The 57671-nt window shown below is 45.7% G+C and carries 55 protein-coding genes (2 of these 55 only partly in view); 25 read left to right on the plus strand and 30 right to left on the minus strand.

What is annotated here, in order from left to right; translation table 11 throughout:
- The 3 genes in view from RIF36_RS05955 to RIF36_RS05965 are tightly spaced (each overlapping or abutting the next) and all read right to left on the minus strand, a layout consistent with a single transcriptional unit that may run on beyond the window.
- Window positions 1–302 carry the beginning of a mechanosensitive ion channel family protein gene (locus tag RIF36_RS05955; protein WP_350126273.1) on the minus strand. Its footprint begins 751 nt before the window's first position, so only the first 302 of its 1053 coding nucleotides appear in the window; it begins with the start codon at window positions 300–302; its stop codon lies off the left edge, out of view.
- Window positions 299–706: a gamma-glutamylcyclotransferase family protein gene (locus tag RIF36_RS05960; protein ID WP_350126276.1), complete on the minus strand. Its 408-nt coding sequence runs from the start codon at window positions 704–706 to the stop codon at window positions 299–301. The genes RIF36_RS05955 and RIF36_RS05960 overlap by 4 nt, the downstream gene beginning before the upstream one ends.
- The gene (locus RIF36_RS05965) at window positions 693–4979 is read right to left on the minus strand and encodes a hypothetical protein (RefSeq protein WP_350126279.1); all 4287 of its coding nucleotides are present in this window, start codon (window positions 4977–4979) and stop codon (window positions 693–695) included. Before RIF36_RS05965 ends, RIF36_RS05960 begins: the two co-directional genes overlap by 14 nt.
- 174 nt (window positions 4980–5153) lie before the next feature.
- Here RIF36_RS05965 and RIF36_RS05970 point away from each other — a divergent pair, with 174 nt between their 5' ends.
- Window positions 5154–7775 (plus strand): WG repeat-containing protein, encoded by a 2622-nt coding sequence (locus tag RIF36_RS05970; protein ID WP_350126282.1) that lies wholly within the window; start codon window positions 5154–5156, stop codon window positions 7773–7775.
- A 36-nt stretch (window positions 7776–7811) separates the two neighbouring features.
- Here the strand turns inward: RIF36_RS05970 and RIF36_RS05975 are convergent, their stop codons facing one another.
- From RIF36_RS05975 to RIF36_RS06015, 9 genes are all read right to left on the minus strand, one after another.
- Window positions 7812–9275 (minus strand): glycoside hydrolase family 32 protein, encoded by a 1464-nt coding sequence (locus RIF36_RS05975; protein WP_350126285.1) that lies wholly within the window; start codon window positions 9273–9275, stop codon window positions 7812–7814.
- A gap of 153 nt (window positions 9276–9428) precedes the next feature.
- The gene (locus RIF36_RS05980; protein ID WP_350126288.1) at window positions 9429–11792 is read right to left on the minus strand and encodes a caspase family protein; all 2364 of its coding nucleotides are present in this window, start codon (window positions 11790–11792) and stop codon (window positions 9429–9431) included.
- Between the two features lie 22 nt (window positions 11793–11814).
- A complete protein-coding gene (locus RIF36_RS05985; protein ID WP_350126290.1) occupies window positions 11815–12708 on the minus strand; it encodes an SDR family oxidoreductase in 894 nt (297 codons plus the stop codon).
- A gap of 3 nt (window positions 12709–12711) precedes the next feature.
- On the minus strand, window positions 12712–13575 hold the full coding sequence (locus RIF36_RS05990; RefSeq protein ID WP_350126293.1) for a peptidylprolyl isomerase: 864 nt from the start codon (window positions 13573–13575) through the stop codon (window positions 12712–12714).
- Window positions 13572–14507 (minus strand): hydroxymethylbilane synthase, encoded by a 936-nt coding sequence (gene hemC / locus RIF36_RS05995; protein WP_350126296.1) that lies wholly within the window; start codon window positions 14505–14507, stop codon window positions 13572–13574. Before hemC ends, RIF36_RS05990 begins: the two co-directional genes overlap by 4 nt.
- A 22-nt stretch (window positions 14508–14529) precedes the next feature.
- Window positions 14530–14973, minus strand: coding sequence for an ATP-dependent zinc protease family protein (locus RIF36_RS06000; protein ID WP_350078423.1), 444 nt, complete (start codon window positions 14971–14973; stop codon window positions 14530–14532).
- 2 nt (window positions 14974–14975) lie between these two features.
- On the minus strand, window positions 14976–16118 hold the full coding sequence (locus RIF36_RS06005) for a DNA polymerase III subunit (RefSeq protein ID WP_350126299.1): 1143 nt from the start codon (window positions 16116–16118) through the stop codon (window positions 14976–14978).
- Entirely contained in the window at window positions 16119–17318 is a 1200-nt protein-coding gene (locus tag RIF36_RS06010) for a GlmU family protein (RefSeq protein ID WP_350126302.1), read from the minus strand.
- Between the two features lie 80 nt (window positions 17319–17398).
- Complete coding sequence (locus RIF36_RS06015; protein WP_350095647.1) at window positions 17399–17647, minus strand: type B 50S ribosomal protein L31; 249 nt, start codon at window positions 17645–17647, stop codon at window positions 17399–17401.
- A 116-nt stretch (window positions 17648–17763) separates the two neighbouring features.
- On the opposite strand from RIF36_RS06015, the gene RIF36_RS06020 reads away from it, so the two are divergent.
- The 4 genes from RIF36_RS06020 to RIF36_RS06035 are packed head-to-tail and all read left to right on the plus strand — an operon-like array spanning window position 17764 to window position 22922.
- Window positions 17764–18747: an aminodeoxychorismate synthase component I gene (locus RIF36_RS06020; protein ID WP_350126305.1), complete on the plus strand. Its 984-nt coding sequence runs from the start codon at window positions 17764–17766 to the stop codon at window positions 18745–18747.
- Window positions 18713–19312 (plus strand): aminotransferase class IV, encoded by a 600-nt coding sequence (locus RIF36_RS06025; protein ID WP_350126308.1) that lies wholly within the window; start codon window positions 18713–18715, stop codon window positions 19310–19312. Before RIF36_RS06020 ends, RIF36_RS06025 begins: the two co-directional genes overlap by 35 nt.
- A 29-nt stretch (window positions 19313–19341) precedes the next feature.
- Window positions 19342–21042, plus strand: coding sequence for a hypothetical protein (locus tag RIF36_RS06030; protein ID WP_350126311.1), 1701 nt, complete (start codon window positions 19342–19344; stop codon window positions 21040–21042).
- A 47-nt stretch (window positions 21043–21089) separates the two neighbouring features.
- Entirely contained in the window at window positions 21090–22922 is a 1833-nt protein-coding gene (locus RIF36_RS06035; protein ID WP_350126314.1) for an ABC transporter ATP-binding protein, read from the plus strand.
- A 109-nt stretch (window positions 22923–23031) separates the two neighbouring features.
- On the opposite strand, the gene RIF36_RS06040 is transcribed toward RIF36_RS06035, so the two are convergent.
- Window positions 23032–24549, minus strand: a complete 1518-nt coding sequence (locus RIF36_RS06040; protein ID WP_350126317.1) for a hypothetical protein — start codon at window positions 24547–24549, stop codon at window positions 23032–23034.
- 164 nt (window positions 24550–24713) lie between these two features.
- Here RIF36_RS06040 and RIF36_RS06045 point away from each other — a divergent pair, with 164 nt between their 5' ends.
- From RIF36_RS06045 to RIF36_RS06100, 12 genes are all read left to right on the plus strand, one after another.
- Entirely contained in the window at window positions 24714–24869 is a 156-nt protein-coding gene (locus RIF36_RS06045) for a hypothetical protein (RefSeq protein WP_350126320.1), read from the plus strand.
- A 64-nt stretch (window positions 24870–24933) separates the two neighbouring features.
- Complete coding sequence (locus tag RIF36_RS06050; protein WP_350126323.1) at window positions 24934–26610, plus strand: ABC transporter substrate-binding protein; 1677 nt, start codon at window positions 24934–24936, stop codon at window positions 26608–26610.
- 80 nt (window positions 26611–26690) lie between these two features.
- Complete coding sequence (locus tag RIF36_RS06055; protein ID WP_350078442.1) at window positions 26691–27083, plus strand: hypothetical protein; 393 nt, start codon at window positions 26691–26693, stop codon at window positions 27081–27083.
- Window positions 27080–27655: a D-sedoheptulose 7-phosphate isomerase gene (gene lpcA / locus RIF36_RS06060; RefSeq protein WP_350126326.1), complete on the plus strand. Its 576-nt coding sequence runs from the start codon at window positions 27080–27082 to the stop codon at window positions 27653–27655. Before RIF36_RS06055 ends, lpcA begins: the two co-directional genes overlap by 4 nt.
- Window positions 27655–29193, plus strand: coding sequence for a YifB family Mg chelatase-like AAA ATPase (locus tag RIF36_RS06065; RefSeq protein WP_350126329.1), 1539 nt, complete (start codon window positions 27655–27657; stop codon window positions 29191–29193). Before lpcA ends, RIF36_RS06065 begins: the two co-directional genes overlap by 1 nt.
- 84 nt (window positions 29194–29277) lie before the next feature.
- Complete coding sequence (gene nadC / locus RIF36_RS06070; protein ID WP_350126332.1) at window positions 29278–30141, plus strand: carboxylating nicotinate-nucleotide diphosphorylase; 864 nt, start codon at window positions 29278–29280, stop codon at window positions 30139–30141.
- A 3-nt stretch (window positions 30142–30144) separates the two neighbouring features.
- Window positions 30145–30618 carry a YcxB family protein gene (locus tag RIF36_RS06075; protein WP_152001753.1) on the plus strand — a complete coding sequence of 158 codons (474 nt, stop codon included), beginning with the start codon at window positions 30145–30147 and terminating at the stop codon, window positions 30616–30618.
- A gap of 47 nt (window positions 30619–30665) precedes the next feature.
- Window positions 30666–31091 (plus strand): regulatory protein RecX, encoded by a 426-nt coding sequence (locus RIF36_RS06080; RefSeq protein WP_350126335.1) that lies wholly within the window; start codon window positions 30666–30668, stop codon window positions 31089–31091.
- 105 nt (window positions 31092–31196) lie between these two features.
- Complete coding sequence (locus RIF36_RS06085; RefSeq protein ID WP_350078451.1) at window positions 31197–31586, plus strand: DoxX family membrane protein; 390 nt, start codon at window positions 31197–31199, stop codon at window positions 31584–31586.
- A 77-nt stretch (window positions 31587–31663) separates the two neighbouring features.
- The gene (locus tag RIF36_RS06090; RefSeq protein ID WP_350094775.1) at window positions 31664–32185 is read left to right on the plus strand and encodes a DinB family protein; all 522 of its coding nucleotides are present in this window, start codon (window positions 31664–31666) and stop codon (window positions 32183–32185) included.
- 30 nt (window positions 32186–32215) lie between these two features.
- Entirely contained in the window at window positions 32216–33292 is a 1077-nt protein-coding gene (locus RIF36_RS06095) for an ATP-grasp domain-containing protein (RefSeq protein ID WP_350126338.1), read from the plus strand.
- On the plus strand, window positions 33289–33906 hold the full coding sequence (locus RIF36_RS06100) for a LysE family translocator (protein ID WP_350126341.1): 618 nt from the start codon (window positions 33289–33291) through the stop codon (window positions 33904–33906). Before RIF36_RS06095 ends, RIF36_RS06100 begins: the two co-directional genes overlap by 4 nt.
- On the opposite strand, the gene RIF36_RS06105 is transcribed toward RIF36_RS06100, so the two are convergent.
- On the minus strand, window positions 33893–35086 hold the full coding sequence (locus RIF36_RS06105; RefSeq protein WP_350126344.1) for a lipoprotein N-acyltransferase Lnb domain-containing protein: 1194 nt from the start codon (window positions 35084–35086) through the stop codon (window positions 33893–33895). The genes RIF36_RS06100 and RIF36_RS06105 overlap by 14 nt on opposite strands.
- Window positions 35087–35160: 74 nt before the next feature.
- On the opposite strand from RIF36_RS06105, the gene RIF36_RS06110 reads away from it, so the two are divergent.
- A complete protein-coding gene (locus RIF36_RS06110) occupies window positions 35161–36186 on the plus strand; it encodes a radical SAM/SPASM domain-containing protein (RefSeq protein WP_350126347.1) in 1026 nt (341 codons plus the stop codon).
- A gap of 4 nt (window positions 36187–36190) precedes the next feature.
- Here RIF36_RS06110 and RIF36_RS06115 read toward each other — a convergent pair whose 3' ends face one another.
- The 12 genes from RIF36_RS06115 to RIF36_RS06170 form a co-directional block, all read right to left on the minus strand.
- Window positions 36191–36352 carry a FeoB-associated Cys-rich membrane protein gene (locus RIF36_RS06115; RefSeq protein WP_339793599.1) on the minus strand — a complete coding sequence of 54 codons (162 nt, stop codon included), beginning with the start codon at window positions 36350–36352 and terminating at the stop codon, window positions 36191–36193.
- Window positions 36353–36386: 34 nt separating this feature from the next.
- On the minus strand, window positions 36387–37184 hold the full coding sequence (locus RIF36_RS06120) for an inositol monophosphatase family protein (protein WP_350126351.1): 798 nt from the start codon (window positions 37182–37184) through the stop codon (window positions 36387–36389).
- Between the two features lie 7 nt (window positions 37185–37191).
- Window positions 37192–37866: a 16S rRNA (cytidine(1402)-2'-O)-methyltransferase gene (rsmI, locus tag RIF36_RS06125; RefSeq protein WP_350126354.1), complete on the minus strand. Its 675-nt coding sequence runs from the start codon at window positions 37864–37866 to the stop codon at window positions 37192–37194.
- A complete protein-coding gene (locus tag RIF36_RS06130; RefSeq protein ID WP_152001743.1) occupies window positions 37867–38100 on the minus strand; it encodes a 4a-hydroxytetrahydrobiopterin dehydratase in 234 nt (77 codons plus the stop codon).
- A gap of 6 nt (window positions 38101–38106) precedes the next feature.
- The gene (locus RIF36_RS06135; RefSeq protein WP_350126357.1) at window positions 38107–38805 is read right to left on the minus strand and encodes a class I SAM-dependent methyltransferase; all 699 of its coding nucleotides are present in this window, start codon (window positions 38803–38805) and stop codon (window positions 38107–38109) included.
- Between the two features lies 1 nt (window position 38806).
- Window positions 38807–39067 (minus strand): DUF493 family protein, encoded by a 261-nt coding sequence (locus tag RIF36_RS06140; protein ID WP_152001741.1) that lies wholly within the window; start codon window positions 39065–39067, stop codon window positions 38807–38809.
- A 74-nt stretch (window positions 39068–39141) separates the two neighbouring features.
- Window positions 39142–41250: a SurA N-terminal domain-containing protein gene (locus RIF36_RS06145; protein WP_350126360.1), complete on the minus strand. Its 2109-nt coding sequence runs from the start codon at window positions 41248–41250 to the stop codon at window positions 39142–39144.
- A gap of 71 nt (window positions 41251–41321) precedes the next feature.
- A complete protein-coding gene (locus tag RIF36_RS06150; protein WP_339793614.1) occupies window positions 41322–42608 on the minus strand; it encodes a hemolysin family protein in 1287 nt (428 codons plus the stop codon).
- 234 nt (window positions 42609–42842) lie between these two features.
- Window positions 42843–43376 (minus strand): LPS export ABC transporter periplasmic protein LptC, encoded by a 534-nt coding sequence (gene lptC / locus RIF36_RS06155; RefSeq protein WP_350078473.1) that lies wholly within the window; start codon window positions 43374–43376, stop codon window positions 42843–42845.
- Between the two features lie 55 nt (window positions 43377–43431).
- Window positions 43432–44736 (minus strand): tetratricopeptide repeat protein, encoded by a 1305-nt coding sequence (locus tag RIF36_RS06160; protein ID WP_350078475.1) that lies wholly within the window; start codon window positions 44734–44736, stop codon window positions 43432–43434.
- A 12-nt stretch (window positions 44737–44748) separates the two neighbouring features.
- Window positions 44749–46014, minus strand: a complete 1266-nt coding sequence (gene bamG / locus RIF36_RS06165; protein ID WP_350078477.1) for a BamG family beta-barrel-assembly machinery protein — start codon at window positions 46012–46014, stop codon at window positions 44749–44751.
- Window positions 46001–46720: a type III pantothenate kinase gene (locus tag RIF36_RS06170; RefSeq protein WP_350078479.1), complete on the minus strand. Its 720-nt coding sequence runs from the start codon at window positions 46718–46720 to the stop codon at window positions 46001–46003. Before RIF36_RS06170 ends, bamG begins: the two co-directional genes overlap by 14 nt.
- Before the next feature lie 47 nt (window positions 46721–46767).
- Here RIF36_RS06170 and RIF36_RS06175 point away from each other — a divergent pair, with 47 nt between their 5' ends.
- Both RIF36_RS06175 and RIF36_RS06180 read left to right on the plus strand, forming a co-directional pair.
- Window positions 46768–47859 (plus strand): anhydro-N-acetylmuramic acid kinase, encoded by a 1092-nt coding sequence (locus RIF36_RS06175; protein ID WP_350126363.1) that lies wholly within the window; start codon window positions 46768–46770, stop codon window positions 47857–47859.
- Window positions 47860–48242: 383 nt separating this feature from the next.
- Entirely contained in the window at window positions 48243–49763 is a 1521-nt protein-coding gene (locus tag RIF36_RS06180; protein WP_350126366.1) for a sodium:proton antiporter, read from the plus strand.
- A gap of 14 nt (window positions 49764–49777) precedes the next feature.
- On the opposite strand, the gene RIF36_RS06185 is transcribed toward RIF36_RS06180, so the two are convergent.
- The 3 genes from RIF36_RS06185 to RIF36_RS06195 all read right to left on the minus strand — a co-directional run bounded on the left by RIF36_RS06185 (window position 49778) and on the right by RIF36_RS06195 (window position 52379).
- Window positions 49778–51097 carry an aspartate kinase gene (locus RIF36_RS06185; protein WP_350126369.1) on the minus strand — a complete coding sequence of 440 codons (1320 nt, stop codon included), beginning with the start codon at window positions 51095–51097 and terminating at the stop codon, window positions 49778–49780.
- A gap of 15 nt (window positions 51098–51112) precedes the next feature.
- Entirely contained in the window at window positions 51113–51589 is a 477-nt protein-coding gene (ribH, locus tag RIF36_RS06190) for a 6,7-dimethyl-8-ribityllumazine synthase (RefSeq protein WP_152001731.1), read from the minus strand.
- Window positions 51590–51659: 70 nt separating this feature from the next.
- Window positions 51660–52379, minus strand: coding sequence for a tetratricopeptide repeat protein (locus tag RIF36_RS06195; RefSeq protein ID WP_350094728.1), 720 nt, complete (start codon window positions 52377–52379; stop codon window positions 51660–51662).
- Window positions 52380–52579: 200 nt separating this feature from the next.
- Between RIF36_RS06195 and RIF36_RS06200 the strand changes: the two genes are divergently transcribed.
- The gene (locus RIF36_RS06200; RefSeq protein WP_350126373.1) at window positions 52580–53671 is read left to right on the plus strand and encodes a family 20 glycosylhydrolase; all 1092 of its coding nucleotides are present in this window, start codon (window positions 52580–52582) and stop codon (window positions 53669–53671) included.
- An 11-nt stretch (window positions 53672–53682) separates the two neighbouring features.
- Window positions 53683–54861, plus strand: a complete 1179-nt coding sequence (locus tag RIF36_RS06205) for a DUF5009 domain-containing protein (RefSeq protein WP_350126376.1) — start codon at window positions 53683–53685, stop codon at window positions 54859–54861.
- Between the two features lie 74 nt (window positions 54862–54935).
- Here RIF36_RS06205 and pdhA read toward each other — a convergent pair whose 3' ends face one another.
- Window positions 54936–55967, minus strand: a complete 1032-nt coding sequence (gene pdhA / locus RIF36_RS06210) for a pyruvate dehydrogenase (acetyl-transferring) E1 component subunit alpha (RefSeq protein ID WP_152001727.1) — start codon at window positions 55965–55967, stop codon at window positions 54936–54938.
- A 127-nt stretch (window positions 55968–56094) separates the two neighbouring features.
- Here pdhA and recF point away from each other — a divergent pair, with 127 nt between their 5' ends.
- The 3 genes in view from recF to RIF36_RS06225 are tightly spaced (at most 11 nt apart) and all read left to right on the plus strand, a layout consistent with a single transcriptional unit that may run on beyond the window.
- Window positions 56095–57216, plus strand: coding sequence for a DNA replication/repair protein RecF (gene recF / locus RIF36_RS06215; protein ID WP_350126379.1), 1122 nt, complete (start codon window positions 56095–56097; stop codon window positions 57214–57216).
- Between the two features lie 11 nt (window positions 57217–57227).
- Window positions 57228–57536 carry a DciA family protein gene (locus RIF36_RS06220; RefSeq protein WP_152001725.1) on the plus strand — a complete coding sequence of 103 codons (309 nt, stop codon included), beginning with the start codon at window positions 57228–57230 and terminating at the stop codon, window positions 57534–57536.
- A gap of 11 nt (window positions 57537–57547) precedes the next feature.
- Window positions 57548–57671, plus strand: partial view of a helix-turn-helix domain-containing protein gene (locus RIF36_RS06225; RefSeq protein ID WP_350126382.1) — the beginning only. Its footprint extends 1022 nt past the window's final position; the window shows 124 of its 1146 coding nt (coding positions 1–124); its start codon is at window positions 57548–57550; its stop codon lies beyond the right edge, outside the window.

Below are 57671 nucleotides of genomic sequence, written 5' to 3' on the forward strand. Positions count from 1 at the left end.
GTTAATCTGATAAGAAACCAGGTACCCGAAATAATAAGCAGTATCTGAAACAACTGTCGCCAGTTGTGGAAGGTGTCTTCAGGATCGTAGAAAGTGAAAGTCAGGAAAATTACCAATATAGGTACCAAAGTGAGGCTGGCGGTCTTTACCTTTCTGAGCGACCTTATGAAGTCAGTTTGATCACCTCCCCTCAACCCCAATTTTATGCTTAGAACGATAATAAACCTCAGGATCAGCCCACCAACAATTCCACTTAGAATGATTAGTAATGGCAAAGGAATTTTATTGAGAAAATCCGTCATAGTTTACTTATGTCTGGATAAAACCTGCCGCCGGCAATCAGCTTTCCTTTCTTAGGGCCGGTGAATAAATAAGTCCACGCAGTGAATAATTTGCCATCCAGTCTTACTTGTACCTGCCCTCTGACATATTCTTCGCCTACTAACAACACTGGGTCGACCCCCTCATATTCATCAAGGGTGGCCCAAAAAGTTACTCCGGACGATTCTTTGATTTTGTACAATTCACCAAACGCCAGCGCTTCAGGTGACAGCACCAGGCCCGGGTACCAGGAAACATGGTAAAGGTACCCACTACAGCTGGCCTCTCCCAGCAGGTCAGCATTTTTCCTGAGAAAAACTGCATAGGGCCCTTCGAAACCCGACATGAGTGTGCCGTAAACAAAGATCAAATCACTTTTCTTCATTTGTTCCGCTTTGCTGAATGGCATTCTTCTCGTACACCTCCTCCTGCCATTGCTTGATTTTGTCTTTGTTGCTCCGGGCACCAATACTGCTGATAACACCACTTAAAAACGCCTTTGACCAATAATTGATAATACTCCTTGAAGTATCCCGTTCGAAGAAAATCCCGCCCTGGCGGGTAGAAAAAAGAGTAGGGTTGTTAGAGGAAACGATAAATGCGTTGGCAAAAAAACTTTCAAAGGCCTTCCCGGTTCCCTGTTTTTCCTCTTTTCTATTTAGCACGTTTATCTTTAAATCGTTGTAAAGAAAATCCATGTTGCCAACGGCCACAGACGTATCGGCCTCAAAGTTGAAATAGGCTTCGTTGAGTTTGCCGTCCCTCACCTGAACAAAAGTTATTGGGACAAGAAAAGAGTTTGCTTTTTGAAGATCCGTTGGGCCGACAGTGCCGGTCACATAATGGGTACCAGCTTTGCTGGTCAAATCAAACACAAAGTCGGCCTTCAGTAGTCCGGCATCCATCATGAGCGCTTGCGCATGTAAATTGGCGTAAGAGTTACGGGCAATGGCCTCAGGCTTATTGGTGATGTTTGTTCCCCGTGCGCTGAGCTCCGAAATCATCAACTCGCCTGGCTCGGTGCCATCCTCGGCAAACTCCAGGTAGAGCAAGGCGCTATTTGTGAGCAAAAGCGAGTCGATTTGCAATGGCATTTTCATTTCCAAAAGCTGAAGCTGTGGCAAGCTTCTTACCTGGTCAGCAGGAAATGGCATGCGTTTGTCCTTAAACATGCGAACATAAAAATTGCTTAATTCGACCTTGCGAGCGACAATTTCATCACCCTGAAGCAACCCAAAAAGATTGGGATCATATAATGCTATCTGTCGCCCCTTCGCTTGTACCCAGGGAGTTTGATGCCCTACCACATGCGCATGCTCGTACATGCCGTAGAAAGGCAACACAGTCGGCCCTTCAATGACCACCTGTGGCGCCTGAGAGTTAATAGAAAGTCTGTCAATTTGAACTCTGTAGAGGCTGTCGGGCAAGCGAAAAGCGATATTGTCCAACGACACCTTATAAGCTTCGCTAAACAGCAAACGATCTTCTTTCATCTTCTGATTCTCATTCATCAGGAAACCCCTGAGCTGTATCTCAAATGAAGGAATCTCCCACGAACGGTTCTTTGCTGCATTCTGATAGCTTAGCTTGTCGCCGTCGACGTTGATATATCTCACTTCCAAATTACCAAGTGCGGCATTTCCGTTTGCTGGCTTAATCTTGCCACTTTTTGGAGCTGCGTTATTTCTATCATCTATGGCTAAAAAATCTAACCTGGCCTGTATCGAATCTGCGGAAAAATTGCCGGTAAGCAGCAGTTCCTTTAAATCCAGCCCGGAAATATCGAGCTGCGGAGCAAAAGCCATAGCAATAAACTTACCTTCCCTGTCAGTCGCCAGACGAAAGTCCAGTAGAGAAATCTTCCGGTCGGCCGTGCTTAGCAACAATCTGTTCAAGGTAAAAGTATCGAACCCGTCCAGCCAGGAAAAATCCTGCTGGTTTGTCTCCATAGATATATCCCGGGCAAAGCCTATGGGCGAACTGGCAACGGTAGACTGTTTGTCGAAATAAATGTCGCCCAGGTCAAAGTTGATATTGCTAATCCTTTTTGAAATGGTGTCCTGTCGGGTTGTGAGCAAGCGCAGCGGAAAGTGTATCTCATTTCCTTTCACATAGTCATAGCCACCAAGTATCCGGGTTTTTACTTTATTGATTGCGGCTTCAATTCCTTTTCCCTCAGACGACCCTGCTGCGACCGTCCATTCGATGCTCGCTCCGCCGAAAGTCGCCTGATTCCATTTAATATGATCACCCTTTATAACTGCCAGTATATCTATTCCGCTGATGTCAATACCCGGTGTAACAAGCCTTGCAAGCCCCTTTCCTGGTGGCAGTGTATAGTTAAAATTGAGGGTGGAAAAAGTTGAGTCACTAAGTGACGCTTTAATCTCTTTCACATCCATGTTCACCTTGCCCGGCAAAGCAATTTTGAGTCCGGCAATACTTGTGTTTGCATCGTTTATATGCCAATTCGTAGTCCGGCCGATTTGGTACCCAACACCGGTCATTTCAATTGAGTAATCGGCAAGTTGCAGCGAAGAAGTGTCTCTCAGGTTCACAAAAAGATTGCCTCTGTATATGTCCAGTTTCTTTACTTCCACTTTCCCCAGAGAGGCCTTTTTCAGGCCTTTCCGCCTCTTATATGAGTTGATCCTGATGTCGGGGTTTATCAACATCACGCTGTCAGCCAGCCATTCACCCTCTATCAAAAATTCTTTCAGGTAAAAACCGGTCATTTTCATCTGTCTGATTTTACCCTCAGCTGACCAGCCTGATGGAGTATAGGGCGTTACCACCACATTCTCAACAATGTAATTACCCTTGATCGGATTAAAACTGAAATCACCTATCTCCAGGATATGGGAATCGTCAGGGAAAAGCAAGCGAGACTGCCCCACCTTCACAACCAGGTCATTGGCATGAAAAAATTTGGTAGAGTCGAGCTGGGTAAGGCTATCAACCCGGAAAGAGCTTGCAAACACCTCGATTTCCGGTGAACTGAACCGCTGTTTTTCTCTATCGTAGAAATAAACTTCACTTTTGTCTACCTGAAGTTTGGCCACCGACAGACTCGAGAAGATATGGCTGATATAGGGGTAAAAGTTAGCTATTTCACGGAAGCCAACTTTCTTCTTTGGGTCATTGAGCCTTTTTAGAAAAAACTCAGAGCTACTCACCTCCAGTTTCCCGACCACCAATTCTTTGTTTTCCCAGCCGTTCCAAAGCTCCACCTGACTAAGCTCAAAAGAAGGCACATAAAATCGTTTTTGCATATCCGCCTTCTCAGCAAACCACCTCTGACTCAATCCCGGTATTGGTGCAATCACCAGGCTGTCGCCACGAATAATGGAATCGAGTGTTGAAAACCGGAATTTCTTAATAAACAACCGGTGAATGCTGTCTGGCAGAAAGTAAGCGTACTCATCAACTGTAAAATCAATGTGCTCAAAAACCTTGTTGTCCCGGCTAAAAATAACGGTGCTGGTGTCTATTCTAAACTTTCTGAGCCCCACACTGGCATTTTGAACGGTGAAGCGATCCTGGTTCTTTCCTCCATAGAACTTAAGATCCAACAGGGCCCTGTCGAGGTCAAAGTTTTGAACTTCAATAACATCGAAAAGAGAGGTGAGAAGCTCTACAATAGAAGTACTCTCCTGATTTTCTCCCCGCTTTCTGGTGACCCTGGTTACCTCGTTAATATTGATGGCAGGCTGTTCAAAAAATATTTCTCCTATTTGAAGGATATTGTCGTTGTAGGCCTGAATAAAATCGACGTTTGTTAGCCTAAACTTAGGAATGAAAACCTCGTAGCTATTTACGCTGTCGGGCACTGGCAGCTTTTCCACCCTTGGCTTAAGCTTTAGGTTGGTGAATACAATGTCGGAAGTCTCGGTTGACAGGGAGAGGTCGTCGAACTCTACCACATGGATGCTGTCTGCCAACTTCACGCTCTGCTTACTTATTTGCAACAAAAGCTTTTCGGTATTCAAAAACCTGTCTTCCTTCTTCACCGACTGCCCTATCTCGAAGTTATCAACTGACGCATTGACCGGGCCTACCAGGTAGGTCTGTTGAACATCATTCAGATCTTTGATATAAGTGAAATAGCCCTCAGTGATTTTGAAGTCTGTAATCTCAAAATGATTAAGGTAATCCGTTATCAGCTGATAAAAATCTCCCGCTTCCAATGACAGCGTGACAGATTTCTCCTCCTTTGGGTTTTTATACCATTTGATATCGGGCTGAAGAATATCTATTGCCGTTACCTGAAGATTGCGGTTAAGGTATAGGTTGTACAAACTCTTAATTCGCAACGTGAGAAGCGGTATGTGGGTGATATACATGTTCTCCCGGCTATCTTCCCCCGAATGGAATCGATTTTGTGAAACCGAGTCTACATTCAGGCGAAAGTTGCTGAAATTGATTTGGCGCCGGAAAAGATCAATTTCAATTTTATCGAAGCTTACATCATAAAAACCATTACTCTCCTCCTCCACTACCTGCGCAATGATCGTTCCGGCCAGCTTCACAGCCATTTCCCTAAGGGTGCCAATAGATAAAAAGTACAGAGCTACTGCTGACAATGTGGTAATGACAGTAATCTTCAGCAGATAACTTGAAAGCCGTGTCTGTTTTCGGGGTGGGCGGGGAAGCTTCATAAATTACACCATAGCCATCAGGTTTTTTGTAAATACTTACTAATACTGAAATTTGCTAATCATTCAGTACAAAGAGAAGTGGTGTTGTCTGCTTAGCCACAATAAAATTAGTAATTTCGCAGTCTATAGTAATTGAGATCAGCTAAAATATATCGGTATCGACTATTTATGAAAATGCACAAACCCTTCTTGCTGGTACTGACAGTGCTGATAAGTTTTTCGTTGCATGCCGATAAAAACAAAAAAGCTGCCAAGGCACTAGCCAAGGGCGATGTAGACAAAGCCAGGGAAATAGTGATTGAATCGCTACAGAACGACATCGTTAATCCAGGGGGCAATTATCTCTACTCACTTATCTACACGATTGACTCACTTCCCGATTACAGTATTGACAGCGCCCAAAAATATATACTTGCAGCAAGAGTCGACTGGCCATTGCTTACTGAAAAAGAGCAGGGAAAAAGTATCAAGAATGGGTTTTACCCGTCTCTTTTTGAAGTACAAAAGGAGCGAATAGACAGCCTGGCGTTTCTAAGAGCTGTCGAACAGGGCGATGTTGCGGCCTACGAAGACTTCATGGCGCAATTTGCTGATGCCGACAAGGTGCCCCTTGCCAGAACAAAAAGAGATAGTGTCGCTTTTAGCAATGCCTCCGAAGTCAATACATGGCAGGCCTACCAGCGGTTTTACGAAACCTACCCCGAGGCTGAGCAGGTGGCTGAAGCCCAGGAACGGTATAAAGTGCTTATTTTCAACGACCTTACGAAAGATAGAAAGCTTAGCAGCTTCAAAGATTTTCTCAGAAACTTTCCCGCTACCCCTTTTAGAAAGGAGGCTGAAGAGCAAATATTCGAAATCATGACTGCGGCCAATGAGCCCGAGTCGTACCTTAGGTTCATGGCAGAGTACCCCAACTCGCACATGAAAAAACGGGCTTTCGATTTCCTTTTTACCATTGACCAGGCAGCCTATAACTTTCAATACTACTCACGTTATACCCCCACCAGAGCCATTCAGGATTCGCTTGACAACCTGCGAAAGCTTGAAAACATGTATCTGGTGCCATTTTACGAAAATGAGAAATATGGTTTTTTGAAGCCAAACGGTGCCGTGCTGTTTGAGCCTACCTTTTCATCGATAAATAGCGGTTACCTATGCGGCGACATTGTAAGTGAGTTTTTGCTGGTGGATGGTAAGATTATTAACCGTCAGGGAGCTGTAATTACGGAGGGGGAGTTTGATGTTGTTGAGAGTATCGGCGGTGGGTTGATCAAGGCGGGATCGGAAGGAAAGATGGGAGTCTGGCACAAATCCGGCTACCAGATTCTTGCCCGCCAATATGACGACATTGCGCTGCTCGACAACAGGTTGCTGCTCATCACAAAAGGAGAAAAAGCTGGCCTGGCTACCTACAATGGCCGGATACTTATCACGCCGCAATATGATGATATCACTGTAGAAGGTCAATTTTGGATTTTTATAAAAGATGACCTGTTGGCCTTCACCAACATTAAAAAAATTGCTGCCGTTGCCAATCAGGAAGAGCTAAAGCTTTCTTTCGTCTACGAGGAATTGGAAAAGTTGCCAAACGGAGACATGATTGGCTACAATGGTGATTCAGAATGCATCATTGACAAAAACCAGGAAGTTGTTATTCCTATGGGTGTTCAAAATATCTATCCCATGGGAGACAACTGGCTCGTGAAGCAGCCTTTTGGCTACCGTATTTTCTATGCTGACACTCGAAAATACTCTGACAATCTTTTTCCGGAAGTTGAATTCAATTCCCAGTGGCTGGCATGGAAAAGCGACACCGCATGGGCACTCGTTAACAAGCAAAGCGCCAGAGGCATTATTTTCCGACTCGACTCTGCAAAACTGATCAACGAAGACGTTGCTCTCTCCTTCAAGGACCTAAAAGGCACTGCACACTTTAATAACGGCTCCAGGATCGATTTCACTAAAGGCGACAAGGTGTATGTGCTTGGCGACCCCTACCGAAAGGACAATTATGACAGCAAAAGTCAGTTTTTGGTGATAGAAAATAGTAAACTGAAAAAGGTTTACAGCATGCAGGGGAAGCTTATGTTTGACTTAAAGCAAGGCTCGCTTCGTTACCTTTCTCCAAATTATCTGGTTGTTGAAAACAGAGGGAAGCAAGGCATTGTGGATACCACGGGCAGGCAAACCCTGGCCATCAAATACGACGGAATTGGGCAAGCTGATGCAGAAGGGCTGGTGACCGTGCTGCTCGATGGCAAATTTGGCAGCTATCACCTGGCCACCGGTGCGCTGGCAGCCCCTAAATACGAAACACGGGCAAGGTATTTTAATGACCAATTGCTCACTACCACCTTCAAGGGTGCAACAGGCCTAACCAACTTTGAGGGAAAAACCGTGCTCCCCTTTGAGTATGAGAAGGTGCAGGTTTGGAACGACACACTGGTGATGGCTCAGAAAGAGGGCTTATGGAGCATCACTTCCCTGGATGGAAAAAAAACGTACTATATGCCTTTCATCAACTTTCAGGTGGTGAGAGATGACAAGGAAGAAAGAATCCTAAAGATATATACTAACGATGGATATGGGGTTTTGAGCAGCAAAAATGGCGTTGTACTCGCTCCTACTTACAACGACCTTGTTAACCTTGGAAGCGACACCCTCCCGCTTTATTTCGCCGAAAAGCATGTGCGGGAAGCCGAATTTTATGTGGTAGTATACGCCGATGCCAAAGGCAACCCCATCAAATCGCAAGCCTTTCGGGGTGAGGAGTATGACAAAATTTTCTGCCAGTAATTGCTGTTGCTAACAAGGAAGCCGAAATAGTTGTTGCTACCAAATAGCTTCTACTTTGCCGAGGGTTACGTTTTTCACTACTGCACCTCCCTGCCAATTCACCACAAGTTTATCATAGGGCTGGGTGGGGAAAACCACTTCGGTCATCACCAGCTCGCCTTCGTTGACGAAAACTTCAACGGATGAAGTATCAACAAATATCCGTATCGAGGCTGGGCGAGCGCCACTAAGCAGCTTCCCGACATGAGTAGCAGCAAAGCCCTTTTCAAAACCTACCAGTCCGGATTTTGCCCTGTCGATTGAAACCACTGAATCTGAAAAATCAATCAACACAACTTCATCAGTGCCATTGCCCAGGCTGATTGAAAGACCACCAAAGCTGGTGCCATCCAACTCCATGTCAATCGCTACCAGAGCATCAGTAAGCTCAATTGCCTGACCATTTTCTGGTTGGAAAGATCTCCCACTACCAACAATGTTTCCAACCTCCGCTACCGGGAAGTTGGTCAATGCAAGCTCGCCTCCGACCTGCTTTAGCTTAAGTTCTCGTGGCAAAGTCATAGCACTTCTCCAGACTTCAGTAGGCACCACTTGTGCATATTGCCAGTTGCTCATCCAGCCGAGGAAAAGCCTTCTCCCATCTTCGGCAGGCACATCCGACCAGGTGACCCCGGCGTAATTGTCGGTGCCCTGGTCTACCCACCTCGTAGTCGGCATTTCCTCATCGGGCACAAACTGTTTGCCATCAAAACTTCCCACAAAATACTGTGTGGCCGACCCACCATTCGGTCCGCCGGGATTGATGCTCACCAGCAGCACCCATTTTTCTTCATCGCTATCCTCGACCTTCAGTTGAAAAAGATCGGGGCACTCCCAAACACCGCCGTGAGCTCCTAATTCTTTGCCGAAGTCACTTTCGAAAGCCCAGTTCTTCAAGTCAGGCGAGCTGTAAAAGCTAATGTGGTCGGCAACTGCCAGCGTCATGATCCATTTCCCGGCAGCGGCATTCCAGCTTACCTTGGGGTCACGGAAGTCACGAATTCCCTGGTTGGGAAGCACAGGATTTCTTTCATATTTAGTCCAGGTGCGGCCGTTATCAAGGCTAAAGGCTATTCCCTGGTATTGAAAATCCTCTCTACCCGCCTTTTCCATCACTGCATCGTGGTAGGTAAAAATGGCCACCATGGCTGGGTTGGTTTCAGTGCCAAAGCCAGCTGTGTTGTTCCAGTCCACCACAGCGCTTCCAGAAAAGATATAGCCGAGGCTGTCGGGATAGAGGGCAATAGGTAAGTGCTCCCACTTCACCATGTCCGGACTCACGGCATGCCCCCAGTGCATAGGCCCCCAAACGGTGCTGTCCGGGTAATACTGATAAAACAAGTGGTATTCACCCTCATAATACACCATCCCATTAGGGTCGTTCATCCAGTGGGCTTCAGGAGAGAAGTGGAACTGAGGACGGAATTTCTCCTGATAGAGTTTTACCTGAGGTTCTTTCATTGGCTTACTTTGACACGCTAGCAGGTACAGAAACACGCATAACAGGGAGGTTGTTTGAATGGCTTTCATAGGTGCCAATATCCGATTTTACAAGAAGATACTGAAATAAGTAGCCATTTTCATGAAAGTTTCGAATAGCCTCGAAGCCCCCGTCTACTTTTTTTGCAAAATCTGTATTGGGAAATCATTGCCGAAAGAGAAACTGGCCGGGTATTGTGACTTGCCTTTATACTCCTCTGATAGCGCTGGCACCCGCTGCTCAATATAAGAGCTCAACTCCCTGATGGTAATGATACCATCAGTCGAAGAAGCCATGTTTTTGCCTGACAGCCCTTCGAGGATGGAATAAGTAAAAACACCGTGCCCCAGTTGCTCAAATTCGGTGGCAAATTGCTCCGAGCCCGCAGCCGTAAGCCAAAAGGTACCAGTACTTCTGGCCAACTGCGCCAGGGCTTTCTCCTCAGCCGCTCCCCTGGTGGCAACTGTTTGCAACGCCCCGGCCGACTGACAAGCGTCGATAATAAAGACCTGCTTCTGGGCATTTATCTTCATCGAAAGCTCTTTCAGGTCAGCAGCCGAAACAGCCCTGTCTTTCAGGGTGCCAGTGTTCCCATACATTTGGGTGACGTCGTAAGGCACTAAATAAAATTCATTCTCTGCATCTTCCTCACTTACAGTGCCGTGGCCCGCATAGTAGAACACGAACAGGTCTTGCTCATTGATGTTCTTTGAAATCTTTGCAAAAGCTGCAAGAATACTCTCCTTAGTGACCTGGCTGTCGTAGAGCTCCGTCTTCTCCACTTTCGCAAACAAGTCCGTGCTGGAAGCATCCAGCTGCTTAGCCACACTCCTGGCGTCTGTTAAAGCGTAGTTTAGCTCATACTTTGGATTCTTGTATTTGTTGATCCCCACAATAAGCGCCACCAACTTGGGCTTGGCCTCCGCATTCGCCTGATACCTGACGATCAGTTTGGCTTTTTCTGACTCTATGCCTTCTTTGTTGACTGCCACGGCATAGAAGTAGTTTTCTTCTCCATAAGCATTGTTGAGGCTTGCAGTAAAATCAAAGTCGGTGCTGTTTCCCTGGCTTTTCTTGGTAGCTAGCAGCTTGGCATTGTGGTAGAGCCTCACCTCTGTGGTGTACTCCGGATGTTCGGTAATCTGCACCTTCAGTTCCAGACTCTTCTGGCTACTGCTGAGGGCCGAAGCGGAACTTCCTCTTGCATTTCCCCCCTGAGTCAACGTGATGGATGAAACATGCTCTATGTCTTGCTCCAACGTAGTACTGCTCTCCGAAATGGTAACTCCTGAAAGGATTTTGGCTAATAGATTGGGCGTGTAGTACTTATCAAAAGTGGCATCAAGACTCACCCGGCTTAGTAAATTTCGCTCCGTCCAGTAAATTTTTGAAATGGCTTCCAGGCTTCCATCGATCTGCCCCCCTCGGGACACAGTAACAAGATCGTCGTTGGCATCGGCGTAAATAAACCCTACGATCTCATTGGCTTCGGCATTGTAAATCTGAGTGACGTTGTTATTGCTATAGTTAATCAGAAAGCTTTTTCCGTCGTGCAGCGGATAAATTCTCTTTTTATCAACCCCCTGGTTGGCCGGTGCCATCATCAGCTTGACCTTGTCTCTCTTTGTGGAAAAGACTTTTTCTTTTGAAGAGATATCAAACACATCAAAACTGTAGTCGACACTGCTGCTCATCAGCAAGTTATCTTTGAGAACGGCTGACGTATAAAGCGAAACAGAAACCAGGTTAAGCTGGTCGTAGATTTTGTTGTATCGGTTGGCAGCCATTTGATACTCCCAAAAGGCGATCTTACCTGGTAAGCCTTCGCAAGAAATAATGCTCTTGCCGTCTACTGAATACTGAACAAAATGATAATAGGCTTTCCTAAGCTCCTCGACCACTTTGCCCGACTGAATGTCGTAAATAATCGCTGGCTCGGCCCCAAGGTATCCCGACTTAAAACTAGCGAGGATATTGCGGCCATTTGGGTCGAAATCCAGACCGCTTACATGATGCGATACGCCGCTGATTTTTTGAACCTGCTTCGCATTGTCCGAAAGGTTGTAAACATAAATTTCAGATCCCTCAGTGCCAACAGCCAGAAGATTGTCTGTGTAGCTAATTGCTACTCTGGTGATGTCCTTTGTCACATCAATTGCGGCCAGTTGCTCCCCATTTATGATGTTGAGAACCACAATGGAATTGCCCTCCACGCTAACAACCTCATTCTTTGACTGACTAATTCTCAGGTCAAATGGCGATTGATGCACACCCTTGAATGTCCTGACCGTTTTCCCAGACACGGCATTTATCAGTTTAATCGTTTTATCATCGAAGGCAAATGCTATTAGTTGACCGTCGTTGGAAACAGTAAGGCTGTTTTGCTTCGAGTGAACCTGCTCTTCATCATAGGTCAGCCGTAATTTGTCGACGGTGGTTTGAGCAAGCAATGACCCCAAAGAAATGGCTAAAAAAGCGAGGCAGACGGACAGTTTCATCAGGACGTATTTTGAGGATTTCTTATCTCTTTAGCTGCTCCGCCAGCACGGCTATTCCCTCTTCAAAACTGTGAGGGTTGTAGCCAAGCACCTCCTTTGCCTTGTCCAGCACAAAACCCGTCTTTGGCGGACGTTTGGCTGGCTGGCTGAATTTAGAGCCATCCGTTTCATTGATCAGCGACTTATCAAGACCAAAATAATCGGCAGTGGCAATGGCCATTTGATAAGGATTCATAAAGTCTTTGCCAGAAATATTAAAAACACCCTTAGCTTTTTTCTTCGCAATGAGGTAGCAACCCATGGCGAGGTCTTCTGCCAGCGTGGGGGTTCTCCATTGGTCATTCACCACGTTGATGGTTTTGCCGTCCTCAAGGCTTTTCTTTACCCACAAAATAATATTGCTCCGGCTCATGTCGAAAGCTATACCATACACCAACACTGTGCGGGCCATGGCCCAGTCTATTTTGCCAGCCATCACAGCCTTTTCCGCTGCCAGCTTACTATCGCCATAGTAGCTCACCGGGTTAGCTTTGGCCTCCTCGCTATAAGGTCCATCCTCCCCGTCAAAAATAAAGTCCGTTGAAAGGTGCAAAAGAAATGCGCCACTAGCCTCACAGGCTTTTACTATGTTTTCAACCGCCGTTACATTTTGTAACCAGCAGCCCTCCTTATCAGTTTCGCACTGATCCACGTTGGTCATGGCAGCAGTGTGAATGACCACTTCCGGTTTTTCAGTAGTGATGACTTTTAGTGTCTCCGCAGCATTGGTAATATCCATCGACTGGTACCGGATACCTTCTAGCGGAATCCTGCTGGCTCCTCTGCCAGTGGCAAGAAAGTCTTCGCCTTTTTCTCTAAGAAGTACAACCAGCTTTTGGCCCAGCAAGCCATTGGCTCCGGTGATCAGTATAGACATAGCTTATTCATTATATTGAATACCGTATTTCTTTGTCAGCTCCTTTTTGGGCACTTCTTCTACCTCTATAGTCATGTATACTTCAACAGCAGGCACTGTCTGCACGGTTTTGACTGCTGCAATTTTATCCACAACATCTAATCCTTCCACCACCTGGCCAAAAACGGTATACTCGTCGTCGAGATGGGGTGCCCCGCCTATCGTTGTGTAAGCCTCTACCCTTTCAGGTGAGAAAGTTTTCTCAACGTAAATATCAGTAGTGACCTTTTCCTTAACAAGCGGAATAAGGCTTTGTACTTCGGCTGTATAGGCATCAAAATTTCCCGTCTTCCTTCCCTCCATATAGAGCTCAGTCAGTCTGTTTTTCACCTCAACCTGTGTAGAATCTTCCAGGAGCTTTCTGATAGCCATTCCGAGTTTTTCCTGGTCGATTTTCAGGGCTTCCTCAGATTCATAAACCGTTCCCTGCACAATGTAAAACTGGTTGCCGCTTGACGCCCTGTCAGGGTTCACTTCGTCTGGCTGTCGGGCCGCAGCCAATGCGCCTTTTTTATGAAAATACCTGGGTACAAACTCGGCAGGGACAGTATACTCTGGCTCTTTTTTATCCCGGGACTTTTTGCGGTTGATATCACCCCCCTGTATCATAAAATTATTCATGACACGGTGGAAAATTGTGCTGTCGTATTTACCATTCTCTGCCAGCTTCAAAAAGTTTGCCTTGTGCTGTGGTGTCTCGTCATACAATACCGCCTTCATGTCACCGTATGGCGTGTGTATTGTCACAAGATAGTCCTTGTTTCCACGGCAGGACGTAATCAACACCACAAACGAAAGTGCCCAAAATAACTGCTTCACTCTGCTCATTTCTTAAGTTGCATTTTAATCTCTTTCAATATAGCATCTCCTCCCTTGTCAAGAAGTCTTTCCGCCAACTTTTTGCCAAGCGCCCGTGCGTCAGCAACTTTTCCTGTAATACCGTCCTGCACAATCCTTTTTCCATTTAGGCTAATGATACCCCCTTTGATCTTAAGTCTGTCCTCATGTAAAGTAGCCAGCCCAAATACGGGAATGCTACAGCCTCCTTCCAGCGTTTCCAAAAAAGCCCTTTCAGCTATGAGCCTGGCTGCGGTATTTTGGTGGTTGACAGCATCTGCAATGGCTTTTTTGATCATTGGGTCAAGAGAAGCACTTGCCTCCACAGCTACCGAGCCCTGACCAACGGCCGGTACAAATAAATCTGTGTCGAGCACCTGAGCAATTTTATCAGCAAGCCCCATGCGGTGAACGCCAGCGTATGCCAGCAAAAGTGCATCGCAGTGGCCTTCTTCCATTTTGCGAAAGCGGGTTTGAAGGTTTCCCCTCACTTCCACCGTTTTGATGTGTGGGAAATAGTGCTTCAACACGGCCACTCTGCGGGTGGAAGATGTGCCCACCACAATCGGTGTTTCTCTGTCTTCGAGCGAGATCCCATTTTTGTGGCTTACCAGTACATCATTGACTCTTTCCCGCTCAGTAAAGGCGATAATTTCAAAGCCCCTGGGCAGGCTCGACTGCATGTCTTTGGCGCTGTGAACGGCAATATGCACACTTCCGCTGGCCAGCTGCTCTTCCAGTTCCTCAGTAAAAACCCCTTTGCTGCCAATTTTGGCAATAGAAACGTCAAGGACTTTATCGCCCTTTGTTTCGATGGTAACCAGCTCGGTAGCAAGGCCCTCTTTGTTCAGAAGCCCCGCAATATACTCAGCCTGCCACATGGCAAGTAAACTTCCTCTGGTTCCTATTTTTATTTTCTCCACAACAACTAGCTTTAATTTTTCTTTACTGTGCAATCTTCATCTTAAAAGAAAGGTTTTCTTCCCGCACATCCACCACAAACCCTTTTTTCAAAAACTTGCGACCCAAAAGTACTGGGAATTTCATGCCTGAACGATCAGTGAGCGAGAATTCTGTTCTGAACTTTTTGCCAAACAGCACCAGGCGTGTTTTGATGATCACTCTGTTTTCGATGTGTCCGGTTGAGCTTTTGATCTTCCGCTGGGTAAAATCACTTGTTTCAAATTTAGTACTGCCCTTCCTTCCAATGGTAGCCCCTGAAATCTGAAAACTGACTATCGGCGTGCCCTCCCTGTCACTTACTTTAATTCTCGAGCAGTGTAAGGCGGAGGTAAAAGCGCCAGTATCTACTTTGGCCTTGATATTGAAAAGATCCAGCTCCGGCAAGTCAATGATATCATTTCGCCCAATGGTATAGCTGCTCTTCATTCTCATTGGTATTGGATCACTCCTGTTCTTAGAAGCCCGGCCATTTGGAGTGACAAGTCCATAAACAAAATCCGTGGATTCGCATTTCGCTCCAGGTGATAAATAGAGTCGTTCAACAGCCTGGAAGCCGATTCAATGATGGGAAGGGATATCGACTTGGCAAATTTGCTGACAAACTCTTCCTCATGAGGCATCGTTCGTTGTAAGCTGGCCTCTCCGGCATTTACAATGAGCGACTCTCTGAAAATGGTAAGGCCGTATTCCAGCAAGCTTCGCTGAGCCATTTTCGACATGCCGTTGAACTTATCAGTGAGCCCGGCCATGCCCTCAAAATCCGACGACCAGCAAATCCGCATCCACTCTCTGAAAATGGTCGTCGACTCGTCTTCAACCTCGTTGAGCAGGCTCAACGCCAGGTTCATATTGCCGGCAGCCAGCCTGGCCACCGACTGCGCTTTTGCAGCGTCCACTTCGGCCGTTTTTACAAGATAGTCCGCCACTTCGTCATCGGTGAAGCCCCTGATACTTACCAGTTGTGTCCGACTGATAATGGTGTTGATGATGGCTTCATAGTTATTGGAAATGAAGAAGAAAAAGGTGTTTTCCGGCGGCTCCTCCACTATCTTCAGCAAGGCGTTCGCCGCTTGAACATTCATCTTCTCCGGTTGCCAAATGAGCATGGCCTTGTACCTACCCTCAAAGGCTTTCAACGACAGCGCACTAATAATTTGGCGGCTTTCTTCTCTGTAAATAATTGCCTGCTTGCTCTCCGCTCCAAAATGGCGAGTCCAGTCCAGCAGATTGCCATAGGGCTGTTCGACGAGAAAAGGCCTCCACCACTTCAGGTAGTTTTTACAAACAACCTCCTTGAAGTCTTTATTGGGAATGTCTGCAATGGGAAAGGCGAAGGTGACGTCTGGATGAACCAGCTTAGCCATTTTGCTGCATGAAGGACATGCGCCGCAGGAGTCGGTGTCGCCTGGCTTGTCACAGTTGATGTACGTAATAAAGGCCAGGGCCAAAGAAAGGTTGGCACTGCCTTCCGGGCCGTTGAAAAGCTGGGCATGCGCCATGTGATTCTTTTGCACCGACGCTATCAATCTCGACTTCTCGTCTATTAGTCCTGGTATGTCTCTAAATTGCATCTATTCTTCCTCCCACGACCTGAATTTAGCTGACCTTTCGAACACTTCCATCAATATTGCCCTTTCTGTTTCGTCCAAAGGCATTTTTCTTCTTTCCAGCACTCTGCTGGCGGTATCAAGTGCCTGCTCAATTCTGTAGGTAGCAAAGCCTTCTGAGCCGCCCCAGGCAAACGAGGGAACAAATGACTTGGGAAACCCACCGCCAAAAATATTGGCACTTACGCCAACTACCGTCCCTGTGTTGAACATGGTGTTAATGCCACATTTTGAATGGTCGCCCATCAGTAAGCCACAAAACTGCAATCCTGAGTCAACAAATGCCTCATCCGGAAAGCTCCATACCTTCACATTGGCATAGTTATTTTTGAGGTTGGAAGCGTTTGTATCGGCACCCAGATTGCACCACTCACCTAAAACAGCATTGCCCAAATAGCCGTCGTGGCCTTTGTTGCTATTGCCAAAAAAAACAGCGTTGGAAACTTCGCCTGCTACCTTGCAATAAGGCCCTACGGTGGTGTTTTCACGGATAGCAGCCCCCATGCCAATGATCGAATGCTCGCTCATGGCAAAGGGCCCTCTTATCATGGCTCCCTCCATTATCTGAGCATTCTTTCCTATATAAACAGGCCCGGTTTCAGCGTTGATGATCGCACTCTTAATGGAGGCTCCAGGCTCTATGAAAACATTTTCACGATTGTAAACCCGGGTAAATGGGTCGGCAATATCTTCCGATATTCTACCAGCCGTGACCAAGTCGAAGTCGCTGCGAATCTGCACACCATTCCACTGAAAAATTCGCCAGGGACGATCGATCAAATGAACCTCGCCTTCAAAAACCACTTTTTTCTCCAACTTTAAGCTGGCAAGCTCACCGTATGGTATTTGGGCGGAAGAACGAAAAGCAGCGAGGTGATTGCCAACCATGAGCCCCTCACCTTCTCCGAGGTTAATAATAGCTTGAACAAGCTGCTCGGTAGGGCATAAGGCCCCATTGATATAGAAATTGTCAGAGGTGAAGTGGCTGGGAAATTTGGCAGACAAATAATCCTCTGTGAGAAACGACACTTTGTGCCCGGTAAGCTTCTGCCACTTCTCATTCACCTTTAATATACCTAGCCGTATGTCTGCCAACGGGCGTGTATAGGTGAAGGGTAAAAGCTGGAGGCGCAGAATAGGATCGTCGAAGAGAATAATATTCATGGCGCAAAAATAAAAAAGTCTTTAGGAACTAAGCATCCTAAAGACTTTTTGAACAAACTTCTTTTCAGAAGAGGTTTTGCTTATTTCTTATTTACATAGCGCTTGTTGAATTTCTCAACACGGCCAGCAGTATCCACAAACAGTTTCTTGCCGGTGTAAAACGGGTGTGAAGCTGAGCTCACTTCCACTTTCACTACGGGGTATGTCTTACCATCTTCCCACTTAACGGTCTCCTCAGAGTTCATTGTGGAGCGAGTAATAAAAGAATAGTCGCTTGAAGTGTCCTGAAATACCACTTCTCTGTATTCTGGATGTATGTCTTTTCTCATTTTGAAAGTCTTTTAAGGAACTGATTCCTAAATCGGACGGCAAATATAACAAAAGCTTTTTTTTGCTCCAATTGTGAACGGCAAATATTTACCTTTGATGTTTAATAATCAGTCATTTGAGTCTATCCACATTCATAGAATTGGTCAACAAGAAGGGGAAAGATAGGGTTCCATTCTTTTTTGTGGTCGACTTTGAGCTGCAGAAACCGAAAGTTTGGGACGTTGACTCACTCATTGACGAAAATATCCTGTTCAACTTCGAAGGGTTTTCCAATCACCAGAAAAAAGAGGCTATCTCTGTCCACGCCGAAAAAATATATCCGGCTTTTGAAACATATGAAAAGGCTTTTAATCATGTTTACCAGCATTTGCAAGCCGGCAATTCCTTTTTAGTGAATCTTACCGCCAAAACTGAGCTCATTACATCGGCTAGCCTACCCGACATCTATCACGCCTCATCCGCCAAATACAAAATGTTCTACAAAGGCGAGTGGGTAGTTTTTTCCCCAGAGACTTTTGTGAGAATTTCAGGAAATACTATTGAAACCTGCCCTATGAAAGGCACAATTGATGCTGATTTGCCTGGGGCGGCAGCTAAACTGCTCAACGACCCAAAAGAGCTTGCTGAGCATGTAACGGTTGTAGATCTTCTGAGAAACGATTTAAGCAGGGTGAGTAACAACGTGCAGGTGGAAAAGTTCAGGTATATAGAAGATCTCCGAACCAACAGCAAGCACCTACTTCAAACCAGCTCAAAAATTACAGGCAGATTGCCAGTCGGATATGAGGCAAATCTGGGAGAAATTATCATGGAACTGTTGCCAGCCGGGTCTATTTCTGGTGCTCCTAAGCCAATGACCTGCCAGGTCATAAGAGAAGCTGAGGGAGAAAAAAGAGGCTACTATACTGGTGTTGCCGGATATTTCGATGGGCTCAGCTTGAACAGCTGTGTGCTGATCCGCTACATAGAAAAGGCTGGCGATCAATTTTTTTACCGAAGCGGCGGCGGCATCACAGCTCAAAGCCATGCGCAGCAAGAATACCAGGAACTAATCGACAAGGTGTATGTGCCTACTATTGGAGTCTATCAAAATAGCTAACGGACAGCCCCAAAATCTGTCGTGCCATCAGCGGCGGCTCGATGCAAGTCGGCGGGAAGTTTTCGGGTCACAACTGCTGCCGATCAACCTTCAGGAAGTACTTGATACTTCCCAATTAGACAACGCCACTATTTATAAGGCGAGGGTAATTTATGGTGAAGAGCTTAACAAAGTCGAAATAGAGCCCTATTCTGTCAGACCGACCCAATCGATAAGAGTAGTGGAAGCAATCCACCTCGACTACCGTCATAAGTATGCCGACCGGTCAGCTATCAATACACTTTTCAACCAAAGAGGCGCTGCAGATGACATATTGATCGCCCGAAATGGCCTCCTTACCGACTGCAGCTATGCCAATGTTTGCTTTTGGGATGGATCGAAATGGCACACTCCTTCGGAACCCCTGCTGGCTGGCACCAAAAGATCGTCACTGCTTGAAAAAGGCCTGATCTCCGAACGAAAAATAGCCGTCAACGACATTAAATACTTTGAATCCGTCACACTCATCAACGCCATGCTTGACCCGGGCACAATTGTGCTACCAGCGAGCAAGCTCATTTATTAACCAGATAAACCTGTTATTTTAGCGGCTGCATGCAAAAACAATTAGCTTTTGTCTTTCTTCTATCTTGCCTGGCTCTAACAAAGTCGTTTGCACAAAGCGCCAATGCGCCGCTGTGGAGCGACTACTACCACATGCTTGACCGGTACGAGATCAAAAGCGGCAAGATGCACGATAGCTATTTCAGCTCTTTCAAACCCGTACAGCGCCAGTCGGTAGCTGCTTTTACCGACTCGGTGTCCAGCCTGGGCGTTTTTGAGAGTTCGTCTGACAAGTTCAACGAAAAATACCTTCGACAGGACAACTGGGAGTTCTTTACCGACAGCCTGGAAGCGGCACCCACCAGCAAAAAACCCATCCTAAAATATTTCTACAGAACATCATCCGATGCCTTTCACGTGCGGGAAGATGGTATTGACCTTCATGTTAGCCCTGTTTTTCAGTTTGATGTGGGCCACGACCCAAATTCTCCCTCAACACCATTTATCAACACCCGTGGTATAGTAGTTAGGGGCAGAATCGACGAAAAGTTGGGCTTCTACACCTATCTGACAGAGAATCAGGCAGTGTTTCCGGCCTACACGCAGCGTTGGATCGATCGCTGGCACGTGGTGCCCAACGAAGGCTTCTGGAAGCGATTTGGAGAAGCCGGAACCGACTATATTACTGCCAATGGGTATTTAACTTTTAGTCCCACAAAACACATCCATTTGCAGGCAGGCCACGATAAACTCTTTGTGGGCAACGGCATGCGGTCGATGTTTCTTTCCGACTTTTCGAACAACTACTTTTTCCTTCGGTTCAATGCGAAGATCTGGAAGTTCAATTATACCAATGTTATCGCCCGGCTCAAGGCAGATGTTTTCTACTACAACGACGGGCTGCTGGGCACTAAGGAATTTCCCAACAAAAACCTGGTGATGCACCAGCTCAACTGGCAGGTCACCAAAAACTTTAACGTGGGCCTGTTTGAGGCAGTCATGTTTTCGCCAGAAGATTCGTTACGTACCGGCTCCTTCGATCCCAACTACTTGAACCCATTTATCTTTTACCGGGGTCTTGAGCAGCAGCTTGGCAGCCCCGACAATGTGCTTGTGGGCTTTGATGCCAAATGGAATTTCGCCCACCACTTTTCGGCTTATGGGCAATTCCTGCTGGATGAACTATCGTTTACCAACCTAAAAAACAGGACAGGCTGGTGGTCGAACAAATACGCCTATCAACTTGGTTTGAAATGGGTGGATGTGGGCAACGTCTCCAATCTCGACGTTCAGCTTGAGCACAACTACGCACGGCCCTACACATACGCCCATCAAAGCAGCTACACCAGCTTCACTCACTACCGGCAGCCGCTCGCCAACCCACTGGGAGCAAATTTCAAAGAATGGGTGGCTGTGCTAAGGTATCAACCAATTGGAAAGCTTCAGCTCACTGCCAGGGCAATGCTTGCTTCCCAGGGAGAGGATACACTGGCATCGAACTGGGGGCGAAACCCACTGCTGCCCTACGCAACTTTCGAGCGGGAATTCGGAAACTTCACTGGCCAGGGAGTAGCTACAAAAATCAATCTGGTTGGCTTGCAGGCCAGCTATCAGTTGCTCCACAATCTTTTCATCGATGCCAGGTTCATTTACCGCAAAGAGCAACAAGAAAGTATTTCGCTGCGTAACAATGATCAGTTCTTTGGTTTTGGCATCCGGCTCAATACCGACACAAAACATCATTATTTCTAATTGACACCATTACACTCTACCTTTGCGCCCTCACTTCAAGTAGTTGAATGAAAACCTATTTCAGACTTCTTTCTTTTGCCCGCCCTTTCGGGAAGTTTATCCCTACCTATATATTGGTCACCATTCTTCAGGTGGCTTTCAGTCTTGTGAACTTTGCCGTCCTCATCCCTCTGTTGGAAATTCTCTTCGATCAGATAGAGCCGGAAAAGCTGGAGAACCTTAAACGTCTTCCTGAATTCACAATTAGTGTGGATTATTTCAAATCGCTTTTCTACTATCATTTTTCTGGCTTCATCGAAACTGCCGGAAAAAGTGGCGCCCTTAAATTTGTATGCGCAGTCATTGTGGTTTCCGTGTTCCTCTCTAATTTGTTCAGGTATCTCTCAGCGGTAATGCTGGCAAAAATAAGGGCGCTGGTCATTAAGAACCTCCGCAGCCTGGTATACGAGCGTATTCTTGCTTTCCCTGTAAGCTTTTTTACTGAGCGTAGAAAAGGAGACATTACCAGCCGTGTGACCAACGATGTGCAGGAAGTAGAACACTCGGTGGTTAGTACTTTGAAGGTGCTGTTCAAAGAGCCAGCCATGATCATAGGCTATTTCGCTGTGCTCTTCAGCATGTCTGTAGAACTCACCTTGTACACAATGCTGCTTCTGCCTATTTCCGGCGGTCTTATCGCAGGCATTGCCAGGCGACTCAAAAAGCGGGCACATCAAAGCCAACAGGCTTTGGGAAATATCAACAACATCCTTGATGAGAGTATCGGCGGCATTCGGATTATCAAGGCGTTCACTGCTACCAAGTTTGTGTTCCAAAAGTTTATCAAAGAGGTTCAATACTATGCCAGAAAAAATGTATCCATCGCAAGACGGTACGAAATGGCCGGCCCAATTTCAGAGTTCCTCGGGGTCTCCGTTGTCGCTGGCCTGCTTCTTGTTGGTGGCAACCTTATCTTGGAGGACAATTCTACCCTCACACCGTCCGAGTTTCTAGCCTTTCTTATCATATTTTCACAGATACTGCCCCCTGCAAAGGCCATGTCTGCTTCATTCAGCAATATCCAAAGGGGGCTGGCAGCAGGCGAAAGAATCTTCGAGGTTATCGATACTCATTCCGCCATCACCGATGCTCAAAACTCTACGGTGCTTCCATCTTTTAGTACGTCAATCGAATTTAAAAATGTATCGTTTGCCTACGAAAAAGACCTGGTACTGAAAAATATCAACCTGAGTATCCCAAAAGGAAAAACAGTAGCGCTTGTCGGCCCGTCCGGAGGCGGAAAATCCACTCTTTCGGATCTTATTCCGAGGTTTTACGACCCCAATGAAGGAGAGGTATGCATCGATGGCAAACCGCTGACCTCCTACACCATGGACTCCATTCGCAAGCAGATGGGCATTGTTACCCAGGAGTCCATTCTCTTTAACGACACGGTGTTGAATAATATCGCCTTTGGCGTAGCCGATGCTGATGAGGAAAAAGTAATAGCTGCGGCCAAAATCGCCAATGCGCATGAGTTTATTGCTGAAATGCCTGAAGGGTATTATACAGAAATAGGAGACAGAGGCGTGAAACTCAGCGGCGGTCAGCGGCAAAGACTGAGCATTGCACGGGCTATTTTTAAAAATCCCCCAATCCTGATTCTCGACGAAGCCACTTCGGCGCTTGATTCGGAATCGGAGAAGCTGGTGCAGGAGGCCCTTACCAACCTGATGAAAAACCGCACGTCGGTAGTCATTGCCCACAGACTGAGCACCATACAAAATGCTGACCTTATTGTGGTATTGCAAAATGGCGAAATAGCTGAGCAGGGAACCCACAATGAACTGATTGCCAGGGCTGGTCTCTATTCGAGGCTGATCGAAATGCAGTCGTTTTAGAAAAATCTGTTATGCACAGCCTAAAAGAATAAAAACCCTGCTGACAGGGCCAGCAGGGTTATATTGTCATATCAACATATGACAAGCATCGACCTAATCAAAGTTTCTTCTACCTTCCGAAGTCAAGCTTGACAAATGAATGCTCCATATTTTGTAGCATCATTTCCCATAGCTGTTCGTAAGGCACAATTTCTATCTCTGCAAAGGCATCACCAGGTTCTGGCGTGCCCTTCAGTCTGTTGAAATATTTTTCCCCTTTCTTCGCCGCAATAGTTGGGTTGAAGCTGCTTTCCACCATAATGGTGATCAGCTTAAGGAACAGCTTCTCCCGCTGACTTTCCGGATTTTCATTGAGGTAGCGATAAATATACTTTTCTGTGTTTGGCAGCCTGGCCAGCGCAACGTCCAGTTTATCTTTCTTCATTAAATCGATAAACTCCAGGATCATAATGGCCACCATGAGCCCCTGCTTGTCTTGCGTATAAAAGGGCAGCTTTTGATAAATCTTCGAGAAATCGAGCACATCCTCCACGTCCCTATTTGGCATAAGAAAGAACAAGTAGGCTTTGTACAACTCCCACCTCTCTTTTGCCCTTTGCGAAATCTTTTCCATGTGCGGGTTTCTATAGGCCTGACCGATCAAATCATCCGCCAACTCGTAGTTTCCGCTATGCAGCGCCATCAAGAAGTAGTTCTCCATATGAGAAAACCAATTCCTGGATGAACGACCAATATGTTCTAACCCCGATTTGGCGTAGATCATGCCATTTTTGTAATCCTTCGCTCTGAGGTATGCATATGTTTTGATGAAAACATTATACCTCATATCAAACCTAAGCGGATTAATGGCACCACTGTTCACCATCCGTTCTGCTTCACCGGTAATTTCAAGAATACCTTCGAATTCAGCAAGCAGCTCATTCGACCTGATTTTCAGCCTATAGTATCTTTCAAATACATTAAATGACTTACTTTTCTCCCAAAGACTCTTCAATTGTTGCACCGACTTCAAAGTCGAGTCGAGGTGAGTCTTTCTGGAATGAACTGACTTTTGAAGTTGCAATTTCTTCATGCAGAAGATACTCTCAGCTTCTTCCTCTATTCTGAGCAATTCCTCATACTTCTTAATTCTACCCAGGGTCTTTCTGAGGTGATTGGGCCGACACAACTCTGAATAAATCAACCTCAACATCCTAAGTCCAGATAAAGTCAACTCTGTAAATTCCGACTCTCTGGAGATGGCAAGTGCCTTATTCACGTGCTTCTCAGCCAAATCATATTCACCCTCTTTAAACAATACTTTCGCTCGGAATATGTAACTGTGACATTCCTGCTCGTAAGGGAATCCGATGTTTACTTTAGAGTCGTTGAAATCGACAAAATAAAGTAAGTTATAGAGCTTGTACCTCAGGCGTGACTTGAGCATTCGGAAGCGCTGGTCGGTGGAGTCCGATTCATACATGCCCAAAGAAGCTTCATCATCTGTATTGTATAGTCCTTTTTGAATCCCATTAAAAAGCTGTTGTTCCTTGCTCGGGTTTTCATCATGACTAATAACATCAATCAGAGATACATTTTTCTTTACCCTTGTTGTTATAATCCTTACTAATTTTTTTATCTCATCCATTTCAATACAATTACTTACTTGCCAAATACTCCCTAGGTTAATATTTACACTACTAGAACTACATTTTGTTATAGTTACGTCAAGTTACAAAGTGTCAGTTTTTTTTCCAAAGCGCAGCCACATCTTCGTGCCATACAATTTTAAACATTTAAATCGCTTGACCTATGGCACAGTATGTTTTCTTTATGATTCTATCTTTAGGGCTTTATTTTTCCGCTCCTAAAACAACCACTTCCAACATTTCAAAAAAGCCAAAGAAATCACTCCACATCATTAAAACTGACGGTGGAGACGACACTTGGGGAGACGGTGGAAAATAATCCAATATATTACTAATAATCATTTCTCAGGTTTAAATTAGCTCCTCTTTGAGGGGCTTTTTTTATGAATCAGAAACTAAGGTTATTAGGTTGCTTTCTACTCTTTCTAGCTGGGTGCAATTCGCAGGTTGACGACCCTTCGCAATTGAGGATCCAAATCAATAGATTTCCGGAAAGCTTTTCACCCATCAAAACAAACGAGTTCGATGGGATTATATTTCAATTTTTAAGCGAAAGAGATTCGACGGATAAGATAGTCTCAAATTTAGCGGAACTTTCTGAAAAAATAGCTATAAATGACACAATTAGTTTATTCGGCTTTACACTAAAGAGCTCAGCCAAATGGGTAAATGGCGTTCCTGTATCAAAAGAAGACGTGTTTTTTACCTTAAAACTCAATAAATGCAGGCTCAGAAGCGGCATTTCTTCAGGAAGCTTTCATTTAGATGCCATCAAAGCTTTTTACCCAGACTCTTCCAACGCCCGGTTTTTTCAGCTCGAAACGCATGGCAACCCGGAATATAGCAGGTCAGTAGCCGGAGATTTCCTTGTCATGCCCGAAAACATTTTTGACCCTCAAAAAACACTGAGAGATTATAGCCTGGAAGAGATAGGTAGCTTTAACGAGGACAACGCCCCGGATGATGTAAAAAAATACTTCGAGGCCTTCAATGGCATTGCCCCTTACGATTCCGTCTACTTCAAAGGCTCAGGCCCTTATCAAATCGAGAGCTATTATCCTGACCAAAACATTAGCCTGGCACTGACCGAAACAAAGAAAGAGAAGCTGCCCTCACAGTTCCAATTGGCAGATAAGATCAACTATGTGATGATTACTGATCCCACGGCTGCCAGATTTGCTCTGCAAAACAATGAAGTAGACGTTATCACCCAGGTTCCCGCCACAGAGTTTGTTCAGCTGGAAGCCTTTAACAAAACCTCAAACACGCTTAATCTCTACAGACAAGCCGGATTCAAGTTTGTGTTTTTTGGCTTTAATACCCGTCGGCCAAAATTTAGCAGCAAGGACGTGAGAATTGCTCTTTCCCATATTATTGACGTTCAGGGCATTATCGACGCAGTGCGCCTTGGTTATGCTGAGCCTACCGTCGGGCCAGTAAACCCGGTGTTGTCGGATCTGTACAACGACGACATTAGCGTCTACAATTACAACCCAGACCAAAGCAAGGTGCTTCTTGAAAAATCAGGATGGAACTTCGACGGGAATAACTGGAAAAATGATGCTGGAGAAACGCTTGATTTCGAACTCACTTACAATGGAACAAATCCGGATTATCAAAAAATAGCGCTGATTGTGCAAAGCGAGGCAAAGAAAATAGGCGTGCAGGTAAATCTGGCGCCGGAGGAGTCAGGCACGCTTTTAAAAAGGCTGCGATCGCACCAGTTTGACGCTGTGCTTTACTCATTTGTCGGCTCGCCACGGGCCTATGATTACTCACCGTTGTTCCACACTGCGTCGGCTGCTCCGGGTAAGATGAATTTCTCTGGCTTTGGAACTGATGAAAGCGACCAGGAAATTGAAAAAGCAATCTTATCCACCTCTAGAGAGGAAATGGCTGTTCATTTGAAAAAATTGCAACAAATTCTGCACGAAGAGCGACCTATAGTCTTTCTTTATTTTGAACAAAGCCTCATAGCAACGTCGAAGAGGTTTCCTCGTTTAAACATTAGTTATTATCGTCCTGGGTACGATCCAGTTGGATTCTACCAGACACGCTAGTCCTGAAATTGAAGTATATCGATTTTTTGTTTGTTCACTCATTCTAACTACATTTTAGCCTCATTAGTTATCAAAAAATAATGCTTAAACGCTTTAGGTACATATTTTATCTGGTCTACATCCTTTACGCTTTGATGCTCCTCTACCTTTGCGTTAAACTTCTGAAAGTGCCAGATGCCACTGAAGATGCCTTCTACCTTTATTTAAAAGAAACATTCGGAGGTTATTTTGGTGTGATCTCTTTTCTTGAAACTTACTTCAGGTCGTTCCAGATATTTACCATTCTTGCTGTTGTATTTAGCTTCCTCATACTTTTCTCTGACTTTTTTGGGAAGCTTTTCCTTAGAAGAAAGATTACCCGGCTTGAAGGGGAGGTCAATGATTTGAAAGCCAAACTTTACGACAAGGAGCAGAAGAAACCCGGCCCTCCATCAGTTACAACAACACAACCAAGCTCTTCCGACGAAAAATGAAAGAATTGATCGAGCATGAGCTTAAAGAGGCTCATCAACTTCTTGAAAAGTTTCTCTCAGACCCTGCTACTGCCCAAAGCATCGAAAAGGCAGCTGACCTTATGGTAAAGAGCATTTTGGAAGGAAAAAAAATAATTTCCTGTGGGAACGGCGGCTCGATGTCGGATGCCATGCATTTTGCCGAAGAGCTGAGCGGCCGATATCGGGGAAACCGGCCTTCAATTCCAGCCGTTTCGATTTCCGACCCTACCCATATTACCTGCGTAGGCAATGATTATGGCTTCGATTACATCTTTTCAAGGTATGTCGAGGGACTTGGCCAGTCTGGGGATGTTCTGCTTGGCATTTCAACAAGTGGCAATTCCAAAAACGTCATCGAAGCGGTTTCCAAGGCAAAAGAAAAAGGACTACGCATTGTTTTGCTCACCGGAAAAGATGGTGGCAAGCTCGCCAACGCAGGCGATGTAGAAATAAGGGTTCCGTATTTTGGCTTTGCCGACAGGATTCAGGAAGTTCACATCAAGGTCATTCATATTTTCATTCTTCTCATCGAAAAGAAATTGGGGTACTGATGCTGGCAAAAACTTTCGGAAGCGCCGTGTATGGAGTAGACGCCTCTATTATTACCGTTGAGGTTAATGTAAGCGCCGGCACTAAGTTTCTTATGGTGGGCCTGCCCGACAATGCCGTGAAAGAGAGTGAGCAGCGGGTAGAATCAGCCATTAAATACTTTGGCTATTCTATGCCAAGGATAAAAACAGTAGTGAACCTAGCGCCAGCCGACATAAAAAAGGAAGGCTCCGCCTACGACCTGCCCATCGCCCTGGGCATCCTAAAGGCATCAGGTCAGCTCACTACAGAGGTGCTGGAGCAGTACATTATCATGGGTGAGCTTTCTCTTGATGGCTTACTCCGGCCCATCAAAGGGGTTTTGCCAATCGCCATTGAAGCAAGAAAACAGGGATTTAAAGGATTCATCCTACCGAAAGAAAATGCTTCCGAAGCGGCCATCGTTGACAAGCTCGACATTATCGGCGTCGAGACCATCAATGAAGCCATTGAGTTTGTGGAAGGCAGGCTAGAGATAGAACCATTAAAAAAAGATACACGAAGTATCTTCGAAGATACGTACGATGGGTACGAGGCAGATTTTGCTCAAGTGCAGGGACAGGAAAATATCAAAAGGGCGCTGGAAATAGCAGCCGCTGGTGGCCACAATGTGATCATGATTGGCCCTCCGGGAGCTGGTAAGACCATGCTGGCCAAACGACTGCCCTCAATCCTGCCACCGCTCAACCTTCACGAGGCCCTCGAAACCACCAAAATTCATTCTGTCGCTGGCAAGCTGGGAGCCCATGCTTCACTTGTCGCTACGAGGCCTTTTCGCTCACCACACCACACCATTTCTGATGTTGCACTGGTCGGAGGCGGCGGTATTCCACAACCAGGAGAAATTTCACTGGCCAACAATGGCGTGCTGTTTCTGGATGAGCTACCCGAATTCAAACGAACAGTGCTGGAAGTAATGCGGCAGCCACTTGAAGAGCGCCGGGTAACCATATCGAGAGCAAAAGTGTCCATCGACTTCCCTGCCAACTTTATGCTGGTGGCCAGCATGAACCCCTGCCCTTGCGGCTATTATAATCACCCTGAAAAGGAATGCGTGTGCCCACCCGGCACAGTGCAGCGCTACCTTAACAGAGTCAGCGGCCCATTGCTCGACCGGATCGACCTGCATGTGGAGGTCACACCTGTCTCTTTTGATGAAATGACGGCAGACCGACAAGCGGAAACAAGCACACAAATCAGGGAAAGAGTGATCAGTGCCCGGCTGCTGCAAACCGAAAGGTTCAAAGATCACCCGACGATTTTCAGCAATGCGATGATGCCACCACCGATGGTGAAAGACATTTGCCAGATCAACGAAGCGGGGAAAAAGCTACTTAAGACTGCCATGGAGCGGCTGGGACTGTCGGCCAGAGCCTATGACCGTATTCTTAAAGTGTCCAGGACCATTGCAGACCTGGCAGGAACGGACGAAATAAGGATCGAACACCTGGCCGAAGCCATTCAGTACCGCAGTTTGGACAGAGAGGGCTGGGCGGGGTAATTCGGACTCAACGACCCCCTAAATATTGTCCAAGATTTTCGATCATTCTCCACTAAATAAAAATCGGTTACCTATTTTTGCGACGTGAAACAGGAGGACTTCTTTTATACTCAGCTCAATACCCTTGTGGAAAATGCGCTGGCAGAAGACATAGGCGAGGGAGATCACTCAACTCTTTCCACTGTGCCTGCGGCAAAACAAGGCAAAGCAAGGCTTCTGGTGAAGGACGACGGGATTATAGCCGGAATGGACGTGGCAAAATTTATCTTTCACAAATACGATCCCACTCTTCATTTTATTCAGCACATTGAAGATGGCTCAGCGGTGAAGGCAGGCGACATAGCCTTTGAGCTTACGGGCAGCGCCCGATCCATATTAACCACCGAAAGGCTGGCGCTCAACTGCATGCAAAGAATGAGCGGAATTGCTACCTACACAAATAGTTTAAGTAGCATGATTTCGCATACAAAAGCTAAGCTGCTGGACACGAGAAAAACCACACCGAACTTCCGGTTGCTGGAGAAAAGGGCGGTTGAAATCGGAGGTGGCAAAAACCATCGCTTCGCCCTTTACGATATGATAATGCTCAAGGACAATCATATTGATATGGCCGGCGGCATCAGTTCTGCTATTCAGTCAGCTAAGAGTTACTTGAAAGAGCTCGGAAAAGGCCTTAAAATTGAAGTTGAAACCAGAACTATGGCGGAAGTAAATGAGGTTTTAGCTGAGGGCGGGGTCGATTTCATTATGCTCGACAATATGAGCACCACAGAAATGAAAAAAGCAGTAGCTTTGATCGCCGGAAAAGCCAAAGTGGAGGCTTCCGGAGGAATAACCGAAAAAACAATAAAAGAGATAGCAGAAACCGGGGTGGATTTTATTTCGGTTGGCGCACTCACGCACTCTTATAAAAGCCTGGACTTAAGTTTGAAAGTAGTAATAGAATAATTCATGATCGTAAAAACAAAGAAGTATCAACTTCCAAAAAATACCTATATAAAGATTGCTCTTTGGAGCGTACTGAAGCAACAATGGTGGGTTTCCCTCATCTATGTCGGACTCAATCTGCCAGTGTTTTTTCTACCCAGCTGGTGGTGGTTCATTGGCTCTACCATTGCACTTGTACTGTATATACTGTTTTGGCTGATTCAGTTTGCTGGTGCCACTCAAATGGAGCAGTTCAAAATTCTTTTTGACAAACTGGGCTATGAAATTGACAGCCGACAGATCCTGATCAAGATAAATACGAAACAGGGGATGCCGATGAAATGGGAAAATATCTCACGTGCCCTAGTCAAAAAAGACGCCTTTACATTGTTCGTGAACAAAGCGCAGATTATTCATCTTCCGTTCAAAGTTTTCAACACCGAGAATGAGGTGAAGTTTGTGGAAACCATTCTGAAAAGAAAAGGTCTTGTCAAATAGCTTTGACTGAAGCAGACAAAAAAAGAATAAAACCGCATTTGTCGAAGATGGCACATTACTGCTCCATGCAGGAACGTGCCATTTCCGATGTTTTCTTGAAATTGCGGAGCGCTCCTTTGTCTGATGACGACAAGAACCACATCGTAGCAACGCTGAAAAAAGAGGGTTTTCTGGATGAGGCCAGGTATGCCAGAGCCTTTGCGAGCGACAAGTTCAAATTAAATCAGTGGGGCAGAATTAAGATCGGCTATGCGCTAAGGATGAAGCAGGTGGATAGTGCCACTATTGAAGAGGGTCTCGAACAAATCGACGAAGGAGACTACCAACAGCTGATTACTTATCTGGCCACCAGAAAGCTCAAAGATACCCGCTCAACCAGCACCGCAGACCGTAACAACAAAATTGCCAGATTCCTTCTACAGCGTGGCTTTGAACCCGATCTCGTTTGGAAAACGATCCAAGACCTGCCTTGAATTGTCTCGTATTTGACTAAAGCCTGTCTTATATTCGTTCAGAATGATTAAATTCATGTTGATCCTCGTAAACTGTTGAGTTGTTACTTACTCAAATAAAGTCTTATGAAAATAAGGAAGGTAGGCGTACTTGTTCTGCGGATTTTAGCCGCTTTCATTATGCTCCAAACGCTATATTTTAAGTTTACCGGGGCACCTGAGTCCATTTTTATATTCAGCACCATAGGCATGGAGCCCTGGGGCAGGTATATGGTGGGCAGCATGGAGCTTGTTGCGTCAGTACTCTTACTGATTCCAAAAATTTACTGGCTCGGTGGTCTACTGGGTATGGGCCTAATGGCAGGGGCTCTCTTCTTCCACGCTGTCTTTTTGGGCATTGAGGTCCAGGGCGACGGTGGCCTGTTATTTGCTTATGCAGTTATTGTGTTTTTTGCCAGCCTGGTGGCAGTTTTAGATCGTAAGAACGATATCCCTATTTTAAAAACTTTGATCTGAGTTGATCATTTGTCCTTCATTTGACCGTATTGCAAGCGGAGGATATGTATTTTTATGAGTTTGGATACTTAAGATATATGAACCTAATAACCACCACAGGAAACGTTTTATCGCAGCTTGACGAAGTAATCGGTCAGCTTAAACCAGAAGACTACACTCGGCCAGTTAAGCTTCTCAACAATTCAACCATCGGCCAGCACGTGCGGCACACACTTGAGTTTTTTATCTGCCTGATGGATGGTACCCCAAGTGGTGTTGTCAACTATGACAACAGAAGAAGGGATAAGATGATTGAGGACGACGGAGACTTTGCCCGGCAAGTCTTAAGAGGAATTGGAGACTTTGTAAAATCCCATAAAGAAAATTCTGCTCTGACTCTTGAAGCAGATTTTGGATCCGCAGAACAGCCAAGTAATGAGCGGGCAATGGTGCGCATACCTTCTAACTACCTTCGTGAATTGGTCTATAATATTGAGCATGCCATTCACCACATGGCGCTGATCAGAGTAGCCATCAACGAGTTTTGCGGGTACGTACAGCTGCCTGAAGACTTTGGCGTCGCCAGTAGTACTATTCGAAGCAGACAGACAAGTAGCTAAGCTTCTTCATCACCACCTTATTTCAGTAGTATGCGTCAAAGCGGCTGGCGGCAATTCAAAAGAAAGCTGTTCGAAGTGCCCTTCTTTATGAAGCTTTTCCACTGGGAATTCTGGCCCTTTAATGTTTTTTACTTTCCCGTTTTCATATACTACGCTTTCCTTTCGGCCAAAGCCCGCTCAGTCTTTTTCTTTTCGGCAGCCAACCCAACAATTGAGCTCGGCGGCATGCTTGGCGAGTCGAAAGGCGACATCTTTAAGCTCATTCCCGAAAAATATGTCCCGACGACAAGGCGCTTCCCTCCTTCCTCCTCTGCTAAGGATATTACTACATGGATGGAAGCGACTCGGCTCAATTACCCAATTTTGCTCAAACCCGATATAGGAGAAAGAGGGTGGATGGTAAAAAAAATAGATTCACTGACCGACATTGAGCAGTATTTGAAAAGCATCAAGGTCGATTTTCTGGCCCAGGCCTACGTTTCGTATCCCATAGAGCTGGGGTTGTTCTACTACAGGTTTCCTGGCATAGCAAAAGGCCGAATTTCATCCATTACCCGTAAGGGATTGATGGCGGTGACTGGTGATGGCAAAACCACAGCCCGTAGTCTGCTGACCTCCAATCTGCGAGCCCGTTTGTATATCAAAGACTTCGAAGAAAAGTACCCGGAAAAAATGGACATGGTGCCAGGCAAAGGTGAAACTATTGAGGTAGAGCCAATTGGCAATCATTGCAGGGGCACAACCTTTCTCGACGATACTGGGCTGGCGACAGAAGCGCTGGAAGCTACCTTTGATGAAATTGCAGCTTCTATTCCTGGTTTCCATTTTGGCAGGTTTGACCTACGATGCCAGTCTTATGAAGATTTGGAAAAGGGTATCAACTTTAAAATATTGGAACTGAATGGTGCCGGTGCCGAGCCGGGCCACATTTACCAGCCAGGGAGGTCTATATGGAAAGGCTATCGAGACGTTCTCCATCATTTGAATGTTTTGTGTAATATTGCCATCCAAAATCACCGATTGGGGGTGCCGTATACCCCATTTAAAGAAGGGCTTCGTTTCATCAAAAAAGTCAAAGCCTACAATCGGTTAAAAGAGAGTGAATGAATCTACTCTGGCTATTTGTAGTTGGTTTTGTTTGTAGTTACCTCGGATCGATTCCCCCCGGCGTTATTAATGTCAGTGTGCTTCAGTACGGGCTGCACGGACACCGATCCCTCGGGCTGAGGTTCGGCCTGGCAGCTAGCCTTGTCGAGTTTGTTTACGCTGCTGCCACTGTCCGTTTCCATATTTTTCTGACAGAGAATACCTCCTTCACAGAAGACTTCGAACTGGTGTCTGGAATTGTTCTAACTATTTTAGGAGTCGCCAGTTTACTGGGCTCAAACAAGGCTCCCTCAGAAAAAGCTGTTGAGGAATCGCCCAGGGCTTTTAGAAAAGGCCTGATCATAGGCGTTACCAATATTATGGTCATTCCATTCTGGCTGGCGGTAACAGCCTATCTGCAAAGCCGAAGCATCGTTATCATCAAAGGCTACGACTTGTTCATCTACGTGGCAGGTATTTCAGCCGGCACTTTTGCCTTGATGGCCAGCGTGGCCTACTTGTCGAACCGCTTCCAAAAGGTGGTGGAAAACCGGAAAACCGTCAACAAAATCCCTGGCATTGTTCTTCTTACGATGGGGCTCTACTCTTTTTACAACTGGTTTATGATGCCTTGAAAGCACTCTTCCTCCAGAAGATAGCCCTTAAACCCAGGGTGAGCATAATTGGCACTAACGCCAGGTGCAACATTTGCGGCAAAAAGCTCCACGAAACTATTACAAGAGCAAGCAGCACCGCCGCTGAAAGCAGGTAAGTGCTGAGCCAATTCGGGGGACTATTTTTAAATGCATAAAAGGCGACAAATGCATGCAGCGGAAATGCCCAAAGCAGATTGAAATTGTACTGTGAAATATGATCCGTGGCAAACCACAAAAACAACAACAGAATTCCCACTACGCCGACCACAAAAAACAAAGTAAAGTCGAGCCACTTTCTCCGCTTGCCTGCCTTCCATTCTTGCTGCGTAGAAAAACCAACCAGCATAAATACGAGAACAAACACAATGGTGGGAGTGACCAATGAGGCCTGCGACTCTCCTTCCTCTGTTGGCATAAACACAACCTCAGTGGCACTCACAAGCGGCACCTTGCCGTTGCTTCTTTGCAAAGTAGCACCAGCAAAGGCCTTTTGTATGTATTCAGGCAGATACATGTACTGATAGCCAGTGGCTACCTTATCGATACCCGTGCCTAGGCAAATATCGATACCTAAATCACCCCAGGGCTGCTGGCCGAGGTTCATATCCATTAGCTGACGGAAGGTCAGATCTTCAGTGACGTAAGAATAGTCAAACGTGATCCGGTCTTTGAAAACCGTTTCCAGCACGTCCCTGATTTTAGTGGCGCAATTATCGTAAATGTAATTGTAGTAGTAATCTCTGTTTTCAGGCTTGTTGTTCTCCACCAAAAAAGCATACAGCTGATGCTTTTCGCTGGCTGTCAGGTTGAGGTTTTGCTCCACAATCGACCTATTCTCTTCTATGTACGCCTCCTTGAAGTCTTCATACCGATTAACTCCCAATTTGTAAAGGAGCTTCCCTCGGGCAAAGTTTAAGTAGAAATTAGGCTGATTGAAGCTGAAAATACCATAATTGAACACCAGATCGATCCCGGTCTTATGATCAAGCACCCTAAACGCACTATGGCCAAAAGCAGTGTACAGTTCTACCTGCGAAGGGCCCATGGTCATTACCGATACTGTGGTACTGTCGCTTATAAAGGGTGGTATTTGTGCCAGGCTTTCTGCAAGGCCACTTCCTCCCAACAGGAGGAAGCTGATTAAGACGAGCTTTTTCATTAATGCCAATTTAGAACATCTCTGATTTAGGATGTAGCTGATTAGACGCTAAATTTACTTGAATTTATTCAACAATGAACCTAGCAACATTTAATGATAACGTAAGACTGCTCAACAAATTGAGCTGGCGCAAGGCTGTCAATGGCGGCAAGCTGCTGGCTAGCTTCCTGGTGAGCAAGCAGCTGGGCAAGGCACGTCACAGCGGGCTACCAATTAGCCTGGCCATAGAACCTACTACTGCCTGCAATCTGCGTTGTCCTGAATGTCCCAGCGGACTGAGGTCATTTAGCCGCCCAACGGGAAAAATTGCCCTGCCATTCTTTCAAAAAATCATTGATGAGGCGCACAGCCATTTGCTCTACCTCACCTTCTACTTTCAGGGGGAGCCTTATCTTCATCCTGATTTTCTGGAAATGGTGAGTTATGCACACCAAAAGAAAATATACACTGCAACCTCCACAAATGCACATTTCCTTTCGGACGAAATGGCCAGAAAGACTATTGAGTCAGGCCTCGACAGGCTTATCATCTCTATTGACGGGGCCACGCAGGACACCTACGCCTCTTACCGTAAAGAAGGGAAGCTCCAGGAAGTAATAAACGGCACCAAAAGGCTTGTCAAGTGGAAAAAGGAGTTAGGTTCAAAAACCCCACACTTGATCTTTCAATTTTTAGTAGTCAAACCAAACGAGCATGAGATTGACGAAATAAAAGAACTGGGGAAGGAACTCGGTATTGATGAGGTTAGGTTCAAAACTGCCCAAATTTATGACTACGAAAACGGATCTCCTCTCATTCCGACCATCAGCAAGTATTCCCGATACAGTCAAAATGGTGAAGGAAAGTGGTCTCTGAAAAACGTCCTTCGCAATGAATGCTGGAAAATGTGGCACTCAGGAGTAATCACCTGGGATGGCAAAATGGTGCCCTGCTGCTTCGACAAAGACGCCACCCATTCGATGGGGAACGTTTCGGAAAATTCAATGGCCGAGATTTGGAGGGGAGCGTCGTACAATCGATTCAGAAACGCTTTGTTGCGTTCTAGAAAGGACATCGACATTTGCAAGAATTGCAGCGAGGGCGGGGCGGTATGGGCTTAGTTTTCTACTTTTGGGCTGTTTCTTTTAGCGCCTTCTGGATGTCGGCTTCGCTACAGCCACAGCCTTTTGCACACCCCTTGTCAACTTTCAGGCTCAGATAAATCTTTCTCCCCAGGAATACGACGGCACCTGCAAATAATAACCCGATGATAATTGTTTCGATCATTTCAGTAAGTCAACGGTAGTATTGCTGCTGAAGTTCAGTCTAACCAGAATTTCTTAATCGTACCAAGCAGCTCGCTTTGTATGCCACAGCCGGCAATAAGTTCCCGGCCAAATATGTAGTTGTCGCCCCCTTTGAAGTCCGTGACGGTACCACCTGCCTCCGTCACCAGTAAGACGCCCGCTGCAACATCCCAGGAATTCAGGTTGAACTCAAAAAACGCTTCAAAACGGCCGCACGCAACATAGGCTAAGTCCACCGCTGCACTGCCCATCCTTCTGAGCCCATGAGAAGACTTCATCAATTCATTAAGAATATTCAAATAGGGCATCATCTTTCCAAAGTCATTGTATGGAAAGCCCGTGGCCAGCAGCGACTCATTTATTTGGGTAGCATTTGACACCCTAATTGGCTTTCCATTGCAGAAGGCTCCCTTACCCTTGATAGCATGAAAACACTCGTCACGATTTACCTCATATACAACACCCAGAATCGCCTGCTTGTCTCGCACCAGCGCCAGGCTAACTGAATAAATGGGAAGACCGTGCACAAAGTTTGTGGTGCCGTCAAGCGGGTCTATCACCCACTGTAAGGCTCCCTCTGAACTGGCCACAGTACCTTCCTCAGTAATAAAGCCAGCTTCCGGCAGCACCTCCCTCAGGCGCTCTACAATCATCTCTTCACATGCCTTGTCAACGTAGGACACTAAATTGTTGTGCCCCTTTAGTTCTATCATGTCAGGTGTAAAGCCTTCTGCCTCTTTTTTCAAAAATTGCCCGGCTTCCTTACTTATGGCTATTACGTGGTGAACAAGTGTTTCTAATGGTATTTCCATCGTGATATTACTTTCCAGATACGACGATTACAATTTCCCCTTTGGGTGGCTTTGCCTGAAAATGAGCCAAAACCTCCGTTGCGCTTCCGGTAATAGTCTCTTCATAGAGCTTGGAGAGCTCCCTACTAACCGAAACCATCCGATCGCCGCCAAGTAAGGTAACAAACATTTCAAGAGTTTTTACCAACCTGTGTGGCGATTCGTAATAAATCACCGCTCTTTCCTCTTCTTTTATGGCTTCTATTTTAGTCTGTTTACCCTTTTTGTGAGGAAGAAAACCCTCGAATATAAATCGATCACAAGGAAACCCACTTTTAACAACTGCAGGAATGAGCGCTGTGGGCCCTGGTAAACAATCGATCACAATACCTGCGCTTATGGCCTCCCTCACTATCAGGTAACCAGGGTCGGATATACCGGGGGTTCCTGCGTCAGAAATCAACGCCATGCTCTCACCTGCTTTCAACCTTCCCACAAGGTCACTTACTACTTTATGTTCATTGAAAATGTGGAAGCTTTTTAGGGGTTTGCTGATTTCATAGTGCTTAAGAAGGTTTCCCGACGTGCGGGTATCTTCCGCCAATATCACATCCACCTCCCTCAATACCCTTAAGGCTCTGAGAGTGATGTCCTCCAGGTTACCAATCGGCGTCGGAACGAGATATAGCTTCGCTGCCGCCATCTATTTCAAGAGCGCATCTATCACGCTCGCAAGCTTCCTGTCCTTCTCAGTCACAGTATTGCCCGCACTGTGGGTGGTCAACTCTATGGTCACCTTATTATAAACGTTGCTCCAATTAGGGTGGTGATCCATTTTCTCTGCTTCAATGGCTACCTTTGTCATAAACCCGAATGCTTCAACAAAATTCTTGAAGGTAATTTCTCGTGCAAGTTTGTTGTTCTCTTCTGTCCACATAACATTTTATCTTTTAGTGGCGGTAATGATGTACTGGTAGGGTAGCGTCTTCGCATCTACCTCTTTTATGGTAAACCCCACTGCCTTCAATTCGTTCACGAGTTTTTGGCTCGAAACCCAAAAATTATCAGGCGGCGTTACCGGAGACCGTTCGGGCTTGAAGTCAACAATCACCAGTTGCCCCCCATCTTTTAGCCCACTCCTTATTTCTGCAAAGTACTTCTTCCTCTCCGGCAAAAAAGAGGCGGTATTGACTATGAGTACTCCGTCAGCTTCGTTCAACGCAATGCCGGGGGTTTCCGGCACTGTCTTTCTCGTCTCTATCCCACCTACGTTCGTTGGCAACTTCGTAGCCTCCTCTTCTATGTGATGCAAAAAGTTGTCGTCAATATCAATAGCTATCACATTGGCCCCTGATGCGGCCAACCTAAGAGTGAAATAGCCTGTTCCAGCACCAATATCGGCTATTTTCTTCCCCTGGGTATCACCAAACTTCTGTATGACCTCGTCAGGCATTTGCCAGCTGTCCCGATCCGGATCTTCAAACTCATCAGAAAGCAAGTCTCCCCCGCCAACAGCAACACTCTCAGTTCCAACCACGTCCTTTTTTTGGCCTGACTCATCATTGTTAGCTGTCTCTCCGCCACATGACGTTAATACAATGCCCACAATCGTAATAACCAGGAACCGTTGAAAGCTAATCATATTACAAAGATATAACGCCCTCCACCGACTTCACCGTAACATAGACTTCAACCACTTCCTCGCTCGACTCAACGATCTTTTCCAAAGTCAAACTGGTGTACCGGTTATTGCTGGAGCTCCGCAAGCTTAGTTTTCCAACAGGGAGCAAACTTTCCACATCAGCAACTTTTTCGCTTGGAACAATAAATTTAAAGATATAAGCGCCTGGAAATGTGTGCTCTTGTTCCAGCTTCTCCTTGAAAGAAACGATTTGCGGGTCCATTCTTGCGTGTTGTAAAAGAAAAAAGGAGTTACCAAAAAATATCGGCAACTCCTTTCTTTAACTTCTAAATATTATCAGAAAAACTTATAACGCTCATCTTCTATCTCGGCAAACTCCCGAATAGCCTGCGATAAGCTAAATGATATTCTCGACTGACGACGCTGACTCAGTTGATCTTTGAATGTGCTGAAATCTGCCACTTCCGGAGCCTCTGTGATAGAAACAGTTTCAACTATTACTACTCCATTGTCTGCCTTCACCAGACCTGACCTTTCGCCCGCTGCCAGCGCAAATGCCTGTCCAACAGCTTCAGGTGCATTACCCACACCTGTAAGTGCGTTGGCGCTTAGCTTCAAATCGCTCATTGTATACACTGTGGCGTCAGCTCCCATTTGCTCGCTGATTTCATCCAGTGTGCCCGTTTTAGCTTTGAGTTGATCAGCAATTACAGCCGCCTTCTTTTCATCCTTTACCTTTTTAGTAATGTCGTCTCTCACAGCACTCAGCTCTACGAGTCCTTTTGGCTGCTCCCCGGTCATGGCTGCCACTATATACTCGCTATCCAGCTCATAAACCTCTGATACTTTGCCTACACTGCCGTCGTTGAATAACCAGATGATAATTGTTCTGGCATCAGAAAGGCCGCCGAAACGACGAGCATTTGGTGCTACTCCCTTCGCTTCTTCTACTTCAAGGCCCTTTTCTGCAGCATTGGCCCGGAACTGCTCCAGATTTTCGCTGCTCAATGCAAACATGTCTGCATCACGATACGCCATATTGCGGGTATCATCGCTGGCAATAATTTCTTTCTCGATAGTAGCTACTTTGTAGGTAGTGTTTGTTTTTACAGCAGTTACCTCTATGATATGATAACCGAAATCTGTCTCAACTACGTCATTCAGCAGACCCGTTTTTGAAGCATCAAATACAGCCTTCTCGAATGGCTCAACCATGCGGCCTTCACCAAACCAACCCAAATCACCACCTCTGGTAGCGGTGCCGTCAGTTCCGTGAATACGAGCCATTTCGGCAAAACTTGCACCCTTTTTTATTTCACTTAGAATCTGTCTGGCTTCTGCTTTAGCTGCGCTTTTTGCTGCCTCACTCTCATCCTCTCCTTTGAAAAGGATATGACTCGCACGAGCATAGCCGGTTGTGCCTTCCGCTTTCTTGGATAGCTTGTAGATCGTGTACCTGTCATTGGCTAAGATTGGACCGATGATGTCGCCTTCTTGCATCGTTTTAATGGTGTCGTTCAATGACGCTGGTAGCTGATCAGGTGTGTATGTTCTAAAAGGTGTTTGTGCATCAGAGTTGGCTCTGGCGAAAAGCGAGTCGTTCTTCGACTGTGCCAATAAACTTTTAATCTCGTTAATCTCTTCGATCACCGCAGCTGTATCATCAGCGGAAGCAATGATAGGGAAAGAAATGTACTCAAGAGACCGTGAGAGCTCTCTTTGGTATTGGTCGGCGTTGCTCTTCAAGTACGCCTGCAGATCAGCGTCGGTTACGGTAACAGAAGAATCGCTAACGGTGTAATAAGGGACGTAGAGGTATTTTACTTCAGCGATTTTATTGGCTTGAGTATATTCCCTCTTAGCCTCCTCCTGAGTAACATAATTAGTTTGGAGAAATAAATTGTCAAACTTCAGCATTAACCTTGCCGGAGCCAGAGTACCCTCAAAATTGTACCACGCTGCCTGCTGTTGTGCGGGCATAGCGCTAAGATTCTGCAAATACGTGATAATCTGATCTTTGTCAAACTGGCCAGTTTCAGGGTTGGTAAACGCCTGAACGATTTCGGGGCTGATGTTATTACCCTGAACCATATCAACAACTTCTTCGTCAGATACAGTTATTCCCAGCCCGGCGAACTCTTCTTCATAGGCATACTTGTTGACCAGCAAATCCCACGCTTGCTGTCTGATGGAGTACATGTCGTCACCACTAGGGCTTCGTCCCTGACTCATTTGAAAGTTGAACGAAAGTTCATCTACCTTGCTCTGAAATTCATCAAGCTTAATAGTGGTGCCATTAATTTCGCCTATCTCGTTCGTATTGCCGCCCAACAAGGTCGAGTTTGGGCCAAGCAAATCTCCCCCTACTACGAATAGCCCCAACCCAACAGCAATAATACCTACTGCCAACCCAGTTCTCTCTCTTATTTTATTAATGAAACCCATATCGTCGTTTTTAGCGAGCCGCAAAATAATATCATTCGAAGCTAAAATCAAAATGGAGGTTCGAGGTTTTACTAGCCTCTATCTTCCTCATTTTGAACCGTTAGCTTCACTCTGTCAATCCTGTTGTCGGTTTTTGAATAAACGGTGATCACGAAAGGGGCGACCTCTATTATGTCGTTTACTTCGGGAATGTTTTCGTTCACAGAAAGTATCAGACCGCCGAGCGTTTCGTAATCTCCCACCGGCAAGTTCAAATCGTACCTATCGTTGAGGTAATCAATCTCAAGCCTCGCACTTAGTATGTAATTTCTTTGGTCGATTTTTTCTTCTACGAGGTCCTCATCGTCATCGTGCTCATCGTTGATCTCTCCAAAAATTTCCTCGATGATGTCTTCCATACTTACGATACCCGACGTCCCTCCGTACTCATCTACCACCAATGCAAGGCTCTTTCTTTCGGTCAGGAACTGAATCATCAGCTCATTAACAAGAGAAGTTTCGGTAACGATAATGATTGGCGTTAAAATCGACTTGATGTCCTTCGGCTTTTTGAATACCTCAAGCGAATGACAGTACCCTATCACTTCGTCAATCGTGTTCTTATAAATAACAATTTTTGAATGTCCACTTTCAATAAAAGCATTTTTTAGTTCCTCTATCCCATCTTCAATGTCAACGGCCACAATCTCCGGGCGTGGAACCATACAGTCTCTCACTTTAACCGTCTTAAACTCAAGGGCATTATTGAAAATTTTCGCATCAACCTCCCTGTTGTCATTCTGGTTCTCGCTTGTCGACAAGTTTTTCAGGTAATTATTGAGGTCAATCAGTCCAAAAATGGGCTTGTCCTCAGAGTACTCGAACCTAAGTATTTTTGTTATGACAAACTTGGATGAAAGAACGATGATGAATACAAAGGGGTAAAGCACATAGTAGATCATCAAAATTGGTACTGCAAACAATGTGAGCAGCCAATCTGGATTGATCATAAAAATACTCTTGGGCGTATATTCGGCCGTGATGATCACTATAAAAGTTGAAAGCAGGGTTTGAATTAGTCCCACCGTCACATCGTTTCTCAAAGAGTCCGGAAGGCTTGTCGCCAGCCAGGGCTCGAGCAGCCCGGCCATGTAGTACCCATACAATACCAACGAAATAGTGTTCCCTACAAGCGTCGTGCTTATAAACTGGGATGGATTTTTTACAAACCGGGTTAAAATTTGTCCTGAAATAGCTCCCTGCTTACGTAGCAGTTCGATGTGAAGTCGATTGGCAGAGACAAACGCAATTTCTACACCCGAAAAGAAGGCTGAAAAAGCCAGGCAAATAAGAATAATTATGACTTGGTTTGGATCCATTAGCTTTGAAAGCCTCTATTGCCTTGCAAAGAAGAAGAACAAATCTTGTTACCCGACTTGCCCTTGAAATGTTTATTTCGGTTTATCATTTCACAAATTTATACAAAAGTAGCAGACAAACACTGATCATTAGGATCCAGTATGAATGCACCAGACCGACGGTCATCGTTTGATGAACGCCGATAATCAAAAAACCAACACTGAGTGTCAGCAATATAATACCCCAACCTTTCTTCATTGCGGGTCATCTATAGTCAACGTTCCTGTTGGCTTGGTGATGGAATAACTTGAAAAATCCTGGCGGGCTGTCATTCCTTCTCCAGTATGGATTTCGCCTTCAGACCTAATAGTAACAAATTTATCAGTGAAAATCTCTTCTTTTATCGGGGTCCAGTACAACTCTTCTGTGTTTAGCTCATCTCCATCCAAAAGGCTGATAACAACCACATTCCCCTCTGCCTTATAAAGGTTCTCCTTAGCATTTTTCTCTCCTCTATCGGCTCTAAGGGTGGATGACTTAGTGCCATCTTTCTCAAAAAACTCAATGTAAACACCGTCAGGAAACTCTCTGTCGCCATTCTCGAACTCAAATTGCGTTGGCGCTTCGAGCCTGATTCTTACTTTAGCAGAGTCACTAAACAAGGTGACCACGTCTTTGATCTCCATAACAGGCCCCTCGTAAAGCGGCATGTCCGACATGTCTTCCTTTTTTTCGCAAGAAAACATAAGAAGAACAAAAGAAATAAGATAACCTAAGCAGACTCTCATATAAATAAAAAACGGTCGCTGCGTTACAACGACCGTCTCAATTAGGTTGTTATCCTTATGCTGGTCTTCTTTGCAAGGTAACAGATTCCTGTACCCAGCAGCCAACACTTAGGACGTCTCCTTCTTTCATACCTTCCTCAAATATCTCCCCGATGGACGGAAATTGTTCTTTTGCTTTTTCCATGCCCTGGCTGTTGCCGGCCTTCTTGTACATTTCGTATGCAGCAATATAAACAGCCCTGTCCTTTACTTTGCTTTCTCCACCACGGCAATCTTCATAGCTAGTCAAGTAGAGGTTGCCAATCAGCGTGTAAGCATCGGAAAATGAAGGATCCATGCTAAGCGCCTTCCGTGCGTTAGCACGAGCTGACACTTTCTGACCATCAGAGGCATTAATTCTGGCCATGTCATAGTAGATTTCAGCCTTCTTCTGGTTGTCATCAGCCAATTCCACTGCTTGATTGTAGTATTTAAACGCTTCTTCGTTCTTTCCTTCTGCAGCTAACTTCTGAGCAATTACCTTGGTCAGAGAATATGTTGGCTCCTTTTCGTTAACAATCTTACTAGATGTCATGAAAAGCGGACTATCGGTACACTTACCAGTCAACTGAAGCTGCAAAATTTTCTTCGCCAATTTAAGATCTGTAGGATCTGCCTTCAGCTTAGGCCCAAGATTGTTTTCTACAAATTCGCAGTCAACGGTTACAGTAGCTGTAAGCAGCTTGTCAATATTCTCAGCAATTTTTTCGATCCTGTCCAGGTTCTTGCCTGTCGCCTTTTTCAAATCGATAATGGCCATGATCTCGTCATAGTAGTCAAGCACCTGCACGTCCGTGATAGCACCGCCTGTTAGCTTAAAGCGTCTAACCACGTCCATGAACGCAAGCAAGTTGTTATCGAGGGTGTTCACTCCATTAAGTTCATACACCTTTTCGAACATCTTCATTAAGTCCGGGTATTTGGCCTTGTTGTCTTTGTAATACTTATAGGCTGTGTAACCTTTTCTGTTTAGCACGTCCCCTTCGTTTCCAAAATACTGGATGCGCTTATCATACATTGACAGAGCCTGCTCCTGATATTGAACTGTTTTAGCTGCATCAGGCTCATTGTCGGCTAATCCCTCGTAAATCTTGGCTCCATTGATATACAACGACTCATTTAAGTCAGGAGCATTCGCCAACAACCAATCGAGGTGAGGCAATGCCGCTTTGAAATTATCTTGCTTTAGGAAGTCTGTGTAGAGAGCGTTTTTCTCTTCTGCCGTTGCTCTGTCTTCAGGCCAATTCCAACCCGGCTGAGCAACCGCTACCAGCTGGACACCAAGGAAAAACAGCAAACTGAAAATCCACGTCTTTTTCATGATTACTTAGTTTTAGTCATATTTACGTCTAACGAACCAACCTCTGTCATTGATGGTTGCTCCAATATATATCTGAATGTAATTCTCTTTTATCAAGTTATCCGTCACACTACCTCTTCTCCCGATTTTGGCTGCCACATCAAAACTTGACACACCCATTGGGAAAGATGATCCAAAGTTTATGCCAAAGTCAGTAACGTCATTCCCATTGGCCAGGTAAGGCAACCTCTCCCAAGCGGCCCCTAACCGGAATGTTGTGCGTGCCAAATAGCTATCCACGCTGCTAATATCGGGTGTATATTCTCCTCCTAAAACCAATTTTAGCCCTTTTTGATAAGTGGTGCTAACTATTTCAGGAGACGGATTCTCATTCCATTCGGAAATCCTTGCATCAAAGCCAACTGTAAATTTATTAAGATTTTCGAACGAAACGCCAAATCCCAGTTTTTTTGGCAAATTAAATGCAACTGATTGATCCAGAATCAGTGTGTCGCCAGGTGTGGAGCCTCCTGTACTTCTTCTTTCGAGCCCGGCAAATCGAGTACCTGAAATAGATGAAGGAAGATCGTATACAACACCCAGGTTGACGGCTGTTCTTTCAGTCAACTTTTGTTGGTAGTGAAGACCTCCTCCAAATTCGAAATCTGCGTAATTGATTTTCTCTTTATAGGCGGTGGTGTAGTTGGTGCCACTGGTAAGCCCCAGCAAAAACGTTTCTGCCGACTTGTTAAACTCTCCAAAAACAAAGGAGCCACGAACGCCGAGCGAAAGTCCTTTGTATATTTTGAATCCATTAGAGAAATACGCCTTTGAAAGACCACCGTTTCCCTTGAAAAGATATTCTACCTGAGTAGTGGAATTGTTCACGTTGGCGGTGTAGCCAATGTTGTAGTTCATTCGGCTTAATGGCACCAGCCCAAAGCTGGAAGACCATTTGCCTGATACAATTGGGAAAGCATAGGCAAAATAGGCGAGGTTGGCACCCCCATTTCTATCGCTGCCGTTTGAACTGGACAGCGTCCTGATATCCGCAGCTACACCCATTTGGAAAGTGGACATCAGGTTCTGGGTAAGCATAGCCGGGTTCATCCCATTGATGTGAAATACCGTTGGCGTACCTATGCCCAGGTCGCCCATGGCAAATTGATTCGCAAAACTCCCCTCTTTGATGTCACCTATGCCATATAGCGTGAATGGTGAAAGTGTAACTTGTGCATAGGAAGTGGCACAGCAAAACAATGCTACCCAGCCCGTAATAACCAATCTAATTCCTCTCATTGTGCCTTAAAATACTGTTGAGTCCGATGAGGACCAATTCGGAGCGTACAAAGATGTGGTGTTTTATATTAGATTCAAAAAAATTACTCCCACCACCACACATAATCACCTGCAAGTCTGGCAGCAAACCAGAGAACCTCTCTATCATGCCTTCAATTTCTGCCAGTGTCCCGTGCAATACCCCATTGATCATTGATGTTTTTGTATCCTTTCCCGGCAGATCAACCCATTCGGGATGCTCTATCAACGGTAATCGGGCCGTAAAGGTATGCATTGATTTTAGTTTCATCTCTACTCCGGGAGAAATAGCTCCACCTTTATAGCAGCCATCGCTGGTGATGATGTCATATGTAATGCAGGAACCCACGTCTATTACCAGACAGTTCTTTCCCCTATAAAGATGGAAAGCTCCCGCTACTGCCGCTATTCTGTCGGTCCCAAGGGTATCTGTACTGCTGTAGTCAAGAAAGATTGGGAGCGGTAGCAGATGGGTCAATTTGACAACTTTATATTTTTCAGACAGTTCCTTCCCCAGGTTGTTTACGTCTTTGCCTACGGAGCTTACAATCACCTCCGACACCTCCTCCCCTTTGAGGGCACCCACAATAGCTTCAAAAGCCACGCTTGTTTTCAGCTTAATAAGCGAGTCATTTTCAAAAAAACCTATCTTGCACCTTGTGTTACCTATGTCAATAGCGGCGGTCATAGTACAGTAAACAATTAGTCGGCGATATTACCTATATAGATGCAATTATGGAAAAAGAGTTTCTTGTGATCGGCCTCATGTCGGGGACTTCTCTGGATGGGCTCGACGTGGCAGCGTGCAGATTTCGACATGAAAAAGACAAGTGGGGTTATTCCATCGAGGCGGCTGAATCAATAGCTTATGACGACGAAATGCAGCAGAAGCTCAAAGGCTCTGTCACGCTGTCGGGGCTTGACCTGTCCTTGCTTGATGTCGAGCTCGGAAAATTCTTCGGCACCAGTGTACATGCATTTTGCGGAAAGTATGATCTTAAGCCACTATTTGTTGGATCGCATGGTCACACCGTGTTTCATCAGCCTGAGAAACTTCTAACACTTCAAATAGGCAATCCTGAAGCCATCAGCCATTTTTCTCAGCTACCGGTCATTGCCAACTTCCGACTTCAGGACGTCCTGAACGGTGGGCAAGGTGCCCCTCTGGTTCCTTATGGCGAGCACCACCTTTTCCCTGCCTACAATGCCTTTCTCAATCTTGGTGGCATAGCCAATGTCGCCTTGCACAGTCAAAACACTATGAAAGGCTTTGATACGTGCGCCTGCAATATGGGGCTCAACCACCTGGCGAGGAAGCTTGGGATGAGCTTCGACAAAAATGGTGAAGTGGCAAAAACCGGATCTATGAATGACTCACTTTTTCGATCGCTCAACAAACTTGATTATTTTCAGCAAAAAGGCCCAAAATCTCTGGGGTACGAGTGGTTCGAGCGAGAAGTAGCACCTTTACTTGACAACAGCAACACACCTGTGAAAGATGCCCTCCACACTTTCACTCATCACATTGCCTTTCAGGTGAATAGCGGAATGGATGGCCTTGGATCTTCTACGGAAAAGGTAATGGTAACAGGTGGCGGTGCGCTAAATGGGTTCCTAATGGATGCACTTAATCGTTATGGCAAAGGAAGATTTACCTACGAAGCGCCGGATCGAAAAACTGTTGAGTTCAAGGAAGCATTGGTATTTGCCTTTCTTGCGTTGCAAAGGTTTCTCGGGCAACCCAACGTTTCCTCGCAAGTGACTGGCAGCAAAAAAGATGTGTCAGCGGGAAGCTTGCATGGAAATTTTAAGGCGTCGATACAATAGCTAAAACAAGTACACCGCATCTTGTTAGCTCCATCAGTCACTAGTGGTGTTGGAAGTGGTCTTCGGAATCGCCAGGCACACGGATAGTTATTTCTATTTAGAATAGTAGATAGTTTTTACCTATCTTATGCTCGACGGGGATAAAAATCTGGTAGCGGGCGCTGTGTTGATACACCGTGTTTCCAAGCTTACCGGGACGCTCTCTTTCGAAATCATACCAGCTAAATAATCACGGTTAACAAATACCTAAAACTTCTTTTGAAATCGCACTAAAACAACTTATTTAAGCAGGAATTAACCAAGTGTATAAATAAGAGGAGCTAATTGGCAAAGCAGTACCGCCCCTCCTCCAGAACCTAACACTCTACTTTGATCGGCCTTTAATGAAAAAAATTGCAATATTTCTGTGCCTTAGTGTCGCTCTTATAACGGGCGTTTTTGCCAACGACGTAAAGGCAAAAGCATTGCATGAAAACAATGAGGTGGCAGCCAATATTGCCTTGAGCGACATTGCCGAGGAAACCCTTGGCACAGCCGAGGATGGGCATGCTGAGGAAGGAGAGCACCCGAGTGCACCCGGTTGGCTGGTGATTCCTTTCGTGCTGCTACTTTTAATGATTGCCACCGGGCCGTTGTTCTACGAGCACTTTTGGCACAAAAACTATCCAATTGTAGCTGTTTCGCTGGCTATTCTTGTTGTGCTGTATTATTTGTTTGTGTTGCACAACGTGCATAATCCAGTGCATGCTCTGGCGGAGTATATTCAATTCATAGCCCTACTGACTGGCCTTTTTGTGGCCAGCGGAGGTATTATGATCAATGTAGACAAAGAAGCTAAGCCGCTTACCAATATCATCATTCTACTTGTTGGTGCTGTAATAGCCAATATCATTGGCACCACCGGGGCTTCCATGCTGTTGATCAGACCGTTTATCCGGCTGAACAAGAATAGGATCAAGGCCTACCATATCATCTTCTTTATTTTCATGGTAAGCAATATTGGTGGCTCTCTCACTCCTATTGGAGATCCGCCTCTGTTTTTGGGATTTTTGAAAGGGGTTCCTTTCTTTTGGACACTCCTCAACAATAGCGTCTCATGGGTCTTTGCACTTGCTTTCCTGACTGTGATTTTCTACTTGATCGACAGAAATAATAAAGCCGACTATAGCTTTGGTGAGGATCCTCAGGACTTCACCAACAAAGTGACCGTAGTCGGGGCCAGGAATTTTGGCTGGCTATTGGTTATTATTCTTTCAGTTTTTCTAGACCCGAACGTTTTGGAGTGGGTACCTGCTATTCACTACGAAGGGCAAAAGTTTTCCTATATCAGAGAGATCATTATGCTTGCAGCCGCCTTCCTTTCATTCAAGTTTGCAGAGAAAAAAGCACTGGAGGGCAACGACTTCAACTTCGAGCCAATCAGAGAGGTGGCCTTTATCTTTATAGGAATCTTCGGCACCATGATGCCCGCTCTTGAGCTGGTGAGCAATTTCGCTCAGTCCGAGGCGGGTGCTCCACTCATTACGCACAATTCACTTTACTGGGGCACTGGCGCACTCTCGGGCTTCCTGGACAACGCCCCAACCTATCTTAACTTTCTAACTGCAGCTATGGCTGCCAAAGGAGGGGATATTGGGCAGGTCAAGGACGTGGTGGCGTTTGCTGCCGGTGGCACTTACGCTGACTCTGTTCTTGCGCTCAAAGCAATTTCAATTGCCGCAGTGTTCTTCGGTGCCATGACCTACATAGGCAACGGCCCTAACTTTATGGTGAAGTCGATAGCCGAGCAAATAGGCATCAAAATGCCATCTTTCTTTGGCTACATACTGCGGTTCTCGATTCCGATCCTCCTGCCTCTATTCTTCATCGTTTGGCTGATATTCTTCTATAGCCACCCTGTCTGAGAAAAGATGAGGGATTATAAATTGAATAATCCCTTGTTCAAAACTTTCAGCGCTTCTGTTTTGTAAATGGTGTCAATGAGCAAAGAAATATTGTTTTTGCTTCCGCCGTACGAAATCATTCTGACAGGTATATCTTCAAGTGAAGCGAAGATGTCTTTGCCCACACCCTTCTTGTCGGCAACAAAGTCGCCCACAATACACACAATCGACTGGTTCTTGTCTACCTCAATGGTGCCGTAGGGCTTCAGCTCTTCGATGATCTCGGCAAGGTAGGTGGGCTCGTCTATGGTGAGCGACACGGCCACCTCCGACGTCGTGATCATGTCGATAGAAGTTTGGTACTTTTCGAAAACCTCGAAAATTTTTCTAAGGAAGCCGTAGGCCAGAATCATTCTGGTAGACTTGATTTTGATGGCTGTGATGCCATCTTTGACAGCGATAGCCTTGATGGCGTCTGGGTTTTTGTTAGATGTAATCAAGGTTCCCCGTGCAGCTGGATTTAAAGTGTTTTTCAAACGAACCGGTACATTCTTTTGCTGCGCCGGAAGAATGCAGGTAGGGTGCAGAATTTTTGCTCCAAAGTATGCCAGCTCACCGGCCTCTTCGAACGACAACTCTGCAATAGGCATTGTATTTTCAACAATCCTCGGGTCGTTATTATGCATCCCGTCGATATCCGTCCAGATTTGAACCTCCTCCGCTTTGATGGCAGCCCCGATGAGGGTAGCGGTATAGTCGCTTCCACCTCTTTTCAAGTTGTCGACACCGCCAGAAGAGTTCCGGCAGATGTATCCTTGCGTAACAATTACACTTTTATCATCAATGCCTGCCAAAATTTTCCTCAGCTTTTCGGAAATCAAATCAAGATCGGGCTCTCCATTGTCTTTAAGATACATGAAGTCGAGTGCTGAAAGAAACACAGCCGGCACCTTAATCTCATTGAGGTACTCATAAAAAAGACTGGTCGAAATAATCTCCCCCTGAGCCACGAGAAGCTTGTTGGCTTTGCCATAAAAGGGCTGCTTTACAAGCGTTTCTATCTGCTGGAAGTACCTGTCAATTACCTCTGTTCCCTTTTGTTTGCCTTCCCCGGTTGCGTAAAGCTGTTGCACAAAGTCAACATACTGAGCATAAAGCTTTCTTGTTCTGTCAAGTGCCCCTTCAATATGGCCATTGGAGAACTCATCAGAAATCGCAATGAGTTCATTGGTGGTGCCTGATACCGCACTAAGAACGACCAGCTTCTGGCCCGGCACACTCATCACTATGTCCTTCACAGAATGCATCCGCTCAGGCTTCCCAACTGATGTACCTCCGAATTTTACTACAATCATTGTTACTAGATAGGTTTAAAATCCAAGCATTTTAATAGCTGTGATGGCTGCCTCGTCACCTTTGTTTCCGTGCTTTCCGCCAGCTCTTTCCAATGCTTGTTTCTTATTATTGGTGGTTAAAACTCCAAAAATCACGGGCTTATTGTACTTCAAGCCCACTTCTGTAATGCCGTTGGCCACGGCCTGGCAAATGAAGTCAAAATGCTTTGTTTCGCCCTGTATCACGCAACCCAGGCTTATAACAGCATCAATGTCTGCCTGCTGAGCCAGCCACTGAGAAGCCAGGCTTAGCTCAAAACTGCCGGGTACGTTCTTCCTGATTATATTGTCTCTGTTTACCCCGTGCTTTACCAAAACCCCGTAAGCACCCTGAAAAAGCGCCTCTGTCACTTCTTCATTCCACTCAGAGACCACTATCCCAAATTTCTTTTTGCTTACGTCCCCAACGTTGCTGCCGGAGAAACTGCTCAAGTTCTTTTCTGAAGACGCCATTTTTTGGTTTTTAGAAACAAAAAAGGGATAAAGCTATCTTTATCCCTCCTTCTGCCGATGTTTTCATCAACTATTTTGAAGCGAGGGCTTCCAGTCTGGCCTTGTGTTTCTTGGCGTCCTGGTACTCAGCTGCTCCGTAAAACTTATCTACTATCGTTGTGTAGCACTTCAGTGCTTCACTTAAATCTCCTTGTCTTTCATAAGCAATCGCCGCTTTGGTCAAATACACAGGCGTAAACTGCTTGTTTGGCTTATAGTCTGATGCTTGCTGATAGTAGTCTGCTGCGTTTTTGTAGTCCAACTGCTCCATGTAAGCATCTCCAATAAGTGAGTAAGCTCTGGCCTGCACCAAATCGTCAGATGCGCCAAAGGCCTTCAGGTAACGAATAGCTGATTCGAAATCACCCATTTTCAGGTAGGTGGCTCCAGCATAAAAGTTCGCCAGGTTGCCGGCCTTCGTGCTACCGTACAGGTCAATGATGTCAAGAAAACCATAGTTGTTTCCGTCACCATTCAGGGCCTGTCCAAGACTGTCAGCCTCGAAGTAGTACACCGCCTGAAAAAGCTCCTTCTGGGCTGTAGTGTTTTGGTTCGACTGATAGTAGTTGTAAAATATGAACCCAGTGACTCCCAAAATAATAACAGCGCCTATGGCAAATACCAGCTGCCTGTTCTTTTCAAGAAATTCTTCTGTACGGGTGAGTTGCTCAGCTAAAGCTTCAGGGCTTTCCAACAAATCATTTCCGTGCTCTTTACCCTTTCTAGCTGACGCCTTTTTAGTCTTCGCCATTTATCCTAATCTTTTGAGGTCGCAAAGATATATTTTTTTCAATAAAATAAAGACTATCAGCCATTAAACAACCACATTATTTTAACCTGCCTATTTATTGCAGCTGCTACCACTCATCACCTTTCCAGTGAATTGTGTGCGCAAACACTTGAATATTTTTAAATTGTATGGTGACACATAACCTGCTAAAGAACACCACGATGAAAAAAATTGTCTTTCTCTTCATACTCAGTCTCGGCGGCTTTGCCCAGGCGCAGCCACTGGACTCAATCATGCCGGTGCGGGGGCTGGCGATAGTTGCACCCAGCTCCAAAGGCCTTGATCGCTTCATCAAATTCATGGAAAATGAACTAACGGCCAACCATGTAAACACTTTGGTGTTGAGGGTTGACTGGAAGAATCAGTACAAGTCTTACCCAAAGCTTGCCGACAAAGATGGTTTGACCAGGGAGGAAGTTAAAAAGCTGGTAGCGGCAGCAAAAAGGAGCAATATTGAGTTGATCCCACAGATCAACCTGCTAGGGCATCAATCGTGGGCAAGCACCACCTATGCCCTGCTGAAAGAGTATCCTCAGTTTGATGAAACTCCTCATGTAACGATGCCGGAAAAGTATGAATGGCCAAACCCTGACGGCCTCTACTGCAAGAGCTATTGTCCATTGCATCCCGATGTGCATAAGGTAGTTTTTGATCTGGTAGACGAAATAATGGAAGTGTTCGAGGCAAAAACTTTCCACGCCGGCATGGACGAAGTGTTTTATATAGGCGACGACAAATGCCCTCGCTGTAAAGGCAAAGACAAGGCAGAGCTGTTTGCAGGAGAAGTGACTACTATTAGAAATCACCTGGCGCAAAAAGGGAGAAAGCTGTGGATTTGGGGAGACCGACTACTGGACGGAAGCGATACCGGCTTGGGGATGTGGGAAGCAAGCATGAACAACACGCACAGGGCGGTCGACATGATTCCCAAAGATGTGGTCATTTGCGACTGGCACTATGAAAGGGCCGACCCAACAGCGGCCTATTTGGCTATGAAAGGCCTCTCGGTAATCACTTGCCCATGGAACAGGCCGGAGCCTGCCAAAAAGCAAGTAGCACAGACACTAGCGCTAAGAGAAAACAGCAGCAAAGTTTTGAAGCAAAGGTACCTGGGCATGATGCATACAGTGTGGAGCGGTGCTGACGGCTTTATCGACAAATACTATGAGCTAAAGGAAAAAGGCACCTCGGAAGATGGGCAGGCCAATTGCTTTAATGCCATGTTTTCAGCGATTAATAGTCAGGTACAATGACGCTAACGGCTATGAACAATCGCATCGCCTCTATAGATATTTTCAGAGCGCTTACCATGCTGCTCATGATTTTTGTGAATGACCTATGGTCGCTCAGTGAAGTGCCGGAATGGATGGGCCACAAAGCGGGTAACGAAGACGGTCTCGGCCTGGCCGACGTTGTATTTCCAGCATTTCTATTCATAGTAGGCCTTTCAGTGCCCATGGCCATTAAGGCACGCAGGGCCAAGGATGAAAACAATACTGAGGTGATTATCCACATTGCTAAAAGAAGCCTGGCGCTGATTGTGATGGGGGTAATGATGGTGAATTTGGAGAGCATCAACAAAGAATTGATTCCTATCCCCAAGCAAGCCTGGCAAATCCTGATGCCTATTGGGTTTATTCTCATTTGGAACAACTATAAAGACAAAAAGGCCTTCGGCAAAGTGCCTGAGTGGGTGATGCAGGTGGCAGGTATCCTAATTCTTATAGCCCTGTGTGCCATATATAAAGGAGGGCCGACCGATAATCCTATCTGGATGAAAACCGATTGGTGGGGCATTCTTGGACTCATTGGCTGGGCCTATCTCTTCTGCTCGGTTATCTATGTTTTTGCAGGTGACAGAATAGTTATCATCTCAGCAATACTAGTGGCCTTCTATCTATTCAATATCCACCAGATGAACGGAATACTGGGGATTCTTCCAAAAGGATTGCTGGTAGTAAGTGCCTCCAACCATGCCAGTGTACTTAGCGGTGTGTGGGTGAGCCTTATGCTCACTTATTTCGCTCAAAAGAACAAACTGAGCCTCTTTCTCACCGCCTGTTTGGCCTTTGCTGTTATTTCTCTGGCTTTTGGCTTCATTACCCGCCCTGAATGGGGAATTTCTAAAATCAGGGCTACACCTTCCTGGACGGCCATCTGCGCTGGGATAAGCACCCTTTCATTTGTGCTGGTTTATCTGGTAGCCGACGTGTGGAAGAAAACAAGCTGGGCAGGTTTTTTGGCACCGGCGGGAAGAAGCACGCTCACCTGCTATCTGGTGCCCTATTGGTTCTACCCGATCTTTATGGCCACGATAGCAGCCTGGCTTCCCGATTTCGCTACAGTTGGGGTTGTGGGTCTTATCAAAACATTGCTGTTCTCTCTGCTGGTTATTTACATCACCAGCTTACTGGAAAAAGTCAATATCCGTTTGAAAGTGTAAAGTTTCATTCATTATATAAAAGAAAGAGCTACCCGCTGGGTAGCTCTTTTTGTTTCTGCGGCCAATTATTAGCACTACTCCATTAAGTAGGGGTAGTCTTGCTGAGCATACACGTCTTTCAACGATTCTGACGGATCAGGCCAGCCTGAGTCCTCAGAGAACTGCACAGCTTCAGCTACCTGGTCTTTTATTTTGTCATCGATCTTGTCAAGATCAGCTTCTTTGGCAATTTTCTTATCGAGTATTAATTGGCGAACCTGCTCAATTGGGTCTTTGGCTTTGTACTCCTCAAGTTCTTCCTTGGTCCGGTACTTAGCAGGGTCAGACATCGAGTGTCCTTTGTAACGGTAAGTACGAAGCTCCAAAAGCGTAGGCCCGTCACCTTTTCTGGCTCTTTCGGCTGCCTCAGCAAATGCATGGTGCACATCGACTACCGACATGGCATCAACAGGGAATGAAGGCATGTCGTATGCAGAACCCAGTTTATATAACTCCGTTACGTTAGAAGTACGCTGAACAGATGTACCCATTGCATAGCCGTTGTTTTCAATAGCGAATATCACAGGTATCTTATAAGTCATCGCCAGGTTGAGCGCTTCGTGGAAGGCGCCTTGCCTTACAGCACCATCGCCCATGTACGTTACACACAGCTTGCCTGTTTTTTGATATTTTTCAGCAAAGCCAATCCCCAAGCCTAGTGGAACCTGTGCACCAACGATCCCGTGTCCTCCGAAGAAGCCTTTCTCTTTGTCGAACATGTGCATGGAACCTCCCTTGCCTTTTGAAATGCCGGTTTCTTTACCGTAAAGCTCGGCCATGATGGTTTTAGGATCGGATCCAAGGCCAATTGGGTGGGCGTGATCACGGTAGGCAGTGATGTACTTGTCGCCTGTTTCCAAAGCAGAAATGGCCCCGGCTACGCAAGCCTCCTGGCCAATATAAAGGTGACAGAAGCCACGTATTTTTTGCTGACCATACAACTGCCCCGCCTTCTCCTCAAATTTCCTCATCAGTTGCATGGTTTCATACCAGAACATGTAGGTTTCATTCGAAAAGTTATCCTTCGCTGTTGCTTTTGCCTTCGCCTTATCTTTTACACTAGCCATTATTGGAAATATTTCTGTGTCTACGAATTGTAATATTACTTTTGGGATGTGTTACTCTGCCCTGGAAATCAGCTGGCAGTTTTAACCCCCGCAAAATAAGTAAATTGCCTTCATTCAACAAAAGTAAATGTATCTGAGTAGCCTGCACCTTGAGTCGTTCCGAAATTACCAGTCACTTGCTATTAACTGCTCAGTGGGTATAAATTGTTTTGTGGGCAAAAATGGCTCAGGAAAGACTAATCTGCTGGATGCGATCCACTATTTGTCGATGACAAAAGGGTCGTTGAATAGTGTTGACAGTCAGAATATAAGGAAAGGCGATCCACTTTTTTTTATAAAAGGCGAATGGAAGGCTGCAAAAAAGGGTGCTGGAAAGGGCGAACAGGTGCAGGTAGCTTTTCAGCCTGGGCAGAAAAAGCTCATTAAGGTAAATCAAAAAGAGTACGAGAAACTGGCTGACCACATAGGTCGCTTCCCCGTGGTGTTGATCGCCCCCAACGACACCGACCTGATAAGGGAAGGCAGCGAAGGGCGGCGCAAATTCTTCGACAGCATCATTTCTCAGCTAGATGCCAGCTACCTCGAAAACCTGATGGTGTATCATCACTACCTTAAGCAGCGGAACAGTCTGCTGAAACAGTACGGTGAAACCAGAAGGCTGGACAAAACGCTGCTAGCAGTATATGATGAGCATCTTATAAAGTCCGGGCAATTGATCTTCGATAGCCGACGAGACTTCACTGAAAAGTTCGAAGCTTTGTTTGCCCCACGCTACCAGTGGCTCTCGGGCGGTGCCGAGCAAACCAAGGTGGCGTACGTTTCTGAGCTTTCCGATGTCTCGTGGAAGGAAAACTTCAAAAAGGCTATTGACAAGGACATGGCCTTGCAAAGAACAACTTTTGGCATCCACCGGGACGATTTTGAGTTTTTGCTGGAGGAAGAGCCCGTGAAGAAATTTGGCTCGCAGGGACAGCAAAAGTCATTTGTGATTGCCTTGAAACTAGCTCAGTTTGATATCACCAGTCAGGTAAAAAGCTTTGCGCCCATCCTACTACTCGACGATATATTTGACAAGCTTGATGACGATCGCATCAAAAAATTGATGGAACTTGTGGGAGAGGACGATTTCGGTCAGTTGTTTGTGACAGATGCGAGACCAGAACGAACGATGACGCTTTTTAGGGGCCTGAAAAAAGACAAGAAGCTTTTCAAAGTGGAAGAGGGAAAGGTAGAGGAGATTGAGTTTTAAGATTGGAAGTTATGTACAAAAAGAAAGACGATAGAAAAAACGAGTCGCTGGAGCTGAAGGATGTAATCAGGGAAATGCTCCAGAATTACCATATTGAGGAGAAATTTGATCATACCCGTCTGCTTGCTTCCTGGGAACGACTCATGGGTAAGCCTATCGCAAGCCGTACCTCCAAACTTTTTGTAAAGGACAATGTCTTATTCGTGCGTCTCACCTCAGCGCCGCTCAAAAGCGAGATGAATCTGAATAAAGCCAAGGTGCTTGATATCTTCAAGAAGGAGTTTGGGGAGAAGGTGTTGAAGGATATTGTGTTTCAGTAAAAGGCAAAGCGGTGGACATAGTATTAAATACTCTTCTGCCCATTATCATCCTACAGGTATTGCTGCTTGCCTTTTTTCTCTTTGCCCTTAAAAAAGGCAAAAAGCAAAGCAATCGACTGCTCGCCCTATTCTTCC

The organism is Imperialibacter sp., from assembly GCF_040222815.1.
In the GTDB taxonomy this organism is placed as follows: domain Bacteria; phylum Bacteroidota; class Bacteroidia; order Cytophagales; family Cyclobacteriaceae; genus Imperialibacter.

Coding starts and splice junctions, on each gene's coding strand:
- RIF36_RS06115 (WP_339793599.1), bottom strand. CDS start 36,352: ATGATCGAAACAATTATCATCGGGTTATTATTTGCAGGTGCCGTCGTA.
- RIF36_RS05985 (WP_350126290.1), bottom strand. CDS start 12,708: ATGTCTATACTGATCACCGGAGCCAATGGCTTGCTGGGCCAAAAGCTG.
- RIF36_RS06055 (WP_350078442.1), top strand. CDS start 26,691: ATGCTTAAACGCTTTAGGTACATATTTTATCTGGTCTACATCCTTTAC.
- rsmI (WP_350126354.1), bottom strand. CDS start 37,866: ATGGCGGCAGCGAAGCTATATCTCGTTCCGACGCCGATTGGTAACCTG.
- RIF36_RS06010 (WP_350126302.1), bottom strand. CDS start 17,318: ATGAATATTATTCTCTTCGACGATCCTATTCTGCGCCTCCAGCTTTTA.
- RIF36_RS06045 (WP_350126320.1), top strand. CDS start 24,714: ATGGCACAGTATGTTTTCTTTATGATTCTATCTTTAGGGCTTTATTTT.
- RIF36_RS05990 (WP_350126293.1), bottom strand. CDS start 13,575: ATGAGCAGAGTGAAGCAGTTATTTTGGGCACTTTCGTTTGTGGTGTTG.
- RIF36_RS05965 (WP_350126279.1), bottom strand. CDS start 4,979: ATGAAGCTTCCCCGCCCACCCCGAAAACAGACACGGCTTTCAAGTTAT.
- RIF36_RS06030 (WP_350126311.1), top strand. CDS start 19,342: ATGCAAAAACAATTAGCTTTTGTCTTTCTTCTATCTTGCCTGGCTCTA.
- RIF36_RS06040 (WP_350126317.1), bottom strand. CDS start 24,549: ATGGATGAGATAAAAAAATTAGTAAGGATTATAACAACAAGGGTAAAG.
- pdhA (WP_152001727.1), bottom strand. CDS start 55,967: ATGGCTAGTGTAAAAGATAAGGCGAAGGCAAAAGCAACAGCGAAGGAT.
- RIF36_RS06095 (WP_350126338.1), top strand. CDS start 32,216: ATGCGTCAAAGCGGCTGGCGGCAATTCAAAAGAAAGCTGTTCGAAGTG.
- RIF36_RS05970 (WP_350126282.1), top strand. CDS start 5,154: ATGCACAAACCCTTCTTGCTGGTACTGACAGTGCTGATAAGTTTTTCG.
- RIF36_RS06050 (WP_350126323.1), top strand. CDS start 24,934: ATGAATCAGAAACTAAGGTTATTAGGTTGCTTTCTACTCTTTCTAGCT.
- RIF36_RS05975 (WP_350126285.1), bottom strand. CDS start 9,275: ATGAAAGAACCTCAGGTAAAACTCTATCAGGAGAAATTCCGTCCTCAG.
- RIF36_RS06065 (WP_350126329.1), top strand. CDS start 27,655: ATGCTGGCAAAAACTTTCGGAAGCGCCGTGTATGGAGTAGACGCCTCT.
- lpcA (WP_350126326.1), top strand. CDS start 27,080: ATGAAAGAATTGATCGAGCATGAGCTTAAAGAGGCTCATCAACTTCTT.
- RIF36_RS06090 (WP_350094775.1), top strand. CDS start 31,664: ATGAACCTAATAACCACCACAGGAAACGTTTTATCGCAGCTTGACGAA.
- RIF36_RS05980 (WP_350126288.1), bottom strand. CDS start 11,792: ATGAAACTGTCCGTCTGCCTCGCTTTTTTAGCCATTTCTTTGGGGTCA.
- RIF36_RS06220 (WP_152001725.1), top strand. CDS start 57,228: ATGTACAAAAAGAAAGACGATAGAAAAAACGAGTCGCTGGAGCTGAAG.
- RIF36_RS06205 (WP_350126376.1), top strand. CDS start 53,683: ATGAACAATCGCATCGCCTCTATAGATATTTTCAGAGCGCTTACCATG.
- RIF36_RS05960 (WP_350126276.1), bottom strand. CDS start 706: ATGAAGAAAAGTGATTTGATCTTTGTTTACGGCACACTCATGTCGGGT.
- RIF36_RS06035 (WP_350126314.1), top strand. CDS start 21,090: ATGAAAACCTATTTCAGACTTCTTTCTTTTGCCCGCCCTTTCGGGAAG.
- RIF36_RS06135 (WP_350126357.1), bottom strand. CDS start 38,805: ATGATTAGCTTTCAACGGTTCCTGGTTATTACGATTGTGGGCATTGTA.
- RIF36_RS06140 (WP_152001741.1), bottom strand. CDS start 39,067: ATGGACCCGCAAATCGTTTCTTTCAAGGAGAAGCTGGAACAAGAGCAC.
- RIF36_RS06180 (WP_350126366.1), top strand. CDS start 48,243: ATGAAAAAAATTGCAATATTTCTGTGCCTTAGTGTCGCTCTTATAACG.
- RIF36_RS06080 (WP_350126335.1), top strand. CDS start 30,666: ATGGCACATTACTGCTCCATGCAGGAACGTGCCATTTCCGATGTTTTC.
- RIF36_RS06000 (WP_350078423.1), bottom strand. CDS start 14,973: ATGAAGAGCAGCTATACCATTGGGCGAAATGATATCATTGACTTGCCG.
- RIF36_RS06075 (WP_152001753.1), top strand. CDS start 30,145: ATGATCGTAAAAACAAAGAAGTATCAACTTCCAAAAAATACCTATATA.
- RIF36_RS06185 (WP_350126369.1), bottom strand. CDS start 51,097: ATGATTGTAGTAAAATTCGGAGGTACATCAGTTGGGAAGCCTGAGCGG.
- RIF36_RS06085 (WP_350078451.1), top strand. CDS start 31,197: ATGAAAATAAGGAAGGTAGGCGTACTTGTTCTGCGGATTTTAGCCGCT.
- RIF36_RS06195 (WP_350094728.1), bottom strand. CDS start 52,379: ATGGCGAAGACTAAAAAGGCGTCAGCTAGAAAGGGTAAAGAGCACGGA.
- bamG (WP_350078477.1), bottom strand. CDS start 46,014: ATGAGAGGAATTAGATTGGTTATTACGGGCTGGGTAGCATTGTTTTGC.
- RIF36_RS06200 (WP_350126373.1), top strand. CDS start 52,580: ATGAAAAAAATTGTCTTTCTCTTCATACTCAGTCTCGGCGGCTTTGCC.
- RIF36_RS06100 (WP_350126341.1), top strand. CDS start 33,289: ATGAATCTACTCTGGCTATTTGTAGTTGGTTTTGTTTGTAGTTACCTC.
- RIF36_RS06005 (WP_350126299.1), bottom strand. CDS start 16,118: ATGCAATTTAGAGACATACCAGGACTAATAGACGAGAAGTCGAGATTG.
- ribH (WP_152001731.1), bottom strand. CDS start 51,589: ATGGCGTCTTCAGAAAAGAACTTGAGCAGTTTCTCCGGCAGCAACGTT.
- lptC (WP_350078473.1), bottom strand. CDS start 43,376: ATGAGAGTCTGCTTAGGTTATCTTATTTCTTTTGTTCTTCTTATGTTT.
- RIF36_RS06145 (WP_350126360.1), bottom strand. CDS start 41,250: ATGGGTTTCATTAATAAAATAAGAGAGAGAACTGGGTTGGCAGTAGGT.
- RIF36_RS06130 (WP_152001743.1), bottom strand. CDS start 38,100: ATGTGGACAGAAGAGAACAACAAACTTGCACGAGAAATTACCTTCAAG.
- RIF36_RS06110 (WP_350126347.1), top strand. CDS start 35,161: ATGAACCTAGCAACATTTAATGATAACGTAAGACTGCTCAACAAATTG.
- RIF36_RS06160 (WP_350078475.1), bottom strand. CDS start 44,736: ATGAAAAAGACGTGGATTTTCAGTTTGCTGTTTTTCCTTGGTGTCCAG.
- RIF36_RS06105 (WP_350126344.1), bottom strand. CDS start 35,086: ATGAAAAAGCTCGTCTTAATCAGCTTCCTCCTGTTGGGAGGAAGTGGC.
- RIF36_RS06150 (WP_339793614.1), bottom strand. CDS start 42,608: ATGGATCCAAACCAAGTCATAATTATTCTTATTTGCCTGGCTTTTTCA.
- RIF36_RS06015 (WP_350095647.1), bottom strand. CDS start 17,647: ATGAGAAAAGACATACATCCAGAATACAGAGAAGTGGTATTTCAGGAC.
- RIF36_RS06120 (WP_350126351.1), bottom strand. CDS start 37,184: ATGGAAATACCATTAGAAACACTTGTTCACCACGTAATAGCCATAAGT.
- RIF36_RS06025 (WP_350126308.1), top strand. CDS start 18,713: ATGTGCCTACTATTGGAGTCTATCAAAATAGCTAACGGACAGCCCCAA.
- RIF36_RS06170 (WP_350078479.1), bottom strand. CDS start 46,720: ATGACCGCCGCTATTGACATAGGTAACACAAGGTGCAAGATAGGTTTT.
- RIF36_RS06175 (WP_350126363.1), top strand. CDS start 46,768: ATGGAAAAAGAGTTTCTTGTGATCGGCCTCATGTCGGGGACTTCTCTG.
- recF (WP_350126379.1), top strand. CDS start 56,095: ATGTATCTGAGTAGCCTGCACCTTGAGTCGTTCCGAAATTACCAGTCA.